Here is a 50891-nt window from a genome sequence, read left to right on the forward strand (position 1 = left end):
CTCTTCACCTCTTCGATAAACGAATCGAGCACTGACAGTTTATCAAATGTATTTGACATGCTGCACGCACCCACTTATTCTAGTCGATCGAACTCGGTTTCGCGGGATGCCGAGGCGCGAAACGCAGAAACGCGGCGGGGGGCGCTGGCTCGACCTCGCCCCCTGGTCGAAGCCCTGGGCGCCCCTCCCTTCTGTATTCGTTTGTCCGTCCGTTCGCTCGTGCAAAGGCTTTACTGGCCGAACTGCCCGTTATTCCCTCGTGGGAAAGGCGTCTGTTCAGGTTTTGGGAACGGCGACTGACCCGGCTGCTGGTGCGGCGACTGCTGAGGAGTAGCCCCTGGTGGCGTCCAGGGCTGGCGCGGCTGCCCTCCCTGCCCCTGACTGGAGAGAGGAGGAGACCCGAAGGACTGCTGAGGCAGCGCCCCAAACTGACCACCTCCCGAGTAGGGTCCAGCTCCCTGGCCAGAGCCACCAAAGCCCGCTCCCGACGCGGGAGGATTGCCGAAAGGCTGCTGAGAGAAAGCCGTCTGGCTCTGCCCCTGCTGGCCCGCGAAGCCCTGGCTTCCACCAAAGGAGTCGAAGGGGCCGAAGGGGCGCTGGGCCTCGAATGGCTGGGAGTTAGAGAAAGCAGAAGCCCCGAAGTCCTGAGCGTTATTAAAGGAGGGAGCGGGACCTGAGCCGAAAGCGGCCCCGAAATCCTGCTGACCAGGAGTGCCGAAGGAGCCCATATCGGAGAAGCCGGGGGAAGCGGCGAACTCCTGCTGGGAGGCGGGGAAGCCGAACGGAGCCTGGAACTGACCTCCTTGATGCTGACCTTGGGCCAGAGGTGAGGACATAGCCACCAGGCCAGCGCTCTCCGGCTCAGGCAGCGGAGGGAAATTGCCGCCATAGCTTTGCTGCTGGGCCGGCATCCAGCCATCGCCGCTGGAGGAAGGATAAAACTGATCGCTGCCGGCAGGCAGGCCGGGCATCGCTCCTGGGCCAGCGGCCATAGTACTATTGATGGACTCCAGCACGTGATCGGGCAGGCGGAAAGTCGAGACCGAAGCGCGGAGCTGATCGGCCAGCTCGGCCAGATAGCTCACGCTGGCAGCGGCCTCCTGCGTACCAGCGTTCGTCTGGCGAGTGATCTCCGAGATCTGGCTCATGGCCACAGCCACCGCCTCGGAGACGCTGGTCTGCTCGTTGGCCGCGCGGGCAATGCTCTCGATCATCTGGGCCTGGCGTTCGACGGCGCTATAGATCGAGTTCAGGGCGCGGCCGGCCTCATCGGCCAGCTGAGACCCTTTGACCACTTCCTGAGTGCTATCCTCCATCGCCACCACCGCCTCATAGGTATCGCCCTGGATGCTCTTGACCAGGGTTGCGATCCGCTTGGTGGACTCCGTCGAGCGCTCAGCCAGGAGGCGAATCTCATCGGCCACCACAGCGAAGCCGCGGCCATGCTCGCCGGCCATTGCCGACTGAATAGCGGCGTTGAGTGCGAGCAGGTTTGTCTGATCAGCGATATCCTCAATGATACGTACAATTTCGCCGATCTCGTTCGAGCGCTCGCCCAGGCGCTTAATCTTCTTGGCCGTCTCCTGGACGTTCTCGCGGATCAGCATCATGCCCTCGATAGTCTGACGTACGGCCTCCTGACCACTCTGGGCATTGCGCAGAGCCTCCTGAGCCGCCTCATGGCTGAGCTGAGCGTTGCGGGCCACATTCTGGATAAAGATGGCCAGAGCCTCAACCGCCTCGGTAGTCTGCGAGATCTGCTGCACCTGCATCTCGGAGGCCTGGGCCAGCTCGGCGGCGCGGTCCAGAATACGGCGAGTGGCGTTGGTCACCTGCATGGCCGTGCTCTGCACGCGTCCGACCACCTTGGCCAGCTCCTCGATCATATAGTTAAAGGAGTCAGCGAGCACGCCGAGCGTATCGGGGGTCACTTCGGCCTGAACGCGCAGATCACCATCGCCGACAGCGCTCACCTCCTGGAGGAGCTTTTCGATCTGGGCCTGCAGGGCGGCGGCATCGCTTCCCGAACCCAGGCCAGAGGCATTGTTGGCCTGGGCGCTCTGCTGATCGAGGACCGTATTCACGGAAGCGACCAGGCGAGCAAACTCGTCATCGCCATCCACCTGGGCACGCACCCGGCGATCGCCCCCTGCGAAATCGTGGCAGACATCGGCCAGGGCCAGGAAGCGGTCCTTGATACGGCTATTGACCAGGTAGTTGGTGATGACCACCGCCAAAAGAGCAACGATAGCGCAGATGATGACCACGACGATCAGGACCGAAGTATCGGCGGTGGGCATGCTCAGCCGGGCATAAATGCCCACCAGGATGAGCAGGAAGGCGGGGATAATAGCGGAGACGGCCAATCCCAAATTCATCAGGCCGCTTACCGTCATCCCGCCTCGATTACGATCCGGGTTCATCCGCCAGACCTCCTCTATATGAAATACAGAACAATGGCTGCACTGTCCGTCCTATCCTAATCCAGAGCTTCGTAATGCTGCATCTTTTCCGAGAACAGCAAACGTGCGGCATCGAGCAAGACGATAACACGTTTACCGAGCACTGCCGTTCCGGCGGCATAGGGAGCAACCCACAGTGGAATATTGGTCTGGCGTGTGCTCACACTGGCGATAACGTTGTCAGGAATGGGGAGCATCTCGCTGACGCTATCCACCACCAGACAAATCACCATCTCATTATATTGCACCGATAGCAGGCGAGTGCGTGGATTATAGGGTAGCGGCTCCCTATCCAGGAAGGTGCGCAAGTCCACCACGGAAGCGATGGAGCCGCGGAGATTGATTACACCTCGGACCCAGGGAGCAACGTTCGGGACCGGGGTCACGTCGAGCAGGCGCTCCACGCTCTGAATATACTCCGCCTTGAAAGCGAACTCGAGATCGAGCAGAGTAAAAGCAAGGTACTGCTCACCGGGTACCTCTGTGGGTACACCGGGAGCAGTTGCTGCATTGGCCCGCAATTGCTCAGGCTGCAACGCCGAGGCCCCCCATGCCGGAGGATGCGCTCCCCGCTGCTGCGCCAGGAGAGCGCGTTGCAACATGTTCAGGTCATCGCTTGCCACAGGATTACTCCCAACTTCTGGTCGCACATCGGGCTGCCCCCCTCACCTCACCTCGCCTGTCTAGGGTCGCTGGCTAAGGCTGGCTAGGCTACAGGAGCCGGCGCACATTGGCCACCAGTTCTTCCTCGTTAAAGGGCTTGGTCATGTACAGATCTGCTCCCTGCCGCAGGCCCCAGGAGCGATCGAGGGGTGTATTCTTGCTGGTGAGCAAGATGATCGGGATATGCCGACTCAGCTCCGACGACTTGAGCTTGCGGCATAGCTGAAACCCGCTCTGCTTAGGCAGGACCACATCCAGGACGATGCACTGCGGACGCTCCCTAAAGACCTTCTCCACAGCCTCGTCACCGTCGACCGCTGTTACCACCTCGAAGCCGCTGTTGCGCAGCGGGGTAGCGATCATCGTGAGTTCAGTCCAGCTGTCGTCTACAACGAGCACCTTCTGCCCTGGCATTTCCCCTATACCTCTTGTTGTAACTTCTCCAGAGTCAAAACATCAGCCTTTTAGGAAAGAAAGGCCAGTCGACTACGATGCGGGGAAATAAGCCACCTCAGCCGTCCCGGAGGTCTCTTTACTACTCTGCCCTTGCAGCTCTGCCTGCCCGCCTGGCCCCGTTGCGGGTCGCGGCGGACTCTTCCTGTGGCAACGCGAAGAAGTGCTGGACGGAGCAAGAACGTGCGTGCTGCGGGCCTGATCAGCTCGCTGGCCGGCGAGCCAGCGCTGGGGCTGGCCGCTCCTCTCGGGCCTGGTCTCGTCGCGTCTTGCCTCTGGCACCTTCCTTCCGCCCTCTCTCAACAACCTCTCCCCTCTGCCTCCCTGGCTGAGCAGCCAGACTGACCTTGATTCGCCGCGACCTGGCCGAGACGTCGACCGGCACCGAGCGCCTGCCACCCTGCTCTGGCCCAATCTGCAAGCAGGGCGGACCGCTTTACCTTCCCCTCCCAGAGATCGCCACTGCCTACCCACGCAGGCGCTGAAGACGGTCCAGCCTCCCTTCCAACCAGCGTAGACCCCGAAGGAAGCAAGCGAACAATCTACCCGCTCTTCCAACCGCTAACCGCGGCGACGCAGCCGTGGGCGCATACCCTCATAGCGCGGTAGGGCGCGCTCCTGCCAGTTGGCCAGATGTTTCTTGACCGTCTGGACCAGCTCGGCAGAGTCGAAGGGCTTTGTAATGTACTCGGTAGAGCCGGCTAGGCGACCGCGCATCTTGTCGAACAATCCATCTTTCCCACTGAGCATAATAATAGGTATCTGTCTAAACTGCAAGTTTTTTCGTATGATCTGGCAAATTTGGTACCCGTCCATGCGGGGCAGCTGCACATCCAGGAGGATCAGCGCCGGCATTTCGTCCGCTACCGAGGCGAGGGCGCTCAGGCCATCGCCAGCAGCGATCACGCGGATATTCTCACGCTGCAGCGTCATCTGCACAATCTTGCGCACGGTAGGGCTATCATCTACAACCAGTACCGTTGGTACCGCTGACATGCTTAGATCGACCTCCTTCGCGTCTCAGGCCACCCGTAGGCGCTACCGCTCTCCGGGAACCCTTGCCATTGTCCCTCCTCCCCTCGCCGTGGCGGTTGCGGCTGAAACTCACGCCCCCTGGCTCGCTGGACGTTGCGATAGGCTCTGACCTTCTGATACTCCTGAATCTCGGCATCGATCTCGGTCAGAAAGGCCTTCCAGGCAACGTTGAGCTGCTGTCTCGCGTGCGAATTGCCGACCTCATCTTGCAAGACGGCGGTAAAAACCATTCGCAAGAATGCCGACAACCCCACGACCGCCTCCCAATAGAATTCTTCCAACTGTTCACCTTTGACAAGCTTGTCCAGGGTCAGGATATCACCACAGTCAAGCTGCCCATCCACAAAGCTAGCTGTCTCCAGAATCGGGTAATATTGCTTGGACAGGAGCTGAAGGGGCTGCGAGAAGGTGCGCTCAAGATAGCGAATGATCTCGCCCGTGGGCACGTGCCCCCTGCCGCGCAGGCTCCTGGCAAAGCGTCCGTGATGGACTAACAGGCCATTGATACATTCAACCAGCACTCTGACGAGGTTCAGCAGGTGCTGCTCGGGGCTGACATTCTTGCGCTGCTGCCAGAGGGTGTGCTGGCAGCGGATCAAGAGGTCGTGCAGGTCATGCTGCAGGGCTTTTTCCAGCTCGGTGTCTACCAATTCGATCAGTCCCAGCTCCAGCAGCCGGGCCATCAGGCGGGCCACCCGCGCCTCCGGCATCATCAGGGCCAGCGAGATGGCCTGCAGGGGGATCTCCCCATTGCAGAGGGAAAGGACCTCGATGTATTCCTGGCTGAGACCCAGGCTACGCAGGTCGTTACTGTTCTTGACCTCCGGCAGCCAGCGCGCAACGCTGGTGCGGGTCAGGTGCAGCTCGCTCATCTCCTCCCACTCATCGGCCTGGCGGAGGGCCTCCAACAGGACCGAGTCGATGTCGAGCGGCTGCATCCGACTCTCGATCGCCAGCAGGCGCCGATGGAAGGAAAAACGTCCTTCGGCCCAGCGCAGGGCATGGCTGATGGATTGGGTGACGGCAAACTCCAGCCGGCGCTGCATCTCCTCGGCGCTCATCCAGCCCCGCTCAACCAGCAGCGCCAGCGCCACTTGCATATCCCCACGCGCCAGCTCGCGAATCATTTGGGCCCTGCGTGGATCAAGGCGATTGAGCAGGCAGAGCATGGTGAGCAGATCGAGCTGGGGAGCGCCCTCCTCGCGCAAGGCCACGATCTGGCCTTTCCGCAGGGCGATCGAAAGCGTCTCGGGGCCGGAATGGACAAACAGCGTGCCTGTCTTACCGCTCAGGGCAAGCATCTTGAGAATGGACTGCAGACCCAGCGTCTGCAGGTCACCATCCATAATACGATCTTGCTGTTCCATTCTTCTTTTCTTCCTTTTCTTCTCTATGCAAGTGGTCGCCTTGCCGGTGCCAGTTTCTGCAGCGCCTGCTCAATCGCTGCTTGCAGGTGCTCGACAAAGAAGGGCTTCTCGACGTAGACCACCGATTTCTCTTCGCGTAAATAGGGTCTGCGCGCTAGCTGCCGTGGCGTCAGGGCGCTCATCAGGACAAAGGCCGGCGGACTCGGCAGGGCACTGCGTCTCAGACAGCGCATCATCTGGTAGCCGTTCATCCAGGGCATGATCAGATCGGCTACCACGCAATGCGGTCGCCACTCGACACAGCGCTCTAAAGCCTCCAGCCCATCATGGGCCACCGCTAGCTCGTAGTCAGCAACAGCTTTGAGGGTCTGCTGAAGCGTCTGGGCCATGTCAATGTCGTCATCGACAATGAGCACCCGCGCTCGTTGATTCCCAGCTCGCTGCTCGGCGCTGATGCCGTATTCGCTCTGTTCTTCTGTGGCTTGAACGAGCCGCTGCAAGGTGCTGAGGTAGCGTAACAGCCGCCCAACATCAAAAGGCTTGAGCAGAAAGGCTACAACGCCTAGCTCCTCTAGCCGATCGCGCGAGACGGACCTGCTTCCCATGAGAACAGTAAAGCGAGCTTCCGGCCAGCTTTTTGGAGATCGCAGCGGCTTCTCTTCCTCCCCTGGTTCGGCCTCCTCCCCTCCTCCATCCATATCATATAACAGGACGTCCCCCACCCATCCCTGCGGGTCCCTCTCTTCTCCAGGCAGCAGAATCTTGACTTCATAGCCGCGCTGGCGCAGATGCCTCTCCAGGATGGTGTTCAGGCTCTCCTGCTGCCCCACAATGAGGACTCTGAGCGGCCTTGGCCGCAGCATCGCTCTAGCCATAGCATGCCTGCTCGCTTTGCCCCTGTCAAGAAATACCGGTAATATAGTAAAGAACTCCCATTCTTCCGAATAACAGTGTACAGCAAGCCGGCTCAATTCGCCATAAAGAATGGCCTTGCCAGCATTAAAATCTTATTAATTATTCCTGTGTTGGGGCCGCTTTGCCCGCCGGGGAGGAGGCCGTCGGTTGCTGATCGCGCCGTCCTTCTGCCTGGAAGACGTAGCCAACGCCAGGCTCGGTGAGGATGTAGCGCGGACGAGAGGGTTCCTGTTCGACCTTGCGCCGGAGTTGCCGGACGTAGACGCGCAGATAGTCCGCCTCTTCGCCGTACTCGGGTCCCCAGACCGCTCGCAGCAGGGTCCGATGAGTCAGCACCTTGCCGGCATGCAGCATGAGCTGGCGCAGCAGTTCGAATTCCGTTGGTGTGAGGCGCACCTCGCGATCGCCTGCCCGCACATAACGGCGTTCGACATCCATCATTAAGTAGCCATCGCTACTGCACAGCACCTGTTCTTGCTCCTCCGGCTGCCGCCCGCCTCCGGCGTTGGCGGCACGGCGCAGGCAGGCCCGCACGCGTGCCAGCAGTTCGGCATTGCTAAAGGGCTTGGTGAGGTAGTCATCGGCTCCCAGGTCTAAGGCGCGGACTTTCTGCTTCTCTTCGGTTCTTGCTGAGAGGACGATGATAGGCACCTGGCTCTGGCGACGGACTTGCTCGCAGACCTCCAGTCCGTCGATGTCTCCCGGCAGGCAAAGATCAAGGAGGATGAGGTCAGGCTCGTGCTGGCGTACAGCTCTGAGCGCCTCCTCTCCGTTGTCCGCCACCAGCACTTCATAGCCGCTCATGAGCAGGTTTCTGCGCAGAATTCGCTGAATCGAGAGTTCGTCGTCGACAATTAAGATGCGCTTGCCTCGGGATCTCATTACTGTTCCTCCGACAACCGTGCAGCGGGCGAAGGCAGGCTGTGGGCCGAACCGGGACCGGGACCACTGGAGCAGACCGGCAGGGTGAAGACGAAGATGGCTCCGCCTTCGGAAGCCGGCTCTATCCAGATCCGCCCTCCATGCGCCTCGATGATGCCTCGGCAGATGGCCAGACTGAGGCCATTCCCCTGGGGGTCAACGCTGTAAAAGGTTTTGAAGATACGCTCAGGTTCCTCCGGTAGCTGATAGCCACGATCAGGGATGCGACCGCGCAGTATTCCGTCAACGATCTCCAGCTCGACGGTGATTTCCTCGTTCGGCCCGTTATGACGCAGAGCGTTCTCTAGCAGATTATAAAAGACTCGCTCCATCTGGGCGTAGTCGGCGTGGACGAGCAGCGGCAGGGGGGGCTGCAGACGAGGATGAATGTTGTGCTTGCCCAGGCTGCGCTCCAGGCGCAATAAGGCGCTGTTGAGCAGTTCACCCATGTCGCACCACTCTTTTTCAAGGGTGAGGGCCCCCATCTCAATGCGCGACATTTCGATCAGAGCGTTGATGAGCACCGTCAGGTGATCGGTCTCGGCATCGACTTCGCGCAAGATTTCGCGCCGTGTCTCTTCGTCCCAGACAATGCCTGGCTCCAGAAGCCCGGTGATAGCCGCTTTGATGGATGTGAGAGGGGTGCGCAGGTCGTGCGAGACCGAGGAGAGCAGGGCCAGTTTGTTCTTTTCGTCGCGCACTTGCTCGGTGATGTCATGGGCCTGGAGCGCGTAGGCCCTGAGCTGGCCTTGCTGGTCTCTGACGGGATGACGCGTAAAGAGATAGTAGCGGTCAAGGCTCGCCTGGTCCTGGCCGCCGCGGTCGCGCCGCTCAGGCCGCCCACTCTCGTGGTCTTCTCTCCCTTTGCCGGTCGCTCCTTCGTGCGGGGGTTCGCTGGCAAAGGCACAGCGCAGTTCCCAGGGCCGGGCCTGCTCCTGGGTAAACTGGCTGAGGTAGTGCTCGAGCTGCTCACGATTGCGAGCGAGGGCCAGCAGGGTTGAGAAAATCTCTGCCAGTCGTCGCTTGTCTTCGGCCTGCAGTCGGACGCCGCACAGGCTCTCGGCAGCAGGATTCATGTAGATGCAGTGCCCGCTGAGATCAACGGCGAACCAGGCATCGGTAAGATGACCTGGCAGGCGCTCATGCAGTTGCACCAGACGGCTCAGCTCGCTTAGAATGCTGGCGCGTTCAAGGGCTTCTTCAGCGCTGCGTGTCAGCAGGGCGGCGCTGCGGTCCGGCGAAGAGGCGCCGACCTTTTCGTGCCCGTCAAGGGGGACCTGAGAGGGAACCAGCAGACCTTGAGGCTGGTAGGACCAGGCCCCTCCCTGGCTGCGCTGGCGCACCGCCTGCACAACGGCCCGCAGGTCCTGTTCAGAACAGGTCTGCAGGTAGTCGGCGATGAAGCGCAGAAAGCTGAGAAAGCTGATGCCAAAGGTTCGCTCGAATTCGCGGCGCAGCCGCTCGAGTAGGTGCTCCTCTTCCTCCACGGTCCGTTGCTGGGTCGCCGCTTCCAGGCGTGCGATTATCTCCCGAAAGCGCTGCTGCCGCTGCACAGCTTCGAGCAGCATGCCGTTGTGAATGGCGATTGTGGCCTGGCTGGCGAAGAGCGAGAGAATGTCTACTTTGAGGGGTGTGAAACCGCCCGGCTCTTCAGAGCAGAGCAACAAGGCTCCGTAGACCGTGGAGCCGGTGACAAGTGGATGGACAAAGATGGAGCGGATCTTGAGCTGGCTGTAGAGAGGCTGGCTGGCCGGGAAGCGCGGGTCGCTGCCTATGTCATTGGAAACCTGGGGCTGGCGATGACGCAGGCTGAAGCCAATAATGCACTGCTCGCTGAGGGCCTGCTCACTCTCGATAATACGCGCGAGGGTGCGGGCCTCCAGCCCGGCCTGCGCTTCCAGGCGCAAGCCTCCCTGGCCCTGGCGGTCAAGGGTCACGATGGCCGACCAGACGCGCAGCGCTTCGGCCACGCCGCTGACGATGCGCTGAAAGATGGTGGCCAGATCCATAGTGGAGGCCAGGGCATTGGAGACGGCCTTGAGGGCCTCCCGCTGCCGATCCTGGATCTGGGCACTTCCTCCAACCTGGACTCCCTCGATGGCAGCCGCCAATACGCGCCCTACCGCTTCCAGAAGGCGGCGCAAGGAGGGATCATCATAGGTTCCCAGCTCGCAGCTGCCCAGCTCGAGGGTCCCTAGAACGCGATCTTCGACCGCCAGGGGGACGATGGCCGCCGAGTGCAACTGCGGATGGCCACTAAGGGCATCCCCTACCTTCGCTGGCGGCCCATCCGCTCCCTGCGGATAGTTCTCAACGAGCATAAGGGGGCGCCTCAGCACCTGCTCCGCCCGCGATTCGGAGAGCGGGTGCTGATGGTAGCGCGCCTGCCAGCCACCGCCTTCCTCCCGCCAGCAGACAGTGACCCGTACGGCCTGCCGGTCATGCCGCAGAAGCACTACACCAAAAATGTCAAATGGAATGGTCGGCGCCAGCTCTGCCGCGAGCCTGGTATAGTCTGGTTTCGAGCCGCGTACGCTTGAAATGATGCGAAACACACGCTCGACGATTGCAGACTCATCTAGCGTGGAGACGCGCATCCCTGCCTTCATCGTTCCCCCCAACAATGAACCGGGCTACCACCTCGCGAACAATCAGCCTGGAGTTTTTTTTCTACACAATCATCAGCAGTATAACACAAAAGGACGATCCGAGTAGTCGGCAAATTCATCCGCATTCATCGCCTTGCTCTGTTTCTGACGAGTCTGAGCTGCAGCTCCCCCTGGCCCGAAGGTACTATCAGGGCCGTCCACAAGCCAGGCGAGGGGTTTACTGGATGCCTCCTCTGGGCCTGGCCCGCTCCCTTCGCAGAAGTCTACTCGATTCTTCAGCAGGCGACAAGAGCGGGCTTTAACCCGGCGAGAGAGCACGAGGGAGGCTCGCCAGCTCTTCTTCTGTTGGAGAATTACGCAGCGGCATAGCCGGTCAGTTCAACGTAGCCCTCGCCGCTAACAGGCCGACCGGCACGCTGGCCCTGAATGCTCACGGCCCCTTCCCAATAGGCGTTGCCGGTCGATTGGTAGGTGACCAACTCCTGATCTTTCAGCTCGGGCTGAAGGGTGAGTTGAGCGGCAAGGTGCGGATCGCTGATCGTGATTCGCCAGCCTGAAGGGTAGCGGGCATGGGTTACCGGACTCAGCCAGCTCCCCAGAACTTGTATGCGCAGGGCGCTGGCTGGCAAGAGCTGATTCTGACCGGCAGGATCGATGAAGCCGGCGTAAGTCGAGATGACCTTTCCGCTGGCATCGCGGATGAGATAGAGCATAAGCTCGCTGTTATCGTTGAGCTGCAGGCTGAACCAGTCCCAGCCGCTTCCAGCCAGGGTGAGGAAATTACCCCACTGGTGATCCATCCAGGCCAAACCGCTGACAGCTAGCTGTTGGCCATGATCAAGCAGCAGACCGCCGACAGCCAGGCGTGTGCGCGAATAATAGTAGGAGAAGCCTGCCAGGCCATAGGTGATCAGCCCGTCCCCATTATGCAGGACGACCGGCTTGAGGGCCTGCAACTGCAGCTGCAGCGCATAATCTGGCATGAGCGCCACCAGTTGATCCTTTCCGTTGTGCCCCTGCATTCGCCAGGGGCCAACCTGGAGTTGAAATCCCCCTCCGCTGCTGGCTGCCGACGAGGCGGGCTCAAGCTGCAGCACGCGCTGCTGGGCAAAGTGAAATTGGCCGCGTGCGAGGTCGCTAATGGCAAAGTGGGCTGCGTAGACTGGCGGAAGGTCGCTTCTACGGACCTGAAAAAAGACCAGCTCGAAGCCGTAGCGTAGGAGGCGCCCATCGCTGGCCCGGGCCTGAAGGTGGCCTGTGTAATACCACCACTCGGTGAGGTCCTCGTGCGGCGCCTCGTCCTGGGGCAGGTGAATAGGGGGCAAAGGCGTCGCCTGCGCTGTAGCCGGTACCACGGGCAGCTGTGCCGATGTGGCGGGAATGCCCGGAAAGGCACAGGCGCTCAGGCCGCTCAGTCCCAGCACCAGGGCCAGCAGGAGAGAGGGGAACAGGCCAGGACGCCGGCCCGCTCGATGCCAGATCCTTATCATAGGCTTCCTCCTTGTTGGGAACGGGGGTGAGCGCGTCGATCGCCTCCGTCGTCTGTCACGGCCCTTTCCTCTTCCATGCCAATCTTACCAGTCTCGCCAGGCGCTGCCTGACGGTGATCGGCATCCTCTTCGCTCAAGAGGGTGGACCGGCGCTGAACTCCAACGAAGGGCAACCACCAGTTGAGGTTGCCCAGCAGCCGCATGGTCGCCGGGACCAGCAAACCCCTCACGAGGGTGGCATCGCTGACAACTGCCAGGGCCATACCCAGGCCAAGGGCCTTCACAAGGATCATATCGGCCGTCGCAAAGCAGGCACTGACAACCACTACGATGGCTGCGGCGCTGGTGATAATCCCCCCGCTGCGCTGCAGGCCCAGGGCCACGGCCTGGGTATTGTCGCCGCTCTCCCAGTAGGCTTCTTGCACTCGCGAGAGCAGAAAGACCTCGTAGTCCATCGAGAGACCGAAGAGCGAGCAGAAGAGGAGAATCGGGCTGGAGGCTTCAACGAAGCCCAGAGGCGTGAAGCCCAGTATCTGGTGTAAGAAGCCCTCCTGGAAGATGACGACAAGCGCTCCATAGCTGGCCAGAATCGAGAGGGTGTTCATGAGAATGGCCTTGAGCGGCAGCAAGACTGAGCGGAAGAGCAGCAGCAAGACCACATAGGTAATCGCCGCCACAATGAGTGCCGCTTTCGGGAAGTCACTATAGAGGGCTTCGACATAGTCGATGTTGCTGGCACTCCCTCCGGCGACAAGTACTCGCATACCTGGCCCTGGCGGAGTATTGCGGATGGTGACGACAAGCTCCTCCGATTGCTCCGAGAGCATGTCGTACTTGCTGATGACGGTGACCATCGCCAGGTCGCCCGCCACCGAGGACTTGAGCAGGCCGGACAAATATGGGTCGGCAATGAGCTGCGGGTGGGTGTAGAGCAGCTCATATTCCGATAAGGTCAGACGGGGGTCGGCGCTGACAATGCTGTCCACGCGCGCCACGCGCGGATCAGCCTCCAGGCGCTGGACGTAGCGATAAAGCAGGGCAATGTTGTTGGGCGTCAGGACGTCGCCCTGCATCTGCACAGCCAGCAGGATGGGTGTCGTCTCGCGCGCGTTGAAGCGGGAGACCAGCAGGTCATATGAGGCGCGCGAAGGGACATCCTGGGGCAGAATGGAGGCCCCCGGCGCCGAGAAGCGCACGGCCAGGAAAGGCAGGCCCAGGGCGACGAGCAGCAGCAGGACCGGGAAGAAGAAGCGCAGAGGATAGCGCATGACCAGGTGAGATAGTCGATACCAAAAGCCCTGGTGCGGTTGAATGAGGGCGCTGCGCGCTCCTGCAACGGCTACCTCTTCGGCCTCTTCGCCGGCCCGGGCTGCTCTCCGAGGACGCCACCAGCGCCATAGCCAGGAGAGACGCACCGGCAGAGCATTGATGCGAGCACCCAGAATGGCGAGCATGGCGGGCAAGAGGGTCAGCGCCGCCACAACGCACAGCATAACGACGAGCATGCCACCCAGACCGACCGAGCGCAGCATGTTGATGCGGAAGAAGGTCAGCCCGAAAAGACCGATGGAGACCGTGAAACCAGAGAAGGTCACAGCCCGCCCGGCGGTGGCTACGGTAATGGCCACCGCTTCGCCCGGCGTTCTGCCGCGTGCCAGCTCCTCACGGAAGCGGCTGACCATGAAGAGGGAATAGTCCACTCCCAGGCCCAAGCCGAAGAGGGTGGTGATGTTCAGGACAAAGATCGAGAGAGGAGTGAGATGCCCGAGGCCAAAGATAATGGCCAGCGCTACGACGACCGCCCCTCCACCGATGATGGTGGGCAGGATGGCGGCAATCACGGAGCGAAAGACCAGCAGCAGGGCGATCAGGGCAAAAGGAAAAGCCAGCAGCTCCGCTCGACGCAGGTCACGTTCGCTGACGAACTGAATATCTTCATAGAAGACGGGACTTCCCCCAACGTGAATCTCCAGGTCCGGCTGTGGGCGCAGCCTGCGCTCTAACTCTGGCAGCAGGCGCGGCGCGCTGTCCGGATCGCTCTTCAGCATGACATTAGCGTAGGCTCCATGACGGTCGAGCGAGATCTGGCGCGGGTTGTCCAAATAGGTGACAACGTTCGCCACCTCGGACCAGCTCCGCACCCGGGCAAGCGCTTGCTGCATCTGTTGGACGAACTGCGGACTGTCCACTCGATAGCGCTGACTGATAAAAATGACCTGGACCACCGTCGGGTTGAGATGGAGTTTGTCGGTGAGCAGATCAAGAGCCCGCTGAGACTCAGCATCAGGGCTGAGCAATCCCCCCGACTGCAGCACCTGACTGGCCCGCGGCGCAAAAGGCACGGCACCGAGGACCAGCAGCAGCCAGAGCAGAAGGATCAGCCAGCGCGCCCGAACGGTTAGCTGGCCTAGCGCATAAAAAATTGACCTTCTCGGTTTGTGCATGTATACTCTTCCTCACCTGGGGGCGGCGCTGGCTGACTGGCCGGCCTGGCAGCCCCGACGGGCCTGCCAGAGCCAGGGGAGCCGCTCGCCCCCACACTCCGCGTTCCTCTCCACGCGGGAGTCGCTGCGAAGGTGTTCCTCACGGACGTTGCTGTTATACTAGTAGACAGCTTTTGTCTGTGTGTCAAGGGGAGTCGGCATTCGGAGGAGGTCCTATGACGAAGCAGTTGGCAAAGCAGGCAGCAACTAAGAAGCCCGCTCAGAGCGATGGTAAGCCCATTCAGGTGATCAGCGTCAATCGCCAGGCCTACCACGACTACGAGGTGGAACGTACCCTGGAAGCCGGCCTCGCTCTGGCGGGAACCGAGATCAAGTCGATTCGCGCTGGGAAGGTCAATCTGCGCGGCGCCTACGCTATCAGCAGGAACGGCGAGCTTTGGCTGGAAAATATGCATATCGCTCCCTATGAGCACGGAAACGTCTATAACCACGAGCCGCTCCGCCCTCGCAAGCTGCTGCTGCACCGCCGCGAGATCAACCAGCTGATCGGGAAGGTCAGCCAGAAAGGAATGACCCTGATCCCCTTGAAGCTCTACCTCAAAGGTGGCATCGCCAAGATCGAGCTTGGTCTTTGCCGCGGGCGCAAGCTTTACGATAAGCGGGAGGCCATCGCCGAGCGCGACGCCCGCCGCGAGATAGAGCGCGCCCTGCGCCGCCGCTGAGGTCGAGGTCTGGCACACCTCGTCTCACCCCGGACGCACGAGGCATCAAGCCGGGAGATCAAGCAGCTCAATTTCTCAGTAAAGGACACGCCTGTGATGGAGCAAGAAAATCAAAAGGAGCAGATCTTTCACTTCGTTGAGCAGGTAAATCAGCGCCCAGGCTTCGGCCAGCTTCTGGGTATGCGCGTCGAGGCAGCAGAGCAGGGACGCGGGCGGGTACGCCTGACGGTCGATGAGCGACTGATGCATCCCCAGGGACTGGTGCATGGCGGTGTGATTTTTTCGCTGGCCGACACGGCTATGGCTATGGCGCTGCTGGCTACCTACCCGCCAGGCACGCGCACTGGCACAATCGAGGCCAAGATTAACTATCTGCGGGCTGTGCGCAGCGGCCAATTGCTGGCAGAGGCCGCCATCATCCACCAGGGCCGGACCACGGCGGTTCTGGAGGCCACCGTCTACCATCTGAGCGAGCAGGGAGCGGAAGAGCGGGCCGTAGCCCGCGTCTTGAGCACCTTCTATATCTTTCCGCGCGAGGAGAGCAGCCCAAGCGGCGAGCGGGCGGGCTAGCCTGCCCGTTCTCGCTCGCTAGAACGAGGGAATACGGGAGCGCTCGCGGACCGAGGTCTCGCTGGCCGCTTTGGCTTTAGCCGCGTAGTGCCGTTCAAGACGGAGGAGGGACAGGAGGGAGAGCAAGGCGACCAGGCCGAGAATGGCCGTCAGGCAGATCAGGCCATCAAAGCCAAGACGGTGAGCGAAGAGACCGGCCAGGCCGTTGCCGAGCAATTGGCCCAGGCCCAGAAAAACAGAGTAGAGGCCCATAAGCAGGCCGCGATCCATAGCGCTCTCTTCGGTGAGATCGGCCAGGTAGGCGAGGGCCGAAGGAGCAAAGCTACTCTCCGCGAAGATCCCCAGGAGCAGCACAGGGATCCAGATCCCTGGGGCCAGATCGCCACCGAGACGGTGGTTCATGCCCCAGAGAGCCATCACGCCCACATAGAGGCCGGCCACAGACGTGAGCATCATCACCAGGCGAGGCAGATGAGCGAGAAAGCAGGCCCAGAAGAGCAGCGAGAGGCCGAAGAAGAGAACATAGCCCCCTAAAACAAGGCTCAATCGACCACCACCCCCAGGTCCGCTCATGATCCCCATCAAGAGCTGATCCCCCATGCGTCCGGGACGGGAGAGCAGGAAAGGGAGCTGCGAGCTGACCCAGATACCCAACAAGGCACTGATACAGACCCACGCAGGAATGAAGATAAAGAGGCGTGGCTTGTGCAGGATCGTCAGATAGCGCCTCAACAGCAGCGCCGGGCCACCGCGCTCGGTCACCTGGGCGACTCGTGGAGCCAGGAACATGCAGAACGTTACCAGGGCGTAGAAGAGGGCCAGGAGAGCAAAGGCTCCGCGCCCAAAGCGGTCCCAGGCGAAGCCTCCAACGACCACCCCCGCAGCGATCCCTCCGCTGGTCGCCAGCTCATAGAAGCCCATGACGCGCATGCGCCCCTGTTCGTTTTGCCTGGTCAAATCGGCCAGATAGCCCAGGACGGCAGGGGTGATCATGGCGGTGGCCAGGCCCGACAGGACTTGCAAGGTCAGCAGGAAAGGCAGAGGCGAGGCCGCCGGTGTCAGCGGCACCAGGAGCATCACCAGCACTCCCAACAGAGGGCCGAGCACCATAAAGAGGCGCCTTCCCCAGCGATCACTCAAGGCCCCCATCAGGGGAGCCAGCGTAAGCTCGGTCGCATAGTACACGACGGCCAACAGGCCCACCTGGATAGCCGTAATGCGATATCCTGCATGGATAGCCAGGCGAGCCAGGAACAGCCCTAAAACGATGCCACCCGCCCCCGTATTGATACGCAAGAGAAAGGTTCCCACAATCAGTGGGAGAGCCGATCGCCGCACCATACTGCCCCCTGATTTCCAGCCAGCCCGGTAGCCTCTCGCTCCACATTGCCGGCTGAAGGCCGGCCTCTCCTCTGTCCCCTACCTGCCTGCCCTCAGGCGCTCACCACCTCATCGGACCTGTAGCCCGTTAGGATCCGGCAGGCCGGCAGGTCAGCAACCAGACAGCCAGACCCCGCCGCTTCCAATCGAGGCCCAACCGAGGCCACGCTTAGAAAGGCCCAGCCTGGCCATTGCCTTCACCCGAGAGGCCATAGTCCCCTACTGCTCTGGCCTTGCGATAACTGCGCAAGGTTAAGACCGCGATGACCCCTCCAACGATCAACAGGACAACTGCCACAATGAGGAGTACAAGCAACAACAGACGCAATCCCTGATAATCCGAAGCACTGCTCAGGAAAATAGCCAGCAGTGGCATCAATGACAATCCTCTCTCTCGCTGATGAAGTTGTTCCCCCGAACAGCTCTCTATCATCAGGACGGGAGAGGCAGAAAGAAAGTAACGCCTTGCGCCTCCCCCGCCAGGTTCTTCAAGAAAACAGCCGGGCCAGCCTCCTGGGCCTGGTCCCGCCTCAGGCTGGGCTGAGACCAGAGAGCCGGAACACGAAGAGGCCAGCCCGCTTGCTAAAGCCACCCCCTGCCGGTGACAGGCGACGCCCATCCTTCGGCAGCCTCACAAGATCAGGCTATCTAGGCAGAAGCGGCTTTTCATAGCGGCAGTAGTGGCGTACGACGCTGCTTCCAGCAGGGACCAAGAGCCGCACCGGACTTCGCTGGCCGGGGACCGAGGGTCCTTCTTCCTCCTCTAGCTCTAGCGTCAGGCGCCCTCTCTCAGACCAGGCAGCTTGAGGGGCCTGGCCCTCAACAACAATATGCCAAAAGCTTCTTTCTAAGCGATATCCCTCACGCTCCAGCAAAGCTCGAGCGGATCGATTGCCATAGGCCACTGTTGTTATGAGCAGAGTGCTGTCGCCGACTTCGGCGCCGCGCTCTTCCAGGGCGCTGCGGGCCCGCTGCTCCGCCAGGCGCAGCAAGAGCGTGCCGATGCCCCTTCCCCGGTAGGCAGGATGAACGCGCACACAGAAAGCCCACGTGGTCTTTTCGAACGGCTCAGCCGCACCGTTGGCCACGGGCCAAACGGCGCCATAACCCACTACCAGCCCCTGGCGCGAGAGAATCAACCAGGCGTCACTGCTCAGCTGGAAATCCTCTCGTTGCCAGGAGGCGGCGATATCTTCCCCTTCTTGATGACCCTCCTGCTCCCCTTCGACCTGTGCACAGATGGCGAACAGCTCTTTGACAGCCGCCAGGTCTGCAGCCATCGGAGCACGCGCCGAGAGATCGCGCAAGAAAACAGCCATCCGTTTTCCTCCTCTAGAGGAGGGAAGCCTTGCTTGCAGCGGCCCAGCCCCAGTTCCCTCAGTTCCCTGGCCAGCCTGCTCATCCGTTCGGCAGCCAGACAGCTAGCGAGGAGAACGGACGAGCAGGTCAGCAGCTACCAAGGTCACCAGGACCTGGGCCTTAGCCATTTCTCTTCAGCTTCCCCGCCCGCTTAGCATAGCGTTCCGCCAGGCCAAAAGCGTAGACACTGGCCGGCACACTGATCAGACCCGTCAGAATCAGGGGCCAGGTACAGTTCCAGATCTCAGGGGACCAGAGAGGCCGGCCATGCATCATCGCTTCGCGCAGCCCCTCCAGGACATAGGTAGCTGGCGAAATACGCGCCAGCGGCTGCATCCAGCCCGGCAGCACCGAGATAGGATAGTAGACCCCCGATACCAGCAGCAGTACAGCTTTGACAATGAATGACATCTGCATGCCCTTTTCTGTATACAGCAGAGGCAGAATGGCAGCCCCAATGCCAAAGCCGATAAAGGAGATGCTGCCTAATAGCAACAGAAAAAGTGCTGTCAGGTAGTTAGCATTGCTCAAGTCGATATGAAAGAAGGCAGCAATGACCAACAGTTGAATCAGAGTGAAGAGCAACCCATGCGCAACAGCGTAGAGGCAGCTCCCGACCATATGGGTAAAGCGCGAGATTGGGGCCATAAAGGTATATTCAATGGTTCCCTCCCAGCGCTCCATATTGATAATGTCGGTGACGCCATCAAAGGTTACGCTCAGATAGGACCAGACCGAGGTACCGATCACAAGGACCAGCAGCAGAGAGTTAGTGTCGAACTTGACCCTGGCCCCGGTGATCTGCTCCGCCGCGGCCCCAATGAAGGTCACACTGAGGGCGTTGACAATGTTGTAGAGCAGCCAGACAATTTCCCAGGCCCAGTAGCGCTTGGTCAGGTTCCAGTTGCGCTCGAAGAAAGCGTAAGTTGCACGCCCACGATGAACTAAAGCGGAGAAGAACATGAGCTTTCTTCAATCCTCCTCTTCACGCATAGCTTCGAAAGCCTCGAAGGCTTTTTCCCAACTGCCGTAGCGGCGAATATCCTCTTCCGTGATGCGATGCGAGGCAGTATAGTGCATAAAAACTTGATGCATGCTGGCAGGAGCAGGCAAGCCTGATTGCTGCATCACTTCCTGCTTCAGCTCTTCGATGGAGCCGAGAGCCACAATACGCCCCTGATCGATAATAGCCACACGATCGCAGAGAGCCTCAGCCTCCTCCAGATCATGTGTTGTCAGGAGGATCGTAGCATCGTGAGCCTCGCGCAGCTCGCGGATAAAGGTCTGGACATCAAGCTTGGAGCGAGGGTCAAGACCGGTCGTCGGCTCATCTAAGAGCAGCAGCACAGGGGCTGTGAGGAAGGCACGCGCAATAGCGACCTTCTGCTGCATACCCCGCGACATGTCTTCCAGCGGCTGCTTGATGCGCTCGGCACCGATGCCCAGGCGTTCCAGAATGGTCACAATCCGCTCGCGGGCCAGGCGCCCCGGCAGGTTGTAGAGACGCGCCGCATAGATCAGGTTCTCCATCGGGGAGAGCTTCTTGAAGAAAGAAGCCTCGACGCTCACGCGGTTGATCAGGCGGCGCACAACGGCCTCATCTCGCACTACATCGTACCCAAAGATGGTCACTCGTCCACTATCTGGAATGAGGAGAGTGGAGAGAATGCGAATCAGCGTCGACTTGCCGGAGCCGTTCGAACCGAGGATCCCTATAATTTCGCGGCGCCTGACGCGCAAGCTCACCCGATCCACCGCCCGCACTGTGCGCTCTTCTCCTTTGCGCCAGGGCAGCCACGGACGCGACTTCCTGAAGATCTTTGTTACCTCTTCTACAATCACAGCATCCTGCACCTGCTCGTCGACAAATGTCGGTAAAGGTATCGCAGGTAGCGGGTGTTGTACTGCCATGCAGTAAGCCTCCTTTTGCCTTGTTTGCCAGCATTCGCGCTTTCCACGATCTTCGTGGAGCTTGCCCTCTTTGCTCCTGAGAGCGCGGGCCTGCAGTCAGAACAATAGCGCCTGCCAGGGTCCATCACCACGTCCTCCCGACCGGCTCCTCATCTGCCCAATGGGACAGCCCGGTCAGCTCTAGATGAGAGAGCCTCTGCTCAGACCAGACCCAACGATAGACTCCCGGGCGGAGAGATCGCCAAAGAGGGCCAGAGGAAAATATGAATATATATTTGCATAAGAAAGGGATTAGGAACATTTCCGAGCGGTGGAAGCTTACCCGGCCCAACTTTTCCGAGGCTTCTCAGTCTCACCGCTCCGACGTCTCTGGGATCCCGGGGATCAGTCGCCCAGCCGGTCCTGCTATCCACGGTGGTAGAGGGCAATAAAAAACCGTGGGACTGACGCTTGCGGTCTCAGTGCCCACGGTTGAGAGGCTGCTCTCATGCCTCTGACGCGTTACTCACACATCAGGCATCAGGCGCAGAACAGGCGGAGAGACCCCTCCGGTGGGCCCACTGATCCCTGGGTTATCCATGAGCAGAGCAGCGAGCAGCAAGGAAGAGAGGCAGGCGAAGCCGTTGGCAAAGGCAGGGAAAGCAAAAGGGCCAACGATCCTGCCCCTCGTCTTCAGCCAGCGAGGCAGGCCGATCAGAGCTACGAGATGGTTGACCATCGGCTTCTCCTCCTTTCCCTTGGGCTTGCGCTCAGCGCGGTACGCCTGCGTGGTGCATCTACATACTGTTTCTTAACATGAAGATGGTGAAGGCCCCGAGCCAGGGCGCGGGGCCACAAGACTTCGAGAGAATGACTGCTTCTTAAAAAGGGTCTACAGCAAGTATAGAGTGAAAAAATGGCTCTGTCAAGGGAAGATCGATACAGGTCAACAGAGAGCGTGTGCGGCAGAGTAGGGCCAGGTCAGACGGTGGTAAGTGGGCGCGAAGGCCGGGTCGGGTCGGCCGCGAGAGGGCCTAGCGGCCTTTCTGTCCGACCACTGCCCCGGCCATCGTCCCGGTTGCTGTCGCGGCCTTAGCCTCTTTCACAAACTGTGTTAACTGCCCTTGCTGGATGATTTTTGCAAGCTCTTTATGCCACTCAAGAGCCTCTTGCGGGGTAGCGCTACTGCGCTCGTAGACCACCAACCGATAGAGGGTGAGATAACCGTTCTGCTGAGGATAGACAGCGGTGACAAAGCCGCGGCCCAGGCGGCGATCGTCGAAGGTCGCCAGCACGTAGCGCTTTCCATCTGGGGCAACCACCACGTGGCGAGCCAGGTCGAGCACCTGCAGCTTCACCGGATAGGCATCGGGAATCTCCAGAGGGTGCTCGCGGATGCTGGCCAGCATCTCCCGATCCTGTTCCTGCACAACACGATCGATCATCGCATCACTCCATAAGGATCAGCTTAAAAAGGGCACATGCCACCCTGGTCTGGCAAAGCTCCAGGGTGGCATAGTACAGTTTAACGGAAGAGGAAGCGCAGGTCAAGTGCCTCTGACCCGCCCAGCCTTCCTCTCCGCAAGCCAGTTAGAGGTCCTCGAGGGCCGACGGCGTCGGCAGCTCAAACGAGCGTCTTCTGCCCCAGAGAGAGCGCAGATGCTCCCAGAGCCAGCGGATGAGTTGCAGCGGTAGCTTGCCCAGCACATAGGGATGGCGCAGCAGGTAGAGGAAGAGACGCGGCTCAACCTGGCGCCAGAGAGCCGGCGCCTCGCGCATTTCGCCCGAGGAAGCGGGGTGCTCCGGGCTGCCGGGTGGCGCCCAGAGGTCGCGCACGTAGAGGTCCCCCAGGCGCTCTAAGAGCGGCGCCTGCTCGGGGGCGACATGGCTGAGGCGGTGGATATACTCGTGTGGCGTCTCTGCTCGACGCAGGCCAAGGCCGGCCCAGCCCGCCAACAAGCAGATGCGCCCATAGATCTGGGCCGTCAGGCGGAGGTGGCGGAAGAGCCGTCGCCACCAGATGGCGAAGAGCATGAGCAGGCAGGCCAGAGCGAAGAGAAGGCTCAGTGCGAAGTAGCTCAGCGACTGCTGCCAGCTCAGGCCCCTCTCCTGGGAGCTGGTCCCTCCCGTTGCGGTCTCATCGTTCGGGAAGGGAAGGCGGCGCGGCGTCGGCACGTTGGGCGAAGTTCCCGGGTTAGAGGTGATCGTCGAACCGTTGTCTGAGGAACTGTACTGATTGGGCAATGGGCGCGTAAAGCTCGGGAAGCCAGGCGAAGGTTCAAAATTGATCCAGCCGTAGCCGGCGAAGTAGATCTGGGTCCAGGCGTGGGCCTGCGTGCCACGGATCACCCATTGATGAGTGGTGGTATCGTACTCGCCCGGCGCGTAGCCGGTCACGACGCGCGCCGGCATCCCAAGCTCGCGCGCCATGACTGCCATTGCCGTGGCAAAGTAGTTGCAGAAAGCCCGGTGGTCGCTGCGGAAGAGCAGCCAGGAGACCGGTTCATCGCCGGGTGGTAGCTGGACATCGACCGAGTAAGTATAGCTGCGGAAGTAGTTTTCCAGAGCGACTGCCTTGTCGTACATCGTATGGGCGCTGGCGGTAAGCCGTTCGGCCAGGGTGCGAATATTCGGATCGAGATGCGGAGGCAACTGCAGATAGGTCTGCAGAATGGAGGGATCATAGTAATTTGTCGGCAAGGGACCTTCGTAGTTGGCTGGTAGCTTTGGGGCCTCCGAGGGGAAGGGAACCGACTCCAGGGTCTTGACATCTGCCGAGGAGACGTAGGACTGAACTGTGTAGCGATCGCCCGCCGCCAGCTTTGCTCCTTTGCGCAGCACGGCCACGATGCTGGTGGTGTTTCTGCTCACCAACACCACCGAGGGCTGATCAAGCTGGCCCGCCTGCCAGGGAGCGAAGAGATAGGGCTGCTGCTCACCTGGGGGATTGACCACCGTGATCTGCAAGGTCACGACGTGCACAGGTGTACCTTCGGGAGGAATCTGCTGACCCTTTGGCAGGGCAATGCTATAGGTGGGACTCGTCGACCAGCCGCGCCCGTCATAGGTGTCATAGGCCAGCGAGGCAAGGTATTGTCCTCCCTCACTGCTCGTCACTCGGAAGACGATGTCGCTATTGAGGTGTGGGTTGCCGCCGAGGACCAGCGAGTTGGTGAAGTTGCCTCGATTCGCCGGGATCACTCCCCCATTGACGGCAATCAGGCGGTTCCAGGCATTCTCGACCTGAACCCAGGGGTTGCTGTCAAGGTCCCAGATCTGGGCAGCATCGGCGTTGACATAGCTACCCGGTAGAACCCAGGAGAGAATGACCACCGCCAGCGAGACAAGCAGGCCGGCTTGCATGAAGTCCCAGCCCAGATCGTCGGCGCAACGCAGGCCAAGCCGTTTCCAGCGGCGCATCGACTCGAAGAGCGAGAAGCGCAGCAGGAGCAGGAGGGCAGCGCACAGAAAGACAAAGAGAAAGATCAGGTAGCCAACAGGCACATTACTGAGGTTAATGAGGAGGACCGCCCCGTCGAGCAAGATCATCACCAGCGGCACCCGGGCCCGATAGACCAGCCAGACGCTGGCATAGGCCAGCCAGAAGCTGAGAGCAGTGATCAAGAAGAGAAAGATCGAATCGTCGCTGCTTGTGCCCCCGGCCAGAGCGACGGCCAGCCAGGCCCGCAAGGCGGCCCAGAGGAGAGCAAAGCTTCCATTGAAGTCGGCGGTGGCGGTCTGCCAGTAAGCGATCAGCAGGCCAAGCACCAGAGCCAGGGGCTGGACAAGCCAGGAAGAGAGCCAGCGCTGGCGTACGGCTATCAGGCCAAATAGCAGGCCAAGAGCGGTCGTCAGAGTCAGCACCTCCAGATGAGCCACCCAGGCGGCCACCTGGACCGACCAGATCGTGCTATAGACCACCACGGTCACCAGCACGAGGGAGAAGTAGCCCTCTTCGAGACGGAAGAGATCCTTGAACGAGGACCAACTCAGCCCTGGCTTCTCGGGGACAGGCGACCTTGCCCGCTTCGGGCGAGGCTCAGACTCTGAGAACAGCCGAGAGAAACGATCAGCAGTGGCCTGGCCCATATCAAGACCTCCATTGGAGAGAGCGCACGCTTGGGCCGCGTTCGAGCGCTTCCGCCAGCGAGTCGCCACGTCTAATGCGTAGCACAGGCACTCCCTCGCCTTCCAGCAAGGTCCAGGTATCTTCGTCGGCGGGCCGCTCATCGAAAGAAGCGGCCTCCAGTCCAACGACGGCCACCTGGACCCCGCGCCGACGCAAGTGCCTCAGCCCCTCATGCCAATCGCGCGAGGTCGAGGGAGTAATCACGATGGCCGCCGTATTGCGGCCAAAATGGAGCGCATCGAGCGCCAGGGCCTCCTTGAGGTCCGGTCCCGCACCGGCCCGGACCACGGCCAGCAGCTCCAGCACGCGCTCGATCTGGCGCTCGCCGCGATCCAACGCCAGGAACTCTCGGCGCTCGCCGTTGACGATCAGGCCCAAAGACAGATCCTGACGCAGCAGATAGACGGCGAGCGAGGCCGCAATCGTAATGGCGTACTCCTCTGTCGATTCCTCTCCCTCGCCCGCCTGCACCGCCTGATGGAGATCAAGGAAGATCCAGGCATCCATCGCCGGATCAAGGTCGAACTCCTTCACCATCAGTTTATTATAATGCGCCGTTGAGGGCCAGTGAATGCGGTTGAGCGAATCGCCGCTCACGTATTCCCGAATAGTGGTGGCGTTCGTTGTGGTATGGAGGGCGCGACGGGTGCTGCGACCCTTCCCAGGCAGTCCCCCAGTAAAAAAGGCGAAGCTTGTCAGGGGGATGACACGCGGCAGGACGAGAATCTCGTAGGCGGGCGAGAGTAGACGATGGCTGCGAAAGAGGCCGAAGGGGTCACCGCTGCTGGCGATAACGGGTCCAAGCTGGTAGCGCCCCCGGCGCCGACAGATCGTACGTGCCCGCCAGAGGGCGCGCTTGCGCCCTCCCATGCTGGCGACATAGCCAGCACGGTGGCCGGGCAGGGTCGAGCCATCGACGATCTGGACCCAAAGCTTGGGGAAGACGCTCACATTGTCCAACATCAGGCGCTCATCAAAGGTATCGCCCACCTGCACCCGTCCAAAGGGGGCCGCGCGATGAAAGACCAGTCCGCGCAGACTGTAATGGGTCCAGAGCAGCGAGAGCAGGAAGACGGCCAGTAGGACATAGGTGACCACGTAGAGCGCTTTCCAGCCACTACTGATGGCCAGAAAGCCAGTCACCACAATGAGGAGGACCAGAAAAATGGTCTGCCAGCTCCGCATGGCTCAGCGCGCCTTCCCCCCTCCAACCCAGGCCCCAGGAACTGGCACCGTCTGCAGAATCTCGTCCAGAATCGCCGAGGAGGTCACCGCCCGCACCCGGGCCGCCGGGGTGACGATGATCCGATGGGCCAGCGTCGGCTTGACCATGAGCTTGACGTCGTCAGGGATCACATAGCTGCGCCCCCGGATGGCCGCCAGCGCTTGCGAGGCACGGAACAGGGCAAGCGAGCCGCGCGGACTGGCCCCCAGATAGATGTTGCCATGACTGCGCGTGGCGTTAGTGATCGCCACGATGTACTCGCGGATAGACTGATCGACGTGAATGCCACGGACCTGCTTCTGTATCTCTAGCAGCTCCTCCGCCGTCATAATCTGCTGCAGATCTTCCAGCGGGTGGTGGTGCTGCTGACTGTTCAGAATGTTGATCTCGTCGGCGGGGGAAGGATAGCCCAGGCTGATGTTCATCATGAAGCGGTCAAGCTGAGCCTCGGGCAGAGGGAAGGTCCCTTCATATTCGATGGGATTCTGGGTAGCCATAACCATGAACGGCTCTGGCAGCGGATAGCTTCGGCCATCGACAGTGACCTGCGACTCTTCCATTGCTTCCAGCAGGGCCGACTGCGTTTTGGGTGTGGCGCGGTTTACCTCGTCGGCCAGCACGATCTGGGCCATGATCGGCCCGGGACGAAACTCGAAGTTGCCCGTCTTCTGATTATAGATCGAGACGCCCGTGATGTCGCTGGGCAGCAAATCAGGGGTGAACTGGATGCGCTTGAAGCTACAGCCGATCGAGCGTGCTATGGACTTGGTAAGCACCGTCTTGCCCACGCCAGGTACATCCTCGATCAGGACGTGGCCCCGGCAGATGACGGCGATCAGGGTAAAGGTCACAGCTTCGGCCTTGCCAACAATGACGCTCTCAACGTTACGAATCACTCGCTGAACAGCAGCGGCGAGATCCTGTACTGACTGCATGCTCTACTCTCCGATCAGATCGCGGAGGCCCAAATCCGGAAACAGGTTAACCCGCTTTAGTGTACCACACGCCCGCTCTGGATGATACCGGTCTGTTTCGGACGCTCACCTTGCTCACCTCTTTCCCTGAGCGACAGGCTGGTGACCATTGCAGCGTTTGCCTCCGTTTTTCTTCTATAATAACGTTGGTAGTGGAGCAACGATTGCAATCTGTTGTCAGTCTAGCAAAGATTGCTGAATTTTGGCTGAAGGAAGGGACCTGCTTGCTGCCCAACCGCGGATCAGCCGCGGCTGGGAGCGGACTGAGCCATCCGTCCTGTTCCAGAGAAAGGGACTATCCTCACAGGGGTGAGTATGGTATCATGAAAGCCATGCAACAGGACAACGAGAGGCAAGAACTCTACGCCCGCGTCCTGGGCTATGTCCAGGGAGTTGGCTTCCGCCAGTTTGTCATGCATCACGCCACGGCTCTGGGCCTGCGCGGCTACGTACGCAATCTGGCCGATGGCAGCGTGGAGGTCCTGGCCCAGGGCCCGCGTATCGCCCTGGAACGATTGTTGACCCTGCTGCACCGTGGCCCCTCCGCCGCCGAGGTCCATGAGGTCCGTGTCGACTGGCGCCAGGCCAGTGAGCCACTGAGTGGCTTCCATATCCGCTGGTAGCCCACTTCTGGCTGTCCCGCCCGCCCTGGCCCGGGGCAGCAGAGCGCCGCCCTCTACCGTCTTCCTTATGGATGGGGCCTACGGCCGGCGCGGCTCCGCTGGTCGTCTCTATCCTGGCTCATTGAAGCTTCCACTATACATCTATCAACCGACCGTTCTTAAAAAAAGAAGACCAAACCGATCACCAGGTCAGTTAGAGTTGAAGGAGGCTCGGGGTTTGATCGATCGAGAAACGGTACTCCACATTGCCCAATTGGCCCGGCTCGGCCTCAGCGACGAGGAGGTTGAGCTGTTCCGCCAACAGCTCTCTAGTATTCTAGAGCACATGGCCATTTTGCGCGAGGCCGACGTGAGCGGGGTCTCTCCTCTGGCCCATGCCTCGCGCCTGACGAACGTGATGCGCGAGGACGAGCCTGGCCCCTCTTATCCCCCGGAGGTGCTGCTGGCCAACGCCCCCGATCAGGAGGAGCAATGTCTGAAGGTGAACGCTGTGCTGGAGGAGTCCTAGCCGATGAGCGCTTTGCATGAGCTAACGCTGAGCGAGGCGGCCACGCTGCTGCGCCAGCGCCAGATTTCTTCGCTTGAGCTGACGCGCGCTTTCCTGGAGCGGATCGAAGCCCTTGATGCGCGCATCCGGGCCTTTACTTTGGTCACGGCAGATCTGGCTCTCCAACAGGCCCAAGAGGCCGACCAGCGCCTGCAACGCGGCGAGCAGGTTACTCCCCTGACAGGCATCCCGCTGGCCATTAAAGATGTGATCTGCACCAAGGATATTCCCACAACCTGCGGCTCGCGCATGTTAGAGCATTTCCGCCCTCCCTTCAACGCGACGGTTATGGAGCGCCTGACCGCCGCCGGGGCAGTGATGCTGGGAAAAACCAATATGGATGAGTTCGCAATGGGATCGTCGACCGAGCACTCGGCGTTTTTCCCGACGCATAACCCATGGGATCTGGAGCGCACGCCCGGCGGCAGTAGCGGTGGCTCGGCAGCGGCGGTGGCTGCCGACATGGCTCCGGCAGCCCTGGGCAGCGACACCGGTGGCTCCATTCGCCAGCCAGCGGCGCTCTGCAACGTGGTAGGGCTGAAGCCCACCTACGGCCGCGTCTCGCGTTTCGGCCTGGTTGCCTTTGCCTCCTCGCTGGACCAGATTGGCCCATTCGCGCGTACAGCCCGCGATGCCGCCCTGCTGTTGCAGGTAATCGCCGGCCCCGACCCACGCGACTCGACCTGCTCACCCGTCCCCGTGCCGGACTATACAGCGGAGCTGACTGGCGAGATTCGTGGCCTGCGCATCGGCGTGCCCGTGGAATATTGGGAAGCCCCCGGCATGGAGCCTGGCGTAGCACGCGTTGGTCAGGAGGCTATCGATCGCCTGCGCGCCCTGGGAGCCGAAATTCGCGAGGTCTCGCTCCCCCATACTCGCTACGGAGTTGCCGCCTACTACATCATTGCCCCCGCCGAGGCAAGCGCTAATCTGGCTCGCTACGATGGCGTCAAGTATGGCTATTCTTATCGCGATACCAGCGATATGTGGGAGGCCCTCGATAAAACCCGCCAGTATGGCTTTGGGCCAGAGGTCAAGCGGCGCATCATGTTGGGCACGTACGTGCTCTCCGCCGGCTACTACGATGCCTACTACAAGCAGGCCCAAAAGGTGCGTGCGCTGATCGCTCAGGACTTCGAGCGCGCCTTTGAGCAGTGCGATGTGTTGGTCAGTCCGGCCTCGCCAACAGTGGCCTTTAAGCTGGGGGAGAAGCTGTCTGATCCCTATCAGATGTATCTGAACGATGTCTTCACTATTCCAGCCAATTTGGCCGGGATCTGCGGCATCTCTATTCCTGGCGGCTTCAGCCAGGGCCTGCCCGTGGGTTTGCAGATTCTTGGCAATGCGTTTGCCGAGGCAACCATTCTGCGCGTGGCCGACGCTTTCCAGCGTGTGACAGACTATCATACTCAGCGCCCAGCCTTATAGAGGGAGAGAGCAGCCCGGATAGTCGGCCTGGCTACCAGAGCTGGCTGACTGTCTGCCCATATCCCGGCTGCCCTCTACCCACGGGCGCAACGTGAGGAAGGAGAGCCTCGCATTGTCACAACAGCAGCCTCGTTCCCGTCCCACATTCTCAGGTCTGTCACCTCTGGCCAGTCGCATCCTGGCGGCACTCCTTCTGGTCCTGGCCGCCTGTATTGCCATCGGGGCCTCTTTGCTGGCTTTTACTTCCTGGGGAGGCGGGCAGGCAGGTAATGCTATGACAGCGACAACGCCGACCACAACTTCCTCTTTGCCTTCGCCAACCCCGAGACCGACCCTGGCTCCCGTGCTGACGCCGCGAGGTTCGCCGCCCTCGCTCACTGCCTCCGAGGCTATGCTGGTGGATGCCGACAGCAACCGCATCCTGGCCGACATCAACGGCGAGGTCCCCCGTCCGATGGCCAGCACAACCAAAATCATGACGGCGGTCATCGCCTTGCAGGTCGGCCACCTTGATCAGGAGATTACGGTCGGGGCCGATGCGGTGAACGAGGCCCGCGACAACGATGGGAGCAACGCCGGCTTGCAAGTGGGAGAGCGCCTGACGTTGCGTGAACTGCTCTACGCGCTGCTTTTGCCATCGGGAGATGACGCCGCGATCGCCATCGCCGATGGCATCTCAGGGTCGCCAGAGAAGTTCGTAGCTCTTATGAATCTTTTCGCCTGGCGGCTACATCTGTTTCAGACGCACTACGCTAATCCCGATGGCCTTCCGGCTCCGGACCACTATACCACGGCCTTCGATCTGGTGCGCCTGGCCCGCTACGCCATGAACATCCCGCTGTTCGCTCAGATCGTGGGCACGTACACCTATTCGCTGCCGGCAACCGCCGATCATCCGGCCCACGTTTGGACCTCGACCAATGAGCTGTTGGGGACCTATCCAGGGGTGACAGGAATCAAGACAGGCTTTACAGGCGAGGCCGGCTACTGCCTGGTCTTCTCGGCTACGCGCAACGGTCACCACCTGCTCGGGGTGGTCCTCCATTCCTCCAGTCCCGAGGCCCGCTTTCAGGACGCCCGCCGCCTCCTTGACTGGGGCTTCTCCCTGCCCGAGCAGCCTCCCGGCTCCTCTCTGCCACCTCCACTCTAGTCCTGCCCTACCTGCCGGACATGAGGTGCAGGCAGATAGATAGGCAGGCCAGCGGCGGAGGACTCGGCCAGGTCTTGCGCTCCATCCAGCCCAGCCAGGTTTGCCGGGCAGCGCGAGATTCTGGCCTATCTGGCTGGCAAGACGTACTGGTAAGGTGGACATAAACATGATAGAATAAGCTTTACGACCTGACCATGCTCGCACTAACCTTTGGCACAAAGGATAGCAATGCGTTACGCCGTTTTCAGCGATATACATGCGAACCTGGAAGCACTGGAAGCAGTGCTGGCAAAGATCGATGAGATCTCTAAAGAGAAACCCATCGATCAGATCTGGTTCCTGGGGGACCTGGTTGGCTATGGTCCCGACCCCAACGCCTGCATCTCTTTGCTGCGCGAGCGTACCGATGTGATCATCGCTGGCAACCACGACTGGGCCGCGGTGAACAAGATCGACCTTGACGACTTTAGCGCCGCCGCGCGCATCTCCGCCGAGTGGACCGCTCAGCAGTTGACGGAGGAGCATCGCGAGTTTCTGGCCAACCTGCCCGAACGCCTCGATATCGGTGAGGTGACGCTCGTGCACGGAAGCCCCTACGGCCCTCTCTGGGAGTACTTGACCTCCGAGGTGCTGGCCGAGCGCAGTTTCCAGCATTTTGAGAGCCGCTTTTGTTTCGTGGGCCATACGCATATTCCAGTGATCTTCCAGCAGCCGATGAGTGTGAGTAAGGCCGGGACCGGTGACATCGACGCTTCCGGGGAGCGCACGCAGGAAACGGCCACTGCCACAGCCGCCACTGAAGCAGACGCGACCGGTGGTTCTGGCCCAGAGCAGCCAGCCTCTCTTCGCCAGGAGAAGGGAGAGAGCCTGACAGCGAAGGCCCCGGGTACGGAGGAGGCCCACCAGGAGAGCGCTATGAAGGCCGCCGTGCCAGCGGCAGCCCGGGAAGCCGCTACCCCTGACCTCGGACCAGCCGATGATACCTCACCCAACACCGACCTTTCGCTCAGCTCCGAGCCCGATGAACAGCCGGAGGCTTATGCCGATATTGTGGCGGCGCTCGAGGCGATCGAGTCACGAACTTCTGAGGAGGAGATTCTGAGCGCCGAGGATCGTCTCAATAGCGAGATCGAGGAGTTGCTGGCTTTGCTCGGCCTCAGTCAGAGCATGATCAGGGTCACTAATGAGATGCTGACTCCGCCAGAAGGACACTGGGACCCGCCTGCCGGCTATCGGGCAATCATTAACCCCGGCGGTGTGGGGCAGCCCCGCGACGGCGATCCACGCGCCGCTTTCATGATCTACGATACTGAAGCCGGTTTCGAGTTCTATCGGGTGCCTTACGACATTAAGAAAACGCAGGAGAAGATCATCAAGGCCGGTCTGCCCCAGTACCTGGCCGTACGCCTGGCCTACGGTCGCTAGCCTGAACCGGAGATTGTCCGTCCTTGCGTTGCTCTTCTCCTGATCGGCTCTCTCTCAAAACAATAACGAAGTTTGCTAAATCACCATTAAGCGAAGTTCTCTATACCTAAAAAAGGTAGGGGCTTACAGGAGTGGCGGTTTTGCCGGTCCCGGAACTGCAAGGCGGTCACCGACCATGAAAGACTGGCCTGGCCGGGCAACCAGACCCGGTGACGGAGTTTTGGGGCGTTGGAGGGCGGCTGAGTCGTTGGCCCGTGGCGAGGCGAGATGTCTGCGGATGTTTTCCGAGTCGGCGGTCTCTCCAGCAGCCAGCGGCGTGGGAGAGCAATTGTTGTCCAAAATGGCGAGCGCGAGGGGAACCTCCACGCAGTATGTTCCCGTCCTCTCCGCTGATGGAAAGCCTCTCATCAGGTCGGGTCATCCGGCAAGAGCGAGTGAGCTTGTCCGCAAGGGCTTGGGGGTGCAGCGCTTTCGGAAGGGCTTCTTCTCCATCCGGCTTCTGGAGCACACGGACGGGGCGATGCAGTCCGCCGCCCGCGGGATCAATTCCGGCCCAACGTCAACCACTCCACGGCTACCGCCGGGGGTCCCCGAGGCCAGGCCAGGGAAGATGGGAAGACTTCAGCATTGTCGGCCCAAAGCACACGCGTTTGATGCCGATGCCGACGCCATCACGCATGCAAAGAAGGCAATGGCAACCCGGCAGGCGTTGCGGCAGGACCGGCGTGATCGAAAGATGTCGAACCGGAAACCGCGGTTCAACCGTTCCCGTGGTTCAATTCCGCCGTCCGCGAAAGTCCGCTGGGGCTGGGAACTCAGGATTGTCACATTCCTCACAGGGCTGTGCCCCATCACGACCTTTGCTGTCGAGGAGGTCAAAGCCGAAACCCGCAAAGAACAACGGCGTTGGAATGCGTCCTTCAGCCCGCTGGAAGCCGGCAAGCACCGGTTCTATGGAGAACGTGCCTGGATTGCTCCCGTCGTCACCTGATCCGCCTGGGACACAAAGCGGTTTCGAGAGACGTTCTTTTGCACACGCCGTCGAGGCCTGGGTTCTGGCCACCTCCGAGGTTGGCGAAGCGCAGCCAGACTGGAGGAAGCTTGTTGTCAGGCTCGCGCCGCTCCAGCGCTGCCGCTTGAGCCTGCACCTGCGGCAGGGTAGGACAGTGCCTGTGCCGCGCAGCACAGATGCTTCATCGGAAGCTCGGCTTCTGCTACGTCGGCGGGCGGATGGGCAACCGGTTAAGCCTGCAGGCGATGCGCAACGGGAGACGGCTCACCCCAGGCGCCCGTCGCGAAGATACCGTTGCACTCGCTTCATGTTCCTGGCGGGTATGGATACCAGAAGAAGGAGGGTAAGCGGCGCTCCTCCCCATGCCTGAAGGTCGGGGTCTCTGCGCCGCCAGAATCTGATGAAGTTGATCGTTGGTTTGGGTAATCCTGGCCCTCAGTACGTGCCGACGCGTCACAACGTCGGCTTCCGCGTCGTTGAGAAGCTGGCTCAGAAGCTGGGTTGGCGTTGGAGCGAGGAGCGCAGTCGTGCGCTGTTGGCCAGTGGCTTGCTGGGAACAGAGAAGGTCATCCTGGTGAAGCCTCTCACTTATATGAACCTGAGCGGCGAAGCCGTGGGGGCACTGGCCCGCTGGTATCGGCTTTCTCCCCAGGATATACTGGTTGTTTGCGATGACCTGGACCTGCCCGTTGGACGCCTGCGCCTGCGTGCTCGCGGCAGCACCGGTGGTCACAACGGTCTGGAGAGTATCGTTCACCACTTGCATAGCGATCAGTTCCCACGCCTGCGTGTTGGCATCGGGCGTCCTGCAAACCAGCGCATGAGCGTCATCGATTATGTGCTGGGTACGCCTCCTGCAGCCGAGCGCAGCCAGCTTGAGCGGGCAGAGGACGAGGCGGTGGCAGCAATCGAGCTGGTGCTGACGCGCGGCCTGGAGACAGCGATGAGCCTGGTCAACAGCGATCCAGAAGCCCGACAGCGCAAAGAAGAACAACGCCAGCGCCAACAGGCGCGTCGCCCCCCCATCCAGGTCGGCATGGTGGCCCGCCTGTTCCCGGCCCACTGGCGCCCGCTACGGGAAGAAATCTCCTTCGCCCACTCCTGTGGCTTCCAGTGGCTGCAGCTCCGGGGTTCAGAGACGGGTCTGAGCGAGCAGCTGCTGGGCGAGCCTTTTGAGAGACTGGCAGCAGCCCTACAGGAGGCCAGACTGGCCTGCGCCTTGGAAATCCCTCTCGCCTTGACCGAGCTGGGGACAACGCCGAGCGGAGCTACGCTGGCGACAGCGCTGCGTGCCAATCTGCCCGCGATCGACAGCCTGCCCTGCCCGCGCGTGCATTTTCATTTGACGACCTCCCCGAGCAGCCCCCAGGCTCTGCTGGCCCTGGAAGAACGCCTCGTGCCCGCTCTGCAGGAGGCTCAGGCTCTGGCTGCGGCCCACTCGCCGACCTTCCGGCTGGCGATCGAGCAGAATGAGCCAGCGGCTGGACTCTTTGCTCAGCCGGATCGCTGCGCTCGCCTGCTCCAAGAGGTGCCCGGCCTGGGCCTTGTTTGGGACGTCAATCACACTCCTCGCGAAGCCTTGCAGGACTATCTGGCCCTGACCCCCCGGATGACGCTGATCCATGTCTCCGATACGCCGCTTCCAGAGTTGAACTATCATCTGCCGCTGGGCCGGGGAACCCTGGACATTGAAGGCTACTGCGAAGAGCTGCTCTCTCGCGGCTTTTCCGGTCCTGCTATTCTAGAAATCGGGGGGACACCCCGCTCCAGTGGCTTTGGCCACGACAGCGATGAGGCGCTGCGAGCTTCGGCCCAGCGTCTGCGCGCCGCCATCGGACGGGCCTACGCCCGCGTACGCAGCCGCCAGCTAGAGGCACCGGGGAGCAAGCCCAACTGAACCGATAGAGCCTGACTATCCGTCCGGCCAGACACCACTATAGGCCCGGCTCTCGCTCTCCTCCCTCTGTCTGGCAGGCTCAGCTTTCCTGTGATAAGATAAACTATAAGAAATACATATGGAGAACCCGCCTCCGAGAATCCTCCTGCGGCAACCGAGCCAGAGCCAGGGCTGGCCTGGTCTGCCGACTGGGGGATCATGAAGTTGGAGCAGGGGCCTGGCTGATCGAGTCAGCCGATGTGGCGGGAAGACCTGCTCTCTCGACAGGGCAGGTACGCTATGCTACACTAGGGAGCGCCTGCTCCGCTCGGGCCTGCTTCTCCCGCTTCACCAGGTGGCGTCAGAGGGACAGGTTGCTTTCTAGAGGTCGCACCCGCTCGCTCAGCCAGCCATCAGCCAGTCAGGCGACACAGCAGACAATCAGAAAGAAATCCTAACCCGGTGTTGTGAGGCAAGATTGACACTCCAAGGCTTACTACCATTACTGACCCAGAGATCGGATTTCAAACGGCTACTCAGGCGGCTGCGAGCTGCCGAAGGGTTACCGGTTCTCGATGCCATCACAGAGCCAGCTCGCCCTTTCATCATGGCCGCCCTGGCTGCAGCCTATGAGCAGCCGCTACTCATTATTACAGCAGATGAAGATGGGGCGCGACAGCTCGCTGAGAGTCTGACGGCTTTTGCTCCGGAAGGTCGCCAGGTCCTCTACTTTCCCGGACGGGCAGCCCTGCCGTACGAGCGTCTGCTCAGCGACGCCGAGACGATCCAGAAGCGCATGCAGGCCCTCATCTGTCTGGCTCGCGGCGCATCACAGCTGCTGCTCGTCTGCGGAGCACGGGCCTTGACACAGCCCCTGATGCCACGCTATGAGCTAGAGCGCACACTTTACGAGCTGCAGCAGGGCGAGGAGCTAGACCTCGCCCTGCTTCTGGAGCATCTCTACAATCTCGGCTACGAGCCAGTGGCCGAGGTGGAGGAACCTGGCCAGTTCAGCCATCGCGGGGGCATTGTTGACCTTTTTCCTCCCACACTGGCCCGCCCAGTGCGCATCGAGTTCTTTGGAGACCAGGTTGAGTCGCTGCGCACCTTTGATCCCGAGACCCAGCGCTCGCTCAATCCTCTCACGAGCTGCCTGATCGGTCCAGCACGTGAAGCCCTGCCAACGCGGGGCGCCCAGGCGGCGCGCGAGCTGGAGCAGCTTGATCTGCGCATCCTTCACCGCGACGCCGAGGAGCGCTGGCGGCGCGACCTGGAGCTGCTGCGCCAGGGGCGTTCCTTCGAGGACATCGCTTTCTACCTCCCTTATCTTCATGAACCGGTCACGCTGCTCGATTACCTGCCCAGAGAGGCCCTCGTTATTCTGAATGAGCCTGAGCATATCCAGAATCGTATTCGCGATCTCGACGCCCAGGCCCAGGAGATGAAGGCCCGTCTGGAAGCGGAGCGCGAGAATCCGGCCCACCTGCGCCCGGCCCACTTCTCCTGGGAGGATCTGAACCTTCGCCTGCAACAGCGTCGCCAGCTCCACTTCGCGGGCATTCTTGCTGCCGTGGGTGAACACGCGCCCGACGGAGCGCCGGCTCCCAGTCAGGAGCCACTCTTACCGACCTGCAGCAGCGCGAACTCTTACGGCGGACGCATCCGGGCTTTCATTCATGACTGCCGCAAGGCCCTGGCCAACCGCGAGCGCATCGTCATCATCACAGCTCAGGCCCGCCGCCTCGCCGAGGTATTCGCCGACGAGGCCAGCAACGAAGAAGAGGGACCACTGCACGTCAGTCCTGGTACCAGTATCAGGGAGGTGCCAGCCGAGGGGAGCCTGACCCTCATCCAGGGGCACCTGGCGGAGGGCTGGCAGTCGCGAGCGTTGGGGCTAAGCGTCTACTCCGACACCGAGGTCTTCGGCTGGTCCAAGCGTCGCCCAACCCAGCGACGTCGCCCAGTCACCCCGGCATCCTTCCTGGCCGAGCTGAATCCTGGCGACTACGTTGTCCACCAGGAGCATGGCATCGGGCGCTTCGAGGGCCTGGTCAGAATGAATCTGACCGGTGTCGAGCGCGAGTACCTGCTGATCCGCTACGCGGGCAACGACAAGCTCTACATCCCGACCGATCAGCTCGACCGCGTGACACGCTATATCGGCATGGGGGAGGCCGTCCCAGCTCTGAGCAAACTGGGCACCACCGAATGGACACGGGCCAAAGCGCGCGTCAAAGAGAGCGTCCAGGACATTGCGCGCGAGCTGCTGCGGCTCTACAGTCTGCGCGAGACCACCGAGGGCCATGCCTTTCCTCCCGACTCCGAGCAGCCATGGCTCAAGGAGCTAGAGGACGCCTTCCCCTATGAGGAAACGCCCGATCAGGCGCAGGCCATCGAAGAGGTCAAGGCCGATATGGAGCGTCCTCGGCCTATGGATCGCCTGGTCTGCGGCGATGTGGGCTACGGCAAGACCGAGGTAGCGCTGCGGGCCGCCTTCAAGGCTGTGCTGGACCAACGCCAGGTGGCGGTTCTCGTGCCCACCACCGTGCTGGCCCTCCAGCACTACAACACCTTCAAGGAGCGCCTCAAACCCTATCCCGTGCGCGTCGAGCTGCTCAGCCGCTTCCGTTCCGAAAAGGAGCAGAAGCGTATCCTGGAAGACCTGGCCCTGGGGAAGGTCGACATCATCATTGGCACCCATCGCCTGCTGCAGAAAGACGTGGTCTTCTTCCAGCTCGGCCTGCTCATCATCGACGAGGAACAGCGCTTCGGAGTCATGCACAAGGAGCGTCTCAAGCAGCTGCGCACCGAAGTCGATGTTTTGACCATGACGGCCACGCCGATTCCGCGCACGCTGCACATGGCCCTGGTCAACCTGCGCGACATGAGCGTGATCGAGACGCCTCCCCAGGAACGACTGCCGATTCGGACAGCCATTCGCGAATACGACGAGGGGTTGATCCGCGAGGTCATTCTGCGCGAGCTTGACCGCGGCGGCCAGGTTTTCTTCGTGCACAACCGCGTCGCTGGCATCCAGATGCTTGCCCAGAAGCTGCAGCAGCTCGTGCCCGAAGCGCGCATCGCTGTGGCTCACGGCCAGATGAACGAAGAGCAGTTGGAGCGCATTATGCTGGGCTTCGCCAACGGCGAGTACGACGTCCTGGTCTCAACAACCATCATTGAGAACGGGCTGGACATTCCTAACGCCAACACCATCATCGTCAATAACGCAGCCCACTTTGGACTGGCCCAGCTCTACCAACTGCGGGGCCGCGTGGGACGCTCGGCACAGCAGGCCTATGCCTACTTCCTCTACAACAAGGAGGCCCGCCTGACGCCGCTGCAGGAGAAGCGCCTCCGAGCGATCTTCGAGGCCACCGAGCTGGGAGCCGGCTTCCGGATCGCAATGAAGGATCTGGAGCTGCGCGGAGCAGGTAACCTGCTAGGAGCTGAACAGTCGGGCTTCATGAACTCGGTGGGCTTCGACCTCTATTGCAAGCTGCTGGCCGAGGCAGTACAAGAGCTGCAGGGCAAGAAAGAAGAGACAGGCGTACCTGGGGTCACCATCGACCTGCCGCTGGATGCTTACCTGCCGGATGAGTATATCGGGGATCGTACCCTGAAGGTCAATTTCTACCAGCGCCTGGCCAGTCTCACCACCCATGAACAGGTAGAAGCCATCGCTGCCGAACTGACCGACCGCTTTGGGGCCCCGCCGCCTCCAGTGCAGAACCTGCTCACGCTCATCCGGCTCAAGATCGAGGCGGCTCACCAGGGTATCGAAACCATCTCGCTGAAAAATAATGAGCTGGTAGTTACTGTGAGACGCTCGGTGATTCCGAACCGCGTTGCTCTCTACCACCGCTTCCGCAACGAGGCGCGGGTCCAGCAAGGCGTCATTCGCATTCCACGGCGCCTGCTGGGGCCTAACTGGCTGCAGCAACTCAGCGAGCTGCTGCCGATGATGACCACGGCGGCCTGAGCTGCCCTGCACGGGCCTGCCTGGCCGACTCAGCGGCGGAGAGCACCCTCCGATAGGCGACAGGAGGAGGGAGGATGCTACAGGCTCTCTCAGGCAGGCCCGCGACTACCCGCCTCTTGTTCAGATGGCGACTAGCCCTTGCTCCTGTAGCTCGACAAGGATGCGCTCAATCTCCTGGACGCTCTTCTTGGTACAACGGGCCAGATCAGCCACCGTACGTCGCCCGTCGACGAGCAGGTAGACCGAGCGCTGTCGCCGACTCAGCAGCGATAAGACACTCAGGTCTTCGCTCAAGCGCCGCGGCACCAGCCATTCAAGGCCGGGCTTGTAGCTGCTACCATATGTAGATATACCAATGTAGCCAGCCGCATCGTCATTGACCTTTTCCGGCGCCAGAGGGAGCTGCGGACTACTCTCGCCACGCCCAACTCCGGGGAGCAAGGGAGTCAGGCGAGCCGCAGGAAGAGAGGAGCTATCGGAGCGGATAGGATAGGGAGCATCTGGGAAAAAGGCGAAGCGAATGGGGCTCCAGGTGAGCAGAAGATTAAGAGCATCCTGGCCCGAGAGTTGGCCAGCGGCAGCGTAGACGGGACGACCCGCCCGCAAATAGATCTCCCCCTCTTCAAGCTGACCATTGCGCAGGCGCTCCACGCTCAGCAGCCCTGTCTGTTGCCTCGCCCGGAAAAATTCTAGCACGGGTAGCAGGCTATCAGCTTGCTTGTCACGACCTTTAGCCATTAAACATAACACTCCCTCTCAGGGTCCCTCCTAACAAGAGCCACCCGCCTCCAGCTTGGGAAGCGTTCGTTCCTCTTGCCAGTCAACAGAGCATGTCTGCTCTCAGTCAGAAAGCGCTATCTCCGGGCCATAAAAATCCACGTATTACTATACGTGTTATACCATAGCCTCACGGGAGCGGGGAGGTGTAAAAAACATAAATATTCCCGTATGGAAGATTTTTAACGAAATTTTTATGGAGATCCTGTTCTTCTGAGGAGGCGCACCTTGCGCTATAAGAGCGCAAAAGATGATACTAGAGTAACGGTTAATGGCTCAGGTAAAAAGTTTTATTGCCTCTGGAGAGGGGTGACTCTCCAGAGGCGGTGCAGAGGAATAACGGGAGCATCAGGGGCGCAGTTGGCGCGTATGCATGAGAAAGAACATCAGTCCCTGCTTGTAATCCATTGGACTGGCCTTGCCATTCTTCAGCACCTGGGCGATCAAGTTCAGCAAGCTAGAAATAACCTGCAGGCGCGTCTGTTCAAAGCCATCCTGGCGCCGCAGCAATTCGATCAACTGGGAAGGACTCTGTCCTGAAATATCCAGGCCCAGGCGCACGGCTTCCAGGCGCAACCAGAGCACGAGCTGCTGGCGCATCTCCTCGAAGATCGTCACATCCTCATTTGCCGGCAGAGGCGCGCCCTCTGCTGGCGAGGGTGTTGCGGTCCGTCCACCGGCTGGTGGGCCGGCGGGCGAGCGAGGCTGCACCGGCACCGGAGCGGTCGACGAGGGAGCGGCCTGGGCTGCAGGGGCCTCCGCCGGCTGGGATCCGGGCTGAGAGAGCTTCCCCGAGGGACGGCGCACGGGCGCGGCCTGGGGACCTGCTGTCGCCGGGGAGGCGCCGGGCAACGTACGTGCCGGAATAGGAGGAACCCGCCTTGGTGGGGCCGGGGGCGCTGCTGGTGGTGCCCCAGCGGAGGCGGCAGCGGGCGGGCGCTCCTCCGGAGAGGTGGGGGTCCTGCTGGCCACCAACGAGCCTGAAGCTGTCGGCGCTACCGGCAAAGGCATGGCCGGCCTGCCAGGGGCTGGGGGCAAGCCCGCGCCGGCCTCGCCGCGCAGCTCCTGCAGCTGCTGCTGCAGCAGCAAGGTCGGCTGACTGATCTGTTCCCAGGTCAATTCAGGAACAGAGGTGGCGCGGGTCGTGGCCCAGGAAGGGACTGGCCGCGGGCTGCCAAAGGTCGACCGCTTCTTCTGCGGACTCGCCAGGTGGGCACGCAGTCCTTCGGCCACCGCCTGAGCAGAGGTCGTAATCAGCATGCGCACATCGGCCATGCGCTTGCGCCCCTGGTTACCAAAAAAGGCCCGGTTGCGCTGAACAAAATGGATAAAGAGGCGCTCAATATAGGTCTGCAGCTCCGGCGACATCACGTCCACTCGATTCCAGGCCGTGAAGTCGACCGAACTCAAATAGAGCCAGACCTCCTTGCGCTTAGCGCTATCGACCGGGCGCATGCGCAAAGACTCGGTTCGATAATCGTAAAATCGCGGGTAGCAGAAGTTAGCGATCAAAGTCTCCGCCAGCTCAGCTTTTAAACGTCCCAGCTCTGCTAGCGGGAGCTGACCAAGCAAAACTCCCATGCCACGAACCCTTTCTACGCGCACTCAGCGGCGCCTCTGAAGTTAGCGAACAATTACGCTGGTCAACTGCAACTCCCGTGCATCCGGTATCGCCCTGACTGTCCCGGATGCACCTTGCAGCTGCACAGGCAGTCTGGCCTGCACATCCATCATTGTACTGCCTGAACGACTTGCAGGTACAAGCGCAATAGAAATATGGGCTAGCCCGGGAGCGATCTGGCGAGACCCCAGGCTGAAAGGCAGCGTCTTCAGAACCTGGATCTGGCCAGGTTGCCAGGTAGTCGTTGGACAAAACGGGAAGCCTGGGAAGTCCTGCGACAAAAGGTGCTCCCGACCGGCACTGTCCCTGAGCAAGACCAGCAGGTTGAGGGCCGGCAGGGAAGAGCTTCTGGCCCGCAGATAGAAGGTGAACTGCAGATAGGTGCCGCCGTCGATCGTCGCGGGCGTCGGCGTACTGTAGCCAACCACATCCACCAAAGGCTGGGCCCCGTCAAGGCTGCTAAAGGTCGCCCTGATCGGCCGCTCAACCTGTTGGGCTGTGGCCCATTGGAACGAGCAGAAAGCAGCGGGCAGGACGGGCAGAGCCTGCGGCCCGCTGCTCGCCGGGGAGACGGGCGAGATCGCCGGCTCTGGCAGACCGCGCTTCAGCAGCAGATAGCCATCCTGAGCAGCAACAATGCCATAGTCTCCACTGAAAAGGACTTTCTTGACCTCGGCAGTGTAGCTGCCCAAAAAGAGCGGATACATATCGCTCGTCACATCAAGAAAGACGTAGTCGGCCTGCTGATCCGCGTAGGGGAAGAGATAGATGCGCGAGCGATGACTGACATGGGGGACAAGGGCCGATTGGGCTGAGACCGAGGCTGTGGGCGGAATCATCTGGATGAAGCGCTCAGCTAACCGTGTGTGAGCATTGATTACGGGCCACTCGAAGCCAGGCGAAAAGGGCATGGTGCCGTGAGTGTTGTCGGCTCGGACCACCGAGACGAGCAAATAGCTCGTGAGCAGCGCCAGCAAGGCGAGCTGTCCCCAGCTCAGATGGCCGTGCGAACCCGACAGATCTGCCCGCCTCTCACGAGCAGCCAGACGCGCGCGCCAGCTCCCCCAGGCAGCCATTAGCTTGCTCCCGAGCGCGCGAACACGACGCAGCAGCCACTGAGCAAGCCATCCGATCACCACCACGGCCTCAATGCTGGCAAAGATCAGGACGGGTACGATCTCGGCATTGTAGTGATAGAGGCCGCTATACATATCGGGCTTCGAGCTGAGTAAATTGAGAGCCAGGGTTGGCAGCGCCAGGACCAGCACCCAGGGTGCCAGCAGCGGCAAATAGCCGGTGGGGCTGAGCACCTGACGCAAATAAAAGAAATGCTGTCGCTCGAAGACATATTGCTTGAGAATCGCGAGAGGATGGAGCAGGATATTCTTGGCGATATCGACAGGCCCATTGCCGAGATGAGCATAGCGCGAGGCCAGCAACGGCCCTCCAGCGAGGCGGGTCACCACCAACTCCAGAGCGACCCAGGCCAGGGCCAGCAGGAGCAGGCCCAGACCAGAGCGCCAACGTCGCTGGAAGAGCAGCGACCACAGACCAAGAAGGGCCACCAGGAGAGGGATCTCCTCTTTACAGGCCATCGCCAGCACCGCGAAGATGAAGGTCCAGGCCGTCTGGCGCGTATACATAAAGTAGAGCACAAACAGCAAGAGGGCCGAGGTGAAGGTGACGGCGTGGAAGTCGTTGAGCAAGGCCAGGTTCTGAAGAGGATGCAAAAGATAGAGGAGAGCAAAGCCGACGGCGATCCACTCGTTGCGCAAGCGCCAGCGGGCCAGCCAGAAAGCAGGGAAGGCCCCGGAGGCTACAACCAGCGTCTGCAAGACCAGCAAGGTTTTCGGCGTCGCCCAGAGCAGATAGAGCAAAGCCACCGGAAAGAGAATCGGCTCAAAGTGAATCGCGAAGCGACTGATTCCGTTGATACTGTAGCAGTTTGTATCGCCGACAATATTACAGATCGTTTGATGGAGCAGCTCGCCATGCAGGGTTGACCAAACGGCCTGATCCATGATGCCCAGATCTTCCGCATTGGTCTGGAAGGCATCCTGGCGCGCTGTCAAATACCAGATAAAGAAGGCAGAGAAGAGCAGCGCCGCTCCGGCCACCAGAGCCGTTGCGACCCAGAAAGAGCGTCGGCGCGGCAACGGCTCCGGCGGGGGATAAAGGTAGAGGCGATTCCAGGTGACAGCCAGCCACTTACGCAGAGAGGCGCTAGCCTTCATATCCCTTCCCTCCTCCTCCCTCGTAGGAAGCGACCGGTGCGTCAGAGGTCACAGTCTGCGGAGGCCGGCCCGCTGACTCCGCCTGGGCCTCACGAGCGGCTGTGGCCTCCCCTGTCTGAGAGAGCGCCCCTGCTTGCTCTGGAAGAGCTGGTTGCTTGTCCGATGCTTCTGCTCTCCGCTGTTCCCCCTGTCTCTGGGCCTGCTCTGCGCGGATCTGGCGTACCTGGTGCAGCCCACCAAGATAGGCTACACTGACACAGAGTAGCTCAGCCAGCGTTGAGACCAGGCGGGAGAGCAGGGCCAACACGTAGCCCAGAGCCGCAGGCAAGACAGGCAGAGAGAAGCTGAAGAGCAGAGCGATGGCCCCTTCGCGGAAACCCAGACCGCTAGGCGTGATAAAGGAGATAAAGCCAATATCCCAGCCGAGGGCATAAATGCCAACACAGATCGGTAGGGCCACCAGAGGCGTTGCCGGCCACAGCGCCAGAACCAGCAGGTAGAACCCCAGACCGGCAACTAACCAGCTCAGGCACCAGAAGAAAGAGATCAACAAAATATCGCGATAGCGCAGCGCCAGCCGCACCGGCTCGCGCCTGAGCAGACGCAAAGCCAGGTTGAGCAAGCCCCCCAGGATACGCGGATGCAGCCCAACCAGGACGGCCAGCACGGCTACGGCGCTGAAAGCCAGAAAGAAGAGGCCCTGGCTGGAGCCTAGGGCATGGACATCGCTCCAGAAAAGCAGGCTGAGAGCAAAGACAAAGGCCCCAGTCGCCAGCTTCGTTACCAGCTCCACCACCATGCTGGTGAAGGCCATCGACCGCGGCACGCCATACTTACCAACCCAAAGGATGCGGGTCAATACATGCCAGACGTTACCGGGAATATAGCGCACAAACTCTGAAGCCAGATAGATGCGCAGGCTGGCACCCAGGGGCAAGTGGTAGCCAAGGCGAGCCAGGACATTCTTCCAGATCAAGCCAAACGACAGCTCCTGGAGCACAAAGCCCAGGAAAGCCAGACCCAGCAGGACCGGATTCCACTCGAAGCGATGGGAGGCCAGAGCGCTCCAGTTATTCTTCACCTGGATAGCAAAGAAGACCAGGACCAGTACCGGCAGCCCGAAGCGCACCAGCACTTTGGCCCAGCGTATAAGGATCGCTCTGCTCATTGGACATCGATTTCCTGCTTAATACTATACTCCTCCCCTGGCTGGAAGGCATAATGGCGGATCATCTCGCTTTGCAAGCCCACCAGAACAAACTGGACGCCGAAGATCATCAGGAGAATGCCCACAAAGAGCATTGGCTGGGTATGAATCGGCTGATTCTCAATCAGGCGACTGCGAACCACCACCCAGGCATCGATCAGCAATCCCAGCATGAAGGTCCAGAAACCGAAGGGACCGAAGAGACGCAAAGGCGTACGCAGGAAGGTCGTCAGGAAAAGAACATTGAGCAGATCGATCAGTCCGCGCGCGAAGCGGCGAGCCCCAAACTTCGAGACTCCAAACCGACGCGGATGATGGCGGACCTTGATCTCGGTCACCCGATAGCCGCGCCACTGGGCCATCACTGGGACAAAGCGATGGAACTCGCCGTAGAGTTTGAGATGGGGATCATCAATGACCTCGCGCCGATAGGCCTTAAAGCCATTGTTGATATCGTGCAGCGGCACCCCGGTCAGTGTCCTGACCATAGCATTGAAGACGCGCGAGGGGAAGGTCTTGGTAATCGGGTCGAGGCGCGGGTACTTCCAGCCGGAGACCAGATCATAGCCCTCCTCAAGCTTCTCCAGGAAACGCGGAATCTCGGCGGGATCATCCTGGAGATCGCCATCCATCGTAAAGACAATCTTTCCCCGACAACGACTGAAGCCTGCCACCAGCGCTGGCGTCTTGCCAAAATTCTTGCGGAAGCGAATCACCCGCACGATCCCGGGATGCTCATCGTGCAGAGCTTTCACCTCGGCAAAGGTATTATCGGTACTGCCGTCATCGACAAAAATCACTTCGTAGGAGCGACCGAGCTGTTCAAGCTGAGCGGTCAGCCGCTCGAAGAGGGGCCGGATATTCTCCTGCTCGTTCATGACCGGGATGACAACCGAGATCCCGACGCCCTGCCTCGCCTCCCTGTCAACAGCGGCAGTGACGGCGGTGTCCGCTCGCTGGGGAATAGCTAGCGATGACATTTCCATCTGCTGCATACTCTTGGGACTCCACAAAACCCTGAGTTTAGGCTGATGCCTGCTCTCCGTGCGCCGGCCTATTATAGCATACTGTCTTTCCCTGACAGTAGTTGATGGTACCTTTACGTGAGGAAGGACCATCTCATTGGATGTAGAACGAATGGCTATCGAGAAAGGATACGCCTCTTCTCGAAGGCCAAGAGAACTGGGTCCGCGCCTGGCCCCAAGGTATCGCTTCTCACTCTAAAGCCGCGAAGAGATCGGGTCGATCACTGGTCAGAGCATCAACCCCGCTCGCCGCCAGCCTCTGCAGGCCCTCCAGGCTGTTGACCGTCCAGACGCCAAGCTTGAGGCCATAAGCGTGGACAAGCGCCGGGAGCTGGGGCTGAACGAGGGACACCTCCACATCCAACCAGCTACATCCCAGCTCACGCACCTGCTCGAGAAGAGTGTCAAGGGCCTGCCCCGCCTGGGGGTCCCAGATGTCCTCCGAGAGAATGGCCCCCGTCTCTATCTCCGGCTTCAGGCGTCTAAGCTCCGGCAACAGATACCAGTCAAAGGAGATCACCACCGCCTGGCTCAGCATGTCGCTGCGCTCCAGCTCTTGCACCACCGCCTCGGCGATGCCCGGGTAGCGTCCGTAGACGCTGCCTCGCCTACTCGGCTTGATTTCAATCCAGATACGCCGCCTCCCTTTGATGAGTTCAAGCACTTCTCGAAGCGTGGGAATCCGTTCCGGCTCCGGCCAGCCCCCAGGATAGCGCGCCGCCACATTGAGGGCGCGCAGATAGGCAAAGTCTAAATCGAGAATGTTCCCCCGACCCTCGGTGAGCCGCTCAACGGTGGCATCGTGGAAAACGATGAGCTGCCCATCGCGGCTCATTTGAACGTCTAGCTCAATGGCATCCACTGGCAGAGCTAACGCCTGCCGAAAGGCCGCCAGGGTGTTCTCAGGCGCTAGCAGTGCCCCTCCACGATGTGCGATACGCTGAATTACACTTTCCATACATCACTCCATATAAAGTGCTACACTTTATTTAAATAAATTTCTCTAGCGAAGCAGATGGGCTGTATCTGCTCAGAAGCCGATAGCGAGCAAGGGACGTGTCGGATTCCCCGCCTCATTTATTGCGACCTCGCTCTCTGTGAGTGTATACTAGATGTGTAGCCACTGTACAAGATGTACGTTACCTTCGTGTTTCGTCCGAAGGTCGTCCATCCCTTATATGCGTTCACCAGACAGCGAAGAACCTTGTCTTTCCCGGCGGTAGGGCAAGGAACTGCCCTTGTTTCACTCATACGCAAGGAGCCAGAACATGGCAGTGAAGGTCTTCCTGGCCTACACCTTCAAAGACGAAGCCGCGCGTAACGAACTCATGAATCACCTCTATCAACTCCGCTGGCAAGGTCTCATTGCTGATTGGGAGGAGCGTGCTACGGGCCAGGGTCTTTCCTGGCAAGGAAGCGGTGAGATCAGCCCCGCTCTGGAGCGAGCGCAGCTTATTCTTTTGTTAGTCAGCCCCGACTTTGTGCACTCCGCCTACTGCTACAGCGCGGAGCTGAAAGCGGCCCTCCAGCGCCATGAAGCTGGCCTGGCGCGTGTGATCCCTGTGCTTGTGCGTCCGACCGAGCGCGAGGACACGCCCTTAGCCGAGCTTGCGGTTCTGCCGACCAATGGAGTAGCGATCAGCGCCTGGGAGGACCGCGAGGCGGCCTGGGAGCAGGTAGTTGCAGAATTACGGGCCTGGCTCTCCGCCGTCGCTGCTGTCGATCCCCCGCATTCTTCTCCTGGCTCCCTTCGGCTGCCTCCGGTGCCGATTGCCTCTGGCGGTGGTGCCAAACGGGTAGCCTCCTCTGCCCCTTTGTCTTCATCCTGGCTTGTCCCCTATCGACGGAATCCGATCTTCACTGGACGCGCCTCGTTGCTGACTTACCTGCACGACATTCCTATCAGCAACAAGGCCAGCGCCGTCACTCCGCCACAGGTGGTCAGTGGACCAGCCGGCAGCGGTAAAACCCAGCTGGCTTTGGAATATGCCTACCGTTACGGCCAGGAGTACGAGGCTGTTCTCTGGGTCAATGCGGCCAGTCGACAGCTTCTTATCCACGAGTTGACACGGGTCGCAGAGGCGCTGGAGCTGCCCGAGCGCACGTTGCCTAATCAGTACCTGGTGGCCCTGGCGGTGCGCCGTTGGTTGGAAAAGACGCCAGGCTGGCTGCTGATCCTGGACAATGTCGCCGATAGCGAGGTGGTGCGCGATCTGCTGCCCGTGGGGGCTCGCGGTCACCTGATTCTGCTGGCTCGCCAGCCGTTAGCCTTGCCCGCCGCGCTGCAGGTGAGGCTCCCCGCGCTCGAGGCTGAGGAAGCGGCTCTTCTGTTGTTGCGGGCTGCCGGCCTGGTGTCAGCTCAGGCATCGCTAGAGGAAGCCCCCCCGGCTGAGGCCACTCGGGCCGGCGAGGTGGTGGCCGCCTTCGCAGCTCATCCCCTGGCGCTCGTTCTGGCTGGGGCCTATATCGATACAGAACAATGTAGCCTGAGCAGTTATCTGAATCTCTATAAGCAGGCCTGCCTTGAGCTGCGCCGCGGTGGTTGGTCGGCCACTCATCAGGTCGACAGTTTCTCTGAGCCGCTGGCCGCCGCGCTGCATATCAGCCTCTCACGCGCCGAGCGCACCAGTCGGAGCGCCGTTGAACTGTTGCGCCTCTGCGCCTTTCTACAGCCCGATCATATCCCCTTGAAGATGCTGATTAGTGGTGGCGGCGAATTAGAGGAGAGCCTGCGCCAGCTCCTGATGGAGGACTTCGACTTACTCAAGCTGATCCATAATCTGCGCCGCTTTGCGCTGGTCGACTACAGTCAACGCGCCCTCGTCCTGCATCGTCTGGTGAGCGCCTTTGTGCGCCAGCGTTTGAGCCGGGAATCGCGTCTGCTCTGGGCCGAGCAAACGATCCGTCTGCTCGAGAGCGCCTGTCTGAGCGAGACCTCTTCTCCTACCGTTCTCTATCGAGCCTATCTGCCCCACTTATTGACTTGTGCTCGTTGGATCGAGGAGTGGCAGCTAACCAGTCCCGATGCGGCACGCCTCCTGGAGCAGACGGGCTACTACCTGCAGCGCTCGGTGGCCTACCGCGAGGCTGAGCCGCTCCTGCGCCGCGCGCTGGCCATACGCGAGCAGCAGCTTGGGCCAGCCCATCCTGAGCTGAGTGCCAGCCTTTACAATCTGGCGCTTTTCTACGAGGAGCAGGGGCGACCTTCCGAGGCGGAAGCTCTCTACCGGCGGGTCGTCGCTATTGAAGAGCGACAGAGCGGAAGCGATCGCCAGGGATTGACACGGGCCCTTTACCGACTGGCGCTGCTCTATCGCGATCGGCGTGATTTTGAGCGCGCCGAGACGCTGTTTTTGCAAGTACTGGAGAGCTGGCAGCAGGAGTTGGCGCCGGAACATCCTTTGCTGGCTACCCTTTATAATGAGTTGGCAACGCTCTATCGCGCCCAGGGACGCTATGAGCAGGCCGAGCTGCTCTATCAACGGGCACTGCACATGCGGGAGCAGCTGCTGGGCAGGGATCACCCAGCCGTGGCGCAAACCCTCAGCGCCCTGGCCAGCCTCTATCACGTGCAGCAGCGCTATGAGGAGGCCGAGCGCTGCTATCTGCAGGCCGTGGCCATCGATGAGAGCCTGCCCCTCTCCGAGCAGCTAGATCTGGCAACGACCTTGAATAACCTGGCTCTGCTCTATCGCGAGACCGGACGCTATGGACAGGCTGAGCTGCTCTATCAGCGGGCGCTGGCACTCTACCGGCAGCTGGTCGGCGATGAGCACCCCTATACAGCAAGCTGTCTGGAAAATCTGGCGATGCTCTATCACGACCACGGTGAGTACGAGCGAGCAGAGCCTCTGTATCAGAGCGCTCTCCAGATTCGTGAGCGCACCCTGGGGGCAGACCATCCAGCGCTGGCTATCAACTTGAATAATCTGGCCGCGCTCTACACTGCCTTGCATAGGCACGGTCCAGCCCGCTCGCTCTTTAAGCGGGCTTTGGAGATCGGTGAGCGAGCTTTCGGGAAGAACCATCCAACCTATGGGCGTTTCCTGGAAAATTACGCGCTTTTACTGCAACAAACACGGCAGGTGAGTCGAGCGCTTGAGCTGCTGGCCCAGGCCCGCGAGATCCAGGCGCGGCAGGCCCGAGAATTCTCGGTCGGCCAGGCCGGAATGGGAGCCAATCAGAGCAAGGCCATCGTTCCCGGCTAGGAGGGCATTGAGTGGGGCTGGCCTGTGGTCAGCGGTGGACCGCAGGATGAGTTGTTAAGATGACAGGGAAGGCGATCACAGGCCGGCTCTGCGCCAGAATACCAGAAGAAAGGGCTGGAAGAGTAATGAGTTTACAACCAGGGTTGAAAGGTGAAGCGAACACAACGGTCGTCTATGAAAATACGGCTGCCGCTGTGGGAGCGGGGGGAGTGGAGGTCTTTGCGACTCCAATGATGATCGCCTTGATGGAGAACGCCGCCTGGCGGGCGGTGGCCGACTTTTTAGAGGAGGGCTACGTCTCGGTAGGGACGCGCGTCGATGTGCGCCATCTGGCGGCCACGCCAATCGGTCAGCGCGTGCGTGCCATAGCTGAGCTGGTCGAGGTGGATGGCCGGCGCCTGCTCTTCAGAGTCGAGGCTTACGATGAGGAGAAGAAGATCGGCGAGGGCTTCCACGAGCGCTTTGTTGTCCACCTCCAACGCTTCTTGGAGCGCCTGAAATAATTCCCCCCTTGCCTGGCGTTATAGAGTGTGGTAAGATAAAGAAGCCACCAGACAGTGGCCTTTATCCAATCCTGCCTCTGATCACCTGGACTGACCAGATGGGCAGGGCGATCGGGTTATCCCGGAGGGAGGATCCTCCCGCCCACCCGATCGACCACACGCGCTACGGGGATGTCGGGTTTCGACAGACAGGCTGTTGAAAGGATTGCAGGCCGAGGTGCCGGTGTGCTCTCTCGTTAAACAACCGGCGAAAAAATAACTGCCAACAAGGCAAATTACTCCTACGCTCTCGCCGCTTAATTAGGCGAGCGTCGTCCCTCTGACCTTTGCCTGTGGGGTCAGATGCGGGCGCCGAGGACACGGGCTGCGATGCCGATGATCGCTCTCTAGTCGGCATCTAAGACCAGAGAGCCAGCGCCGGGGAATCCTGTCGGTGGGAGTCCTCTGCGCGTAGCGAATACACCGACTAAGCCTGTAGGATATCCTTTAACAGGTTTGCCTGGACGGGGAGTTCGACTCTCCCCCATCTCCACCAATCGAGGCCGCTTCCGAAGCGGCCTCGATTTTGGCTTTCCTCTCCAGATAGCAACCGTGTAGCAACTTCCTGCCTACTCCGGCAATTCCCCTCCTCCCTTCGCCTCTTCCTCCCCCTGCTGGTTGAACAC

At 60.8% G+C, this 50891-nt stretch carries 38 protein-coding genes and 1 other RNA gene; 13 read left to right on the forward strand and 26 right to left on the reverse strand.

Features of this window, described 5'->3' with window-relative positions:
* Window positions 1-230 precede the first annotated feature (230 nt).
* The 10 genes from ACFMO7_RS19055 to ACFMO7_RS19100 form a co-directional block, all read right to left on the reverse strand.
* Window positions 231-2423 (reverse strand): methyl-accepting chemotaxis protein, encoded by a 2193-nt coding sequence (locus ACFMO7_RS19055; RefSeq protein WP_376797075.1) that lies wholly within the window; start codon window positions 2421-2423, stop codon window positions 231-233.
* Window positions 2424-2479: 56 nt separating this feature from the next.
* Entirely contained in the window at window positions 2480-3112 is a 633-nt protein-coding gene (locus ACFMO7_RS19060) for a chemotaxis protein CheW (protein ID WP_376797076.1), read from the reverse strand.
* Window positions 3113-3173: 61 nt separating this feature from the next.
* On the reverse strand, window positions 3174-3539 hold the full coding sequence (locus ACFMO7_RS19065; protein ID WP_376797077.1) for a response regulator transcription factor: 366 nt from the start codon (window positions 3537-3539) through the stop codon (window positions 3174-3176).
* 600 nt (window positions 3540-4139) lie between these two features.
* A complete protein-coding gene (locus ACFMO7_RS19070; RefSeq protein WP_376797078.1) occupies window positions 4140-4574 on the reverse strand; it encodes a PleD family two-component system response regulator in 435 nt (144 codons plus the stop codon).
* A gap of 2 nt (window positions 4575-4576) precedes the next feature.
* On the reverse strand, window positions 4577-5980 hold the full coding sequence (locus ACFMO7_RS19075; protein ID WP_376797079.1) for a DUF4388 domain-containing protein: 1404 nt from the start codon (window positions 5978-5980) through the stop codon (window positions 4577-4579).
* Window positions 5981-6003: 23 nt separating this feature from the next.
* A complete protein-coding gene (locus ACFMO7_RS19080; RefSeq protein ID WP_376797080.1) occupies window positions 6004-6855 on the reverse strand; it encodes a response regulator in 852 nt (283 codons plus the stop codon).
* Window positions 6856-6994: 139 nt separating this feature from the next.
* Window positions 6995-7777, reverse strand: coding sequence for a response regulator transcription factor (locus tag ACFMO7_RS19085; protein WP_376797081.1), 783 nt, complete (start codon window positions 7775-7777; stop codon window positions 6995-6997).
* Entirely contained in the window at window positions 7777-10413 is a 2637-nt protein-coding gene (locus tag ACFMO7_RS19090) for a GAF domain-containing protein (RefSeq protein WP_376797082.1), read from the reverse strand. Before ACFMO7_RS19090 ends, ACFMO7_RS19085 begins: the two co-directional genes overlap by 1 nt.
* Window positions 10414-10778: 365 nt before the next feature.
* A complete protein-coding gene (locus tag ACFMO7_RS19095) occupies window positions 10779-11915 on the reverse strand; it encodes a lipocalin family protein (protein ID WP_376797083.1) in 1137 nt (378 codons plus the stop codon).
* Window positions 11912-14359 (reverse strand): MMPL family transporter, encoded by a 2448-nt coding sequence (locus ACFMO7_RS19100; RefSeq protein WP_376797084.1) that lies wholly within the window; start codon window positions 14357-14359, stop codon window positions 11912-11914. Before ACFMO7_RS19100 ends, ACFMO7_RS19095 begins: the two co-directional genes overlap by 4 nt.
* A 215-nt stretch (window positions 14360-14574) precedes the next feature.
* Here ACFMO7_RS19100 and smpB point away from each other — a divergent pair, with 215 nt between their 5' ends.
* On the forward strand, window positions 14575-15081 hold the full coding sequence (gene smpB / locus ACFMO7_RS19105) for an SsrA-binding protein SmpB (RefSeq protein ID WP_376797085.1): 507 nt from the start codon (window positions 14575-14577) through the stop codon (window positions 15079-15081).
* 96 nt (window positions 15082-15177) lie between these two features.
* Window positions 15178-15651 carry a PaaI family thioesterase gene (locus ACFMO7_RS19110; protein ID WP_376797086.1) on the forward strand — a complete coding sequence of 158 codons (474 nt, stop codon included), beginning with the start codon at window positions 15178-15180 and terminating at the stop codon, window positions 15649-15651.
* A gap of 18 nt (window positions 15652-15669) precedes the next feature.
* Here ACFMO7_RS19110 and ACFMO7_RS19115 read toward each other — a convergent pair whose 3' ends face one another.
* From ACFMO7_RS19115 to ACFMO7_RS19160, 10 genes are all read right to left on the reverse strand, one after another.
* Complete coding sequence (locus ACFMO7_RS19115; RefSeq protein ID WP_376797087.1) at window positions 15670-16992, reverse strand: MFS transporter; 1323 nt, start codon at window positions 16990-16992, stop codon at window positions 15670-15672.
* 208 nt (window positions 16993-17200) lie between these two features.
* Window positions 17201-17407, reverse strand: coding sequence for a hypothetical protein (locus tag ACFMO7_RS19120; RefSeq protein ID WP_376797088.1), 207 nt, complete (start codon window positions 17405-17407; stop codon window positions 17201-17203).
* A gap of 268 nt (window positions 17408-17675) precedes the next feature.
* Complete coding sequence (locus ACFMO7_RS19125) at window positions 17676-18350, reverse strand: GNAT family N-acetyltransferase (protein WP_376797089.1); 675 nt, start codon at window positions 18348-18350, stop codon at window positions 17676-17678.
* A 160-nt stretch (window positions 18351-18510) separates the two neighbouring features.
* Entirely contained in the window at window positions 18511-19353 is an 843-nt protein-coding gene (locus tag ACFMO7_RS19130; protein ID WP_376797090.1) for an ABC transporter permease, read from the reverse strand.
* Window positions 19354-19362: 9 nt separating this feature from the next.
* Window positions 19363-20301, reverse strand: a complete 939-nt coding sequence (locus ACFMO7_RS19135; RefSeq protein ID WP_376797091.1) for an ABC transporter ATP-binding protein — start codon at window positions 20299-20301, stop codon at window positions 19363-19365.
* Between the two features lie 505 nt (window positions 20302-20806).
* Window positions 20807-21019: a hypothetical protein gene (locus ACFMO7_RS19140; protein ID WP_376797092.1), complete on the reverse strand. Its 213-nt coding sequence runs from the start codon at window positions 21017-21019 to the stop codon at window positions 20807-20809.
* Between the two features lie 295 nt (window positions 21020-21314).
* Window positions 21315-21725 (reverse strand): hypothetical protein, encoded by a 411-nt coding sequence (locus ACFMO7_RS19145; RefSeq protein ID WP_376797093.1) that lies wholly within the window; start codon window positions 21723-21725, stop codon window positions 21315-21317.
* Window positions 21726-21870: 145 nt separating this feature from the next.
* Complete coding sequence (locus ACFMO7_RS19150) at window positions 21871-24369, reverse strand: DUF3488 and DUF4129 domain-containing transglutaminase family protein (protein ID WP_376797094.1); 2499 nt, start codon at window positions 24367-24369, stop codon at window positions 21871-21873.
* Between the two features lies 1 nt (window position 24370).
* Window positions 24371-25594 carry a DUF58 domain-containing protein gene (locus ACFMO7_RS19155; protein WP_376797095.1) on the reverse strand — a complete coding sequence of 408 codons (1224 nt, stop codon included), beginning with the start codon at window positions 25592-25594 and terminating at the stop codon, window positions 24371-24373.
* Window positions 25595-25597: 3 nt separating this feature from the next.
* The gene (locus ACFMO7_RS19160; protein ID WP_376797096.1) at window positions 25598-26569 is read right to left on the reverse strand and encodes an AAA family ATPase; all 972 of its coding nucleotides are present in this window, start codon (window positions 26567-26569) and stop codon (window positions 25598-25600) included.
* A 362-nt stretch (window positions 26570-26931) separates the two neighbouring features.
* Here ACFMO7_RS19160 and ACFMO7_RS19165 point away from each other — a divergent pair, with 362 nt between their 5' ends.
* The 8 genes from ACFMO7_RS19165 (at window position 26932) to mfd (ending at window position 38651) form a co-directional block, all read left to right on the forward strand.
* Window positions 26932-27231 (forward strand): acylphosphatase, encoded by a 300-nt coding sequence (locus tag ACFMO7_RS19165; RefSeq protein WP_376797097.1) that lies wholly within the window; start codon window positions 26932-26934, stop codon window positions 27229-27231.
* A gap of 217 nt (window positions 27232-27448) precedes the next feature.
* Window positions 27449-27739, forward strand: a complete 291-nt coding sequence (gene gatC / locus ACFMO7_RS19170) for an Asp-tRNA(Asn)/Glu-tRNA(Gln) amidotransferase subunit GatC (RefSeq protein WP_151726858.1) — start codon at window positions 27449-27451, stop codon at window positions 27737-27739.
* 3 nt (window positions 27740-27742) lie between these two features.
* Window positions 27743-29206 carry an Asp-tRNA(Asn)/Glu-tRNA(Gln) amidotransferase subunit GatA gene (gene gatA, locus ACFMO7_RS19175; RefSeq protein ID WP_376797098.1) on the forward strand — a complete coding sequence of 488 codons (1464 nt, stop codon included), beginning with the start codon at window positions 27743-27745 and terminating at the stop codon, window positions 29204-29206.
* Between the two features lie 112 nt (window positions 29207-29318).
* Window positions 29319-30356, forward strand: a complete 1038-nt coding sequence (locus ACFMO7_RS19180; protein ID WP_376797099.1) for a D-alanyl-D-alanine carboxypeptidase family protein — start codon at window positions 29319-29321, stop codon at window positions 30354-30356.
* 228 nt (window positions 30357-30584) lie between these two features.
* Entirely contained in the window at window positions 30585-31781 is a 1197-nt protein-coding gene (locus ACFMO7_RS19185; protein ID WP_376797100.1) for a metallophosphoesterase family protein, read from the forward strand.
* Between the two features lie 340 nt (window positions 31782-32121).
* Window positions 32122-32772 carry an RRXRR domain-containing protein gene (locus tag ACFMO7_RS19190; protein WP_376797111.1) on the forward strand — a complete coding sequence of 217 codons (651 nt, stop codon included), beginning with the start codon at window positions 32122-32124 and terminating at the stop codon, window positions 32770-32772.
* A gap of 421 nt (window positions 32773-33193) precedes the next feature.
* Window positions 33194-34690 (forward strand): aminoacyl-tRNA hydrolase, encoded by a 1497-nt coding sequence (gene pth / locus ACFMO7_RS19195; RefSeq protein WP_376797101.1) that lies wholly within the window; start codon window positions 33194-33196, stop codon window positions 34688-34690.
* A 457-nt stretch (window positions 34691-35147) separates the two neighbouring features.
* Window positions 35148-38651, forward strand: coding sequence for a transcription-repair coupling factor (gene mfd / locus ACFMO7_RS19200; RefSeq protein WP_376797102.1), 3504 nt, complete (start codon window positions 35148-35150; stop codon window positions 38649-38651).
* A gap of 120 nt (window positions 38652-38771) precedes the next feature.
* On the opposite strand, the gene ACFMO7_RS19205 is transcribed toward mfd, so the two are convergent.
* The 6 genes from ACFMO7_RS19205 to ACFMO7_RS19230 form a co-directional block, all read right to left on the reverse strand.
* Window positions 38772-39389 (reverse strand): DUF4388 domain-containing protein, encoded by a 618-nt coding sequence (locus tag ACFMO7_RS19205; protein ID WP_376797103.1) that lies wholly within the window; start codon window positions 39387-39389, stop codon window positions 38772-38774.
* A 387-nt stretch (window positions 39390-39776) separates the two neighbouring features.
* Window positions 39777-41009 (reverse strand): hypothetical protein, encoded by a 1233-nt coding sequence (locus tag ACFMO7_RS19210; protein WP_376797104.1) that lies wholly within the window; start codon window positions 41007-41009, stop codon window positions 39777-39779.
* Between the two features lie 42 nt (window positions 41010-41051).
* Window positions 41052-43283 carry a DUF2079 domain-containing protein gene (locus tag ACFMO7_RS19215; RefSeq protein WP_376797105.1) on the reverse strand — a complete coding sequence of 744 codons (2232 nt, stop codon included), beginning with the start codon at window positions 43281-43283 and terminating at the stop codon, window positions 41052-41054.
* A complete protein-coding gene (locus ACFMO7_RS19220) occupies window positions 43273-44451 on the reverse strand; it encodes a YbhN family protein (protein ID WP_376797106.1) in 1179 nt (392 codons plus the stop codon). Before ACFMO7_RS19220 ends, ACFMO7_RS19215 begins: the two co-directional genes overlap by 11 nt.
* On the reverse strand, window positions 44448-45485 hold the full coding sequence (locus ACFMO7_RS19225; RefSeq protein WP_376797107.1) for a glycosyltransferase family 2 protein: 1038 nt from the start codon (window positions 45483-45485) through the stop codon (window positions 44448-44450). Before ACFMO7_RS19225 ends, ACFMO7_RS19220 begins: the two co-directional genes overlap by 4 nt.
* Window positions 45486-45705: 220 nt before the next feature.
* Window positions 45706-46473: a glycerophosphodiester phosphodiesterase gene (locus ACFMO7_RS19230; protein WP_376797108.1), complete on the reverse strand. Its 768-nt coding sequence runs from the start codon at window positions 46471-46473 to the stop codon at window positions 45706-45708.
* A gap of 310 nt (window positions 46474-46783) precedes the next feature.
* Between ACFMO7_RS19230 and fxsT the strand changes: the two genes are divergently transcribed.
* The 3 genes from fxsT to ssrA all read left to right on the forward strand — a co-directional run bounded on the left by fxsT (window position 46784) and on the right by ssrA (window position 50761).
* The gene (gene fxsT, locus ACFMO7_RS19235; RefSeq protein WP_376797109.1) at window positions 46784-49723 is read left to right on the forward strand and encodes an FxSxx-COOH system tetratricopeptide repeat protein; all 2940 of its coding nucleotides are present in this window, start codon (window positions 46784-46786) and stop codon (window positions 49721-49723) included.
* 125 nt (window positions 49724-49848) lie between these two features.
* Window positions 49849-50226: a thioesterase family protein gene (locus ACFMO7_RS19240; RefSeq protein WP_376797110.1), complete on the forward strand. Its 378-nt coding sequence runs from the start codon at window positions 49849-49851 to the stop codon at window positions 50224-50226.
* A gap of 167 nt (window positions 50227-50393) precedes the next feature.
* Window positions 50394-50761: a transfer-messenger RNA gene (gene ssrA / locus ACFMO7_RS19245) on the forward strand.
* Window positions 50762-50891: the final 130 nt, after the last annotated feature.

Source organism: Thermogemmatispora sp., from assembly GCF_042408735.1.
Lineage (GTDB): Bacteria > Chloroflexota > Ktedonobacteria > Ktedonobacterales > Ktedonobacteraceae > Thermogemmatispora.

Coding starts and splice junctions, on each gene's coding strand:
- ACFMO7_RS19055 (WP_376797075.1), bottom strand. CDS start 2,423: ATGAACCCGGATCGTAATCGAGGCGGGATGACGGTAAGCGGCCTGATG.
- ACFMO7_RS19065 (WP_376797077.1), bottom strand. CDS start 3,539: ATGCCAGGGCAGAAGGTGCTCGTTGTAGACGACAGCTGGACTGAACTC.
- ACFMO7_RS19070 (WP_376797078.1), bottom strand. CDS start 4,574: ATGTCAGCGGTACCAACGGTACTGGTTGTAGATGATAGCCCTACCGTG.
- ACFMO7_RS19075 (WP_376797079.1), bottom strand. CDS start 5,980: ATGGAACAGCAAGATCGTATTATGGATGGTGACCTGCAGACGCTGGGT.
- ACFMO7_RS19080 (WP_376797080.1), bottom strand. CDS start 6,855: ATGGCTAGAGCGATGCTGCGGCCAAGGCCGCTCAGAGTCCTCATTGTG.
- ACFMO7_RS19085 (WP_376797081.1), bottom strand. CDS start 7,777: ATGAGATCCCGAGGCAAGCGCATCTTAATTGTCGACGACGAACTCTCG.
- ACFMO7_RS19090 (WP_376797082.1), bottom strand. CDS start 10,413: ATGCGCGTCTCCACGCTAGATGAGTCTGCAATCGTCGAGCGTGTGTTT.
- ACFMO7_RS19095 (WP_376797083.1), bottom strand. CDS start 11,915: ATGATAAGGATCTGGCATCGAGCGGGCCGGCGTCCTGGCCTGTTCCCC.
- ACFMO7_RS19100 (WP_376797084.1), bottom strand. CDS start 14,359: ATGCACAAACCGAGAAGGTCAATTTTTTATGCGCTAGGCCAGCTAACC.
- smpB (WP_376797085.1), top strand. CDS start 14,575: ATGACGAAGCAGTTGGCAAAGCAGGCAGCAACTAAGAAGCCCGCTCAG.
- ACFMO7_RS19110 (WP_376797086.1), top strand. CDS start 15,178: ATGGAGCAAGAAAATCAAAAGGAGCAGATCTTTCACTTCGTTGAGCAG.
- ACFMO7_RS19115 (WP_376797087.1), bottom strand. CDS start 16,992: ATGGTGCGGCGATCGGCTCTCCCACTGATTGTGGGAACCTTTCTCTTG.
- ACFMO7_RS19120 (WP_376797088.1), bottom strand. CDS start 17,407: ATGCCACTGCTGGCTATTTTCCTGAGCAGTGCTTCGGATTATCAGGGA.
- ACFMO7_RS19125 (WP_376797089.1), bottom strand. CDS start 18,350: ATGGCTGTTTTCTTGCGCGATCTCTCGGCGCGTGCTCCGATGGCTGCA.
- ACFMO7_RS19130 (WP_376797090.1), bottom strand. CDS start 19,353: ATGTTCTTCTCCGCTTTAGTTCATCGTGGGCGTGCAACTTACGCTTTC.
- ACFMO7_RS19135 (WP_376797091.1), bottom strand. CDS start 20,301: ATGGCAGTACAACACCCGCTACCTGCGATACCTTTACCGACATTTGTC.
- ACFMO7_RS19140 (WP_376797092.1), bottom strand. CDS start 21,019: ATGGTCAACCATCTCGTAGCTCTGATCGGCCTGCCTCGCTGGCTGAAG.
- ACFMO7_RS19145 (WP_376797093.1), bottom strand. CDS start 21,725: ATGATCGATCGTGTTGTGCAGGAACAGGATCGGGAGATGCTGGCCAGC.
- ACFMO7_RS19150 (WP_376797094.1), bottom strand. CDS start 24,369: ATGGGCCAGGCCACTGCTGATCGTTTCTCTCGGCTGTTCTCAGAGTCT.
- ACFMO7_RS19155 (WP_376797095.1), bottom strand. CDS start 25,594: ATGCGGAGCTGGCAGACCATTTTTCTGGTCCTCCTCATTGTGGTGACT.
- ACFMO7_RS19160 (WP_376797096.1), bottom strand. CDS start 26,569: ATGCAGTCAGTACAGGATCTCGCCGCTGCTGTTCAGCGAGTGATTCGT.
- ACFMO7_RS19165 (WP_376797097.1), top strand. CDS start 26,932: ATGAAAGCCATGCAACAGGACAACGAGAGGCAAGAACTCTACGCCCGC.
- gatA (WP_376797098.1), top strand. CDS start 27,743: ATGAGCGCTTTGCATGAGCTAACGCTGAGCGAGGCGGCCACGCTGCTG.
- ACFMO7_RS19185 (WP_376797100.1), top strand. CDS start 30,585: ATGCGTTACGCCGTTTTCAGCGATATACATGCGAACCTGGAAGCACTG.
- ACFMO7_RS19190 (WP_376797111.1), top strand. CDS start 32,122: ATGGCGAGCGCGAGGGGAACCTCCACGCAGTATGTTCCCGTCCTCTCC.
- pth (WP_376797101.1), top strand. CDS start 33,194: ATGAAGTTGATCGTTGGTTTGGGTAATCCTGGCCCTCAGTACGTGCCG.
- ACFMO7_RS19205 (WP_376797103.1), bottom strand. CDS start 39,389: ATGGCTAAAGGTCGTGACAAGCAAGCTGATAGCCTGCTACCCGTGCTA.
- ACFMO7_RS19210 (WP_376797104.1), bottom strand. CDS start 41,009: ATGGGAGTTTTGCTTGGTCAGCTCCCGCTAGCAGAGCTGGGACGTTTA.
- ACFMO7_RS19215 (WP_376797105.1), bottom strand. CDS start 43,283: ATGAAGGCTAGCGCCTCTCTGCGTAAGTGGCTGGCTGTCACCTGGAAT.
- ACFMO7_RS19220 (WP_376797106.1), bottom strand. CDS start 44,451: ATGAGCAGAGCGATCCTTATACGCTGGGCCAAAGTGCTGGTGCGCTTC.
- ACFMO7_RS19225 (WP_376797107.1), bottom strand. CDS start 45,485: ATGCAGCAGATGGAAATGTCATCGCTAGCTATTCCCCAGCGAGCGGAC.
- ACFMO7_RS19230 (WP_376797108.1), bottom strand. CDS start 46,473: ATGGAAAGTGTAATTCAGCGTATCGCACATCGTGGAGGGGCACTGCTA.
- fxsT (WP_376797109.1), top strand. CDS start 46,784: ATGGCAGTGAAGGTCTTCCTGGCCTACACCTTCAAAGACGAAGCCGCG.
- ACFMO7_RS19240 (WP_376797110.1), top strand. CDS start 49,849: ATGAGTTTACAACCAGGGTTGAAAGGTGAAGCGAACACAACGGTCGTC.